This window comes from Sphingosinicella rhizophila, from assembly GCF_032378825.1.
Taxonomy (GTDB): Bacteria; Pseudomonadota; Alphaproteobacteria; order Sphingomonadales; family Sphingomonadaceae; genus Allosphingosinicella; species Allosphingosinicella rhizophila.
The window spans coordinates 1-57,671 of sequence record NZ_JAVUPU010000006.1 but is presented as its reverse complement, the minus strand read 5'-3'; the positions used below and the strand labels follow the sequence as shown (position 1 = coordinate 57,671).

47 protein-coding genes and 1 pseudogene (1 of these 48 running past the window's edge) are annotated in these 57,671 nt (G+C 60.9%); 22 read left to right on the top strand and 26 right to left on the bottom strand.

The window, feature by feature from the left end; translation table 11 throughout:
* From RQX22_RS12615 to RQX22_RS12600, 4 genes are all read left to right on the top strand, one after another.
* On the top strand, nt 1-776 hold the final stretch of the coding sequence (locus RQX22_RS12615; protein WP_315726897.1) for an alkaline phosphatase family protein. 940 nt of this gene lie to the left of the window's left edge; only the last 776 of its 1,716 coding nucleotides appear in the window; its start codon lies beyond the left edge, outside the window; the stop codon is at nt 774-776.
* Between the two features lie 38 nt (nt 777-814).
* Complete coding sequence (gene fsa / locus RQX22_RS12610; RefSeq protein WP_315726896.1) at nt 815-1,468, top strand: fructose-6-phosphate aldolase; 654 nt, start codon at nt 815-817, stop codon at nt 1,466-1,468.
* A 101-nt stretch (nt 1,469-1,569) separates the two neighbouring features.
* On the top strand, nt 1,570-2,130 hold the full coding sequence (locus tag RQX22_RS12605) for a DUF484 family protein (protein ID WP_315726895.1): 561 nt from the start codon (nt 1,570-1,572) through the stop codon (nt 2,128-2,130).
* 5 nt (nt 2,131-2,135) lie between these two features.
* Nucleotides 2,136-3,050 carry a tyrosine recombinase XerC gene (locus RQX22_RS12600; RefSeq protein WP_410001643.1) on the top strand — a complete coding sequence of 305 codons (915 nt, stop codon included), beginning with the start codon at nt 2,136-2,138 and terminating at the stop codon, nt 3,048-3,050.
* A gap of 13 nt (nt 3,051-3,063) precedes the next feature.
* On the opposite strand, the gene RQX22_RS12595 is transcribed toward RQX22_RS12600, so the two are convergent.
* The 5 genes from RQX22_RS12595 to rsmI form a co-directional block, all read right to left on the bottom strand.
* Entirely contained in the window at nt 3,064-3,672 is a 609-nt protein-coding gene (locus RQX22_RS12595) for a DedA family protein (protein ID WP_315726893.1), read from the bottom strand.
* Complete coding sequence (gene gshB / locus RQX22_RS12590) at nt 3,669-4,619, bottom strand: glutathione synthase (protein WP_315726892.1); 951 nt, start codon at nt 4,617-4,619, stop codon at nt 3,669-3,671. The genes RQX22_RS12595 and gshB overlap by 4 nt, the downstream gene beginning before the upstream one ends.
* 89 nt (nt 4,620-4,708) lie before the next feature.
* A complete protein-coding gene (locus tag RQX22_RS12585; protein ID WP_315726891.1) occupies nt 4,709-5,104 on the bottom strand; it encodes a hypothetical protein in 396 nt (131 codons plus the stop codon).
* A gap of 25 nt (nt 5,105-5,129) precedes the next feature.
* The gene (locus tag RQX22_RS12580; protein WP_315726890.1) at nt 5,130-5,480 is read right to left on the bottom strand and encodes a YraN family protein; all 351 of its coding nucleotides are present in this window, start codon (nt 5,478-5,480) and stop codon (nt 5,130-5,132) included.
* Nucleotides 5,477-6,319, bottom strand: coding sequence for a 16S rRNA (cytidine(1402)-2'-O)-methyltransferase (gene rsmI / locus RQX22_RS12575; protein WP_315726889.1), 843 nt, complete (start codon nt 6,317-6,319; stop codon nt 5,477-5,479). The genes RQX22_RS12580 and rsmI overlap by 4 nt, the downstream gene beginning before the upstream one ends.
* 11 nt (nt 6,320-6,330) lie before the next feature.
* On the opposite strand from rsmI, the gene RQX22_RS12570 reads away from it, so the two are divergent.
* Nucleotides 6,331-7,533, top strand: a complete 1,203-nt coding sequence (locus RQX22_RS12570) for a penicillin-binding protein activator (protein ID WP_315726888.1) — start codon at nt 6,331-6,333, stop codon at nt 7,531-7,533.
* A gap of 112 nt (nt 7,534-7,645) precedes the next feature.
* On the opposite strand, the gene hemW is transcribed toward RQX22_RS12570, so the two are convergent.
* The 3 genes from hemW to rph are packed head-to-tail and all read right to left on the bottom strand — an operon-like array spanning nt 7,646 to nt 10,118.
* Nucleotides 7,646-8,803, bottom strand: a complete 1,158-nt coding sequence (gene hemW, locus RQX22_RS12565; protein WP_315726887.1) for a radical SAM family heme chaperone HemW — start codon at nt 8,801-8,803, stop codon at nt 7,646-7,648.
* Nucleotides 8,800-9,405, bottom strand: a complete 606-nt coding sequence (gene rdgB, locus RQX22_RS12560; protein WP_315726886.1) for an RdgB/HAM1 family non-canonical purine NTP pyrophosphatase — start codon at nt 9,403-9,405, stop codon at nt 8,800-8,802. Before rdgB ends, hemW begins: the two co-directional genes overlap by 4 nt.
* Nucleotides 9,402-10,118, bottom strand: coding sequence for a ribonuclease PH (gene rph, locus RQX22_RS12555; RefSeq protein WP_315726885.1), 717 nt, complete (start codon nt 10,116-10,118; stop codon nt 9,402-9,404). The genes rdgB and rph overlap by 4 nt, the downstream gene beginning before the upstream one ends.
* Nucleotides 10,119-10,217: 99 nt before the next feature.
* On the opposite strand from rph, the gene RQX22_RS12550 reads away from it, so the two are divergent.
* The 4 genes from RQX22_RS12550 to RQX22_RS12535 all read left to right on the top strand — a co-directional run bounded on the left by RQX22_RS12550 (nt 10,218) and on the right by RQX22_RS12535 (nt 13,988).
* Nucleotides 10,218-10,748 carry a DUF6438 domain-containing protein gene (locus RQX22_RS12550; protein WP_315726884.1) on the top strand — a complete coding sequence of 177 codons (531 nt, stop codon included), beginning with the start codon at nt 10,218-10,220 and terminating at the stop codon, nt 10,746-10,748.
* A 39-nt stretch (nt 10,749-10,787) separates the two neighbouring features.
* Nucleotides 10,788-11,834, top strand: coding sequence for a heat-inducible transcriptional repressor HrcA (gene hrcA / locus RQX22_RS12545; protein WP_315726883.1), 1,047 nt, complete (start codon nt 10,788-10,790; stop codon nt 11,832-11,834).
* Nucleotides 11,831-12,394, top strand: coding sequence for a nucleotide exchange factor GrpE (gene grpE / locus RQX22_RS12540; RefSeq protein WP_315726882.1), 564 nt, complete (start codon nt 11,831-11,833; stop codon nt 12,392-12,394). Before hrcA ends, grpE begins: the two co-directional genes overlap by 4 nt.
* Nucleotides 12,395-12,605: 211 nt before the next feature.
* On the top strand, nt 12,606-13,988 hold the full coding sequence (locus RQX22_RS12535) for a peptide MFS transporter (protein WP_315726881.1): 1,383 nt from the start codon (nt 12,606-12,608) through the stop codon (nt 13,986-13,988).
* Nucleotides 13,989-14,130: 142 nt separating this feature from the next.
* Here RQX22_RS12535 and RQX22_RS12530 read toward each other — a convergent pair whose 3' ends face one another.
* A complete protein-coding gene (locus tag RQX22_RS12530) occupies nt 14,131-14,613 on the bottom strand; it encodes a vgr related protein (RefSeq protein WP_315726880.1) in 483 nt (160 codons plus the stop codon).
* Complete coding sequence (locus RQX22_RS12525) at nt 14,600-15,073, bottom strand: copper chaperone PCu(A)C (RefSeq protein ID WP_315726879.1); 474 nt, start codon at nt 15,071-15,073, stop codon at nt 14,600-14,602. The genes RQX22_RS12530 and RQX22_RS12525 overlap by 14 nt, the downstream gene beginning before the upstream one ends.
* Before the next feature lie 127 nt (nt 15,074-15,200).
* Here RQX22_RS12525 and dnaK point away from each other — a divergent pair, with 127 nt between their 5' ends.
* Complete coding sequence (gene dnaK, locus RQX22_RS12520) at nt 15,201-17,129, top strand: molecular chaperone DnaK (protein ID WP_315726878.1); 1,929 nt, start codon at nt 15,201-15,203, stop codon at nt 17,127-17,129.
* An 84-nt stretch (nt 17,130-17,213) separates the two neighbouring features.
* Nucleotides 17,214-18,341 carry a molecular chaperone DnaJ gene (gene dnaJ, locus RQX22_RS12515; protein WP_315726877.1) on the top strand — a complete coding sequence of 376 codons (1,128 nt, stop codon included), beginning with the start codon at nt 17,214-17,216 and terminating at the stop codon, nt 18,339-18,341.
* A gap of 34 nt (nt 18,342-18,375) precedes the next feature.
* On the opposite strand, the gene RQX22_RS12510 is transcribed toward dnaJ, so the two are convergent.
* The 10 genes from RQX22_RS12510 to RQX22_RS12460 all read right to left on the bottom strand — a co-directional run bounded on the left by RQX22_RS12510 (nt 18,376) and on the right by RQX22_RS12460 (nt 30,767).
* On the bottom strand, nt 18,376-20,967 hold the full coding sequence (locus RQX22_RS12510; RefSeq protein ID WP_315726876.1) for an HWE histidine kinase domain-containing protein: 2,592 nt from the start codon (nt 20,965-20,967) through the stop codon (nt 18,376-18,378).
* Nucleotides 20,964-21,509 carry a biliverdin-producing heme oxygenase gene (locus RQX22_RS12505; protein WP_315726875.1) on the bottom strand — a complete coding sequence of 182 codons (546 nt, stop codon included), beginning with the start codon at nt 21,507-21,509 and terminating at the stop codon, nt 20,964-20,966. The genes RQX22_RS12510 and RQX22_RS12505 overlap by 4 nt, the downstream gene beginning before the upstream one ends.
* The gene (gene purB, locus RQX22_RS12500) at nt 21,506-22,807 is read right to left on the bottom strand and encodes an adenylosuccinate lyase (protein ID WP_315726874.1); all 1,302 of its coding nucleotides are present in this window, start codon (nt 22,805-22,807) and stop codon (nt 21,506-21,508) included. Before purB ends, RQX22_RS12505 begins: the two co-directional genes overlap by 4 nt.
* Nucleotides 22,808-22,955: 148 nt before the next feature.
* The gene (locus RQX22_RS12495; protein ID WP_315726873.1) at nt 22,956-23,180 is read right to left on the bottom strand and encodes a JAB domain-containing protein; all 225 of its coding nucleotides are present in this window, start codon (nt 23,178-23,180) and stop codon (nt 22,956-22,958) included.
* A gap of 867 nt (nt 23,181-24,047) precedes the next feature.
* On the bottom strand, nt 24,048-25,754 hold the full coding sequence (locus RQX22_RS12485; RefSeq protein ID WP_315726871.1) for a cation acetate symporter: 1,707 nt from the start codon (nt 25,752-25,754) through the stop codon (nt 24,048-24,050).
* Complete coding sequence (locus RQX22_RS12480; RefSeq protein WP_315726870.1) at nt 25,751-26,059, bottom strand: DUF485 domain-containing protein; 309 nt, start codon at nt 26,057-26,059, stop codon at nt 25,751-25,753. Before RQX22_RS12480 ends, RQX22_RS12485 begins: the two co-directional genes overlap by 4 nt.
* Nucleotides 26,060-26,126: 67 nt before the next feature.
* Nucleotides 26,127-27,095 (bottom strand): prolyl aminopeptidase, encoded by a 969-nt coding sequence (gene pip / locus RQX22_RS12475; RefSeq protein ID WP_315726869.1) that lies wholly within the window; start codon nt 27,093-27,095, stop codon nt 26,127-26,129.
* Entirely contained in the window at nt 27,092-28,144 is a 1,053-nt protein-coding gene (locus RQX22_RS12470; RefSeq protein ID WP_315727102.1) for a threonine aldolase family protein, read from the bottom strand. Before RQX22_RS12470 ends, pip begins: the two co-directional genes overlap by 4 nt.
* A complete protein-coding gene (locus RQX22_RS12465) occupies nt 28,144-29,343 on the bottom strand; it encodes a DUF819 family protein (RefSeq protein WP_315726868.1) in 1,200 nt (399 codons plus the stop codon). The genes RQX22_RS12470 and RQX22_RS12465 overlap by 1 nt, the downstream gene beginning before the upstream one ends.
* Nucleotides 29,340-30,767 (bottom strand): aminopeptidase P N-terminal domain-containing protein, encoded by a 1,428-nt coding sequence (locus RQX22_RS12460; protein ID WP_315726867.1) that lies wholly within the window; start codon nt 30,765-30,767, stop codon nt 29,340-29,342. The genes RQX22_RS12465 and RQX22_RS12460 overlap by 4 nt, the downstream gene beginning before the upstream one ends.
* Before the next feature lie 422 nt (nt 30,768-31,189).
* On the opposite strand from RQX22_RS12460, the gene RQX22_RS12455 reads away from it, so the two are divergent.
* The gene (locus RQX22_RS12455; protein ID WP_315726866.1) at nt 31,190-34,345 is read left to right on the top strand and encodes a TonB-dependent receptor domain-containing protein; all 3,156 of its coding nucleotides are present in this window, start codon (nt 31,190-31,192) and stop codon (nt 34,343-34,345) included.
* 616 nt (nt 34,346-34,961) lie between these two features.
* Nucleotides 34,962-36,611 carry an NAD(P)-binding protein gene (locus RQX22_RS12450; protein WP_315726865.1) on the top strand — a complete coding sequence of 550 codons (1,650 nt, stop codon included), beginning with the start codon at nt 34,962-34,964 and terminating at the stop codon, nt 36,609-36,611.
* Nucleotides 36,612-37,013: 402 nt separating this feature from the next.
* Here the strand turns inward: RQX22_RS12450 and RQX22_RS12445 are convergent, their stop codons facing one another.
* The 5 genes from RQX22_RS12445 to RQX22_RS12425 all read right to left on the bottom strand — a co-directional run bounded on the left by RQX22_RS12445 (nt 37,014) and on the right by RQX22_RS12425 (nt 44,876).
* Nucleotides 37,014-37,190 (bottom strand): YbdD/YjiX family protein, encoded by a 177-nt coding sequence (locus RQX22_RS12445; RefSeq protein ID WP_315726864.1) that lies wholly within the window; start codon nt 37,188-37,190, stop codon nt 37,014-37,016.
* A complete protein-coding gene (locus RQX22_RS12440) occupies nt 37,177-39,234 on the bottom strand; it encodes a carbon starvation CstA family protein (protein WP_315726863.1) in 2,058 nt (685 codons plus the stop codon). Before RQX22_RS12440 ends, RQX22_RS12445 begins: the two co-directional genes overlap by 14 nt.
* Before the next feature lie 253 nt (nt 39,235-39,487).
* Entirely contained in the window at nt 39,488-41,368 is a 1,881-nt protein-coding gene (locus RQX22_RS12435; RefSeq protein ID WP_315726862.1) for a CocE/NonD family hydrolase, read from the bottom strand.
* Between the two features lie 50 nt (nt 41,369-41,418).
* Nucleotides 41,419-42,480, bottom strand: a complete 1,062-nt coding sequence (locus RQX22_RS12430) for an acetamidase/formamidase family protein (protein WP_315726861.1) — start codon at nt 42,478-42,480, stop codon at nt 41,419-41,421.
* Nucleotides 42,477-44,876, bottom strand: coding sequence for a CehA/McbA family metallohydrolase (locus RQX22_RS12425; protein WP_315726860.1), 2,400 nt, complete (start codon nt 44,874-44,876; stop codon nt 42,477-42,479). Before RQX22_RS12425 ends, RQX22_RS12430 begins: the two co-directional genes overlap by 4 nt.
* A gap of 234 nt (nt 44,877-45,110) precedes the next feature.
* On the opposite strand from RQX22_RS12425, the gene RQX22_RS12420 reads away from it, so the two are divergent.
* The 7 genes and pseudogenes from RQX22_RS12420 (at nt 45,111) to RQX22_RS12395 (ending at nt 51,897) form a co-directional block, all read left to right on the top strand.
* Nucleotides 45,111-46,301 (top strand): threonine aldolase family protein, encoded by a 1,191-nt coding sequence (locus RQX22_RS12420; protein WP_315726859.1) that lies wholly within the window; start codon nt 45,111-45,113, stop codon nt 46,299-46,301.
* Nucleotides 46,302-46,374: 73 nt separating this feature from the next.
* On the top strand, nt 46,375-46,605 hold the full coding sequence (locus RQX22_RS12415; RefSeq protein ID WP_315726858.1) for an acetamidase/formamidase family protein: 231 nt from the start codon (nt 46,375-46,377) through the stop codon (nt 46,603-46,605).
* Nucleotides 46,606-46,660: 55 nt separating this feature from the next.
* The gene (locus RQX22_RS12410) at nt 46,661-47,137 is read left to right on the top strand and encodes a VOC family protein (protein WP_410001640.1); all 477 of its coding nucleotides are present in this window, start codon (nt 46,661-46,663) and stop codon (nt 47,135-47,137) included.
* Between the two features lie 317 nt (nt 47,138-47,454).
* A pseudogene (locus tag RQX22_RS19340) lies at nt 47,455-47,829 on the top strand (hypothetical protein); the annotation flags it as partial.
* A 483-nt stretch (nt 47,830-48,312) separates the two neighbouring features.
* Nucleotides 48,313-49,293 carry a LysR family transcriptional regulator gene (locus RQX22_RS12405; protein WP_315726856.1) on the top strand — a complete coding sequence of 327 codons (981 nt, stop codon included), beginning with the start codon at nt 48,313-48,315 and terminating at the stop codon, nt 49,291-49,293.
* A gap of 98 nt (nt 49,294-49,391) precedes the next feature.
* Nucleotides 49,392-50,675 (top strand): glycerate kinase type-2 family protein, encoded by a 1,284-nt coding sequence (locus RQX22_RS12400; protein ID WP_315726855.1) that lies wholly within the window; start codon nt 49,392-49,394, stop codon nt 50,673-50,675.
* 250 nt (nt 50,676-50,925) lie between these two features.
* On the top strand, nt 50,926-51,897 hold the full coding sequence (locus tag RQX22_RS12395; protein ID WP_315726854.1) for a 2-hydroxyacid dehydrogenase: 972 nt from the start codon (nt 50,926-50,928) through the stop codon (nt 51,895-51,897).
* Between the two features lie 14 nt (nt 51,898-51,911).
* Here RQX22_RS12395 and RQX22_RS12390 read toward each other — a convergent pair whose 3' ends face one another.
* Nucleotides 51,912-52,391: an Lrp/AsnC family transcriptional regulator gene (locus RQX22_RS12390; RefSeq protein ID WP_315726853.1), complete on the bottom strand. Its 480-nt coding sequence runs from the start codon at nt 52,389-52,391 to the stop codon at nt 51,912-51,914.
* A gap of 151 nt (nt 52,392-52,542) precedes the next feature.
* Between RQX22_RS12390 and RQX22_RS12385 the strand changes: the two genes are divergently transcribed.
* Nucleotides 52,543-56,004, top strand: coding sequence for an indolepyruvate ferredoxin oxidoreductase family protein (locus tag RQX22_RS12385; protein ID WP_315726852.1), 3,462 nt, complete (start codon nt 52,543-52,545; stop codon nt 56,002-56,004).
* Nucleotides 56,005-56,030: 26 nt separating this feature from the next.
* A complete protein-coding gene (locus RQX22_RS12380) occupies nt 56,031-57,131 on the top strand; it encodes a branched-chain amino acid aminotransferase (protein ID WP_315726851.1) in 1,101 nt (366 codons plus the stop codon).
* The last annotated feature ends 540 nt before the right edge of the window (nt 57,132-57,671 follow it).

Below are 57,671 nucleotides of genomic sequence, written 5' to 3'. Positions count from 1 at the left end.
ACGGCGTTCACATGCTGGACGAATTATTGTCGCGGCTCGATTCTCATCATTTCGGGTCGGAGGGTCGCCGGTCGGTCTCCGCGAGCGCACCGCTCAGGGCCGCGATACCCGGGCTGCGCAGACTGGCCTCGCGCCTCGGCGTACCGCTTTCGATCCGGGAACGGGTCGGGCGACTGCTGGACGAACGGACCTTTTCCACCGCCCGCGCACGCCAGCATTATTTCCTGGAACCCAACAATTATGTCTATGGGGGCATCCGCCTGAACCTGGTCGGCCGGGAGCCGGACGGATGCGTCGCTCCAGAGGATTTCGACAGGGTCTGCGCCCAGCTCGAAGAGGATCTGCTCGAGCTCGTGAACCTGGACACGGGCCGGCCCGCCGTCAGGGCAGTGATCCGGTCGGATACGCGGCACCGGCGTTCTCCCCGAGACGTAATGCCGGATCTGTTCGTCGATTGGAACCGCGAAGCACCCATCGAGCGGGTCTCGTCTCCGAAGATCGGGATCCTGCACAGCCCTTATGACGGCTGGCGGACGGGTGACCATCGCGATGACGGGCTGCTGATCGTCCATGGCCGGGGTTTTGCCGCCGGCAGCGAATATCCGGATATCGACATGGAGGATATCGGGGCAAGCATTGCCGCCAGGTTCGACGTCGCGCTCGGCGATATTGACGGGCGCCCTGCGGACTGGCTGGCACGCAACCATGAAAAGGATCCGGCAGCCTGCATGTCCTCCGCGATTCCGGAGCGGCGAAATCCCGCTCAGGCGCTATAGGGCCCGGGACAGATTTTCCGAATCGAGGGACAGCATCCATGAAATTTTTCGTCGACACCGCCGATACGAACGACATCAAGGAGCTGGCCGAAACCGGTCTGCTGGACGGAGTCACCACCAATCCTTCGCTGGTTCACAAGGCCGGCCGCAACTTCCTGGAGGTGGTCGCCGAGATTTGCAGCATCGTTCCGGGGCCGGTTTCGGCCGAAGTCGTCGCCACCGAACATGCCGCGATGATGCGCGAGGCGGAGGTGCTGCGGAAGATCGCCGACAATATCACGATCAAGGTCCCGCTCACCATCGACGGGTTGAAGACCTGCAAGGCGCTGACCGGCGAAGGCACGATGGTCAATGTGACGCTCTGCTTTACCGCTAACCAGGCCCTGCTCGCGGCCAAAGCCGGAGCGACCTTCATATCGCCCTTCGTCGGCCGGCACGACGATATCGGCTTCGACGGCATGCAGATCATTTCGGAGATCCGGCTGATCTACGACAATTACGGCTTCGACACGCAGATCCTGGTCGCAAGCGTCCGGCATCCGGTTCATGTGCTGGAAGCCGCCAAGATCGGCGCCGATGTCATGACCGCGCCGCCGAGCGTCATCCGCCAGCTTTTCAAGCACCCTTTGACCGATCGCGGGCTGGAAGCCTTCCTTTCCGACTGGCAGAAGACAGGGCAGACGATCGGTTAGGCTGTGCCGCCCTCCGAAAAGGGGTCCCGGATTCCCAAGCGTTCGAATTAGGGATTTTCGCCATCGCATCTTAACCATCTTGTGGTTAAGCTGATCGGGCGATGGGAACAGTGATCAATTTCGAAGACCGGGCGGTGGCGAATCTGCGCGCCAGGGTCGCGGCGGTGGAGGAGGCCAATCAGGACCTCATCGCCTTCGCGCGGGGCCATTCCGGTGCGGTCGCCTCGATCCATGCCGCTGTACTGGCGGCGGTGGAGGCCGAAGGTTTCGACCATCTCATCCACATCGTCACCCAGGAATGGCCGCAGATATTGGGGCTGGACGCGGTCGCCGTGGGACTGTTCGTCGGCGGCAAGGGCATGCGCGCCGATGCATCAGGGATTCAGTTCGTCGACGCCAAGGTCATCGAACGATCCGTTACCGGCTTTGACGGGGTGGTGCTGCGCGGCGTCAAGCGCGGCCATCCCTTGTTCGGTCCCGCCTGCGACCTCATCCGCGCCGAAGCTTTGGTCCGCCTGGAGAGCGATCCGCCCTTGCCGAGCGGGCTTCTCGCCTTGGGCCAGCGCGGCGAGCAAGGATTCGAGACGCGCCACGGATCCGAATTGCTTGTCTTCCTGGGACGCGTGCTGACGCGCTGCATGGGCCGGTGGCTGATTCCATAGAGCCGTTGCCGCCCGACCATCCGGCGCGCGAAATTGCCCACAGCTGGCAACATCATCTGAGCAAGGACCGCCGCCGATCCGCCCATACCGTACGTGCTTATGCCGCGACCGCGCACCGGCTGATCGCCTTTCTCGGGCGGCATTTGGGGACAGCGGTCGATGGAGGGGCGCTCGGACGCCTGCAACCCGCCGATCTCCGCGCCTTCCTGACGACGCGCAGAATGGAAGGACTCGGCAACAGTTCGGCGGCACGTGAGCTCTCGGCGGTGCGCGGTTTCCTGGCCTTCGCCGCTTCGGAACGAGGCGACCAGACGGCCATACCGCGCCTGAAGGGGCCGAAGCGTCCGCGGAGCGTACCGCGCCCCATATCCCCCGACGAAGCCTTCAGCCTGGCCGGGGAAGCCGGCGAGGAAGCCGTCCACGAATGGATCGCGGCGCGCGATTTCGCGGTTCTCCTCCTCCTCTACGGGAGCGGGCTGCGCGTGGCCGAAGCGCTCGGCCTCACCGGAGGCGCGCTGCCGCTCGGGGACGCCATCGCCGTGCTCGGCAAGCGCAACAAGACACGGATCGTGCCGCTGCTGCCGCTCGTGCGCGACGCGATCGAGCGTTACATCGCCTTGTGTCCTTATCCGATGACCAAGGACCAGCCACTGTTCCGGGGCGCGCGTGGCGGTCCGTTGAACGGGGAGCTGATCCGGCGCGTGGTACGCAAGGCGCGGGCGACTTTGGGGCTTTCGGACCGGACCACGCCGCATGCCCTTCGCCACAGTTTCGCGACCCATTTGCTGGGCCGGGGCGCCGATCTGCGGTCGCTCCAGGAACTGCTCGGTCATGCGAGCCTTTCTTCGACGCAAATCTACACAGCGGTCGATGCCGCCCATTTGCTGGATGTCTATCGGAACGCCCATCCGCGGGCTTGAAGAGAGATTGAAATCAGCTTTCCGGATGGCGCTTGCGCCACGTGATCTGTCGCCAGACATAGCTCAGGACGATGGCGGCGATGATGGCGGAGGAGAGCGGCCCCAATATATCCTCGATCTTGGAAAACCGGCGGCCGAGGGCGTAACCGGCGATGGCCAGACCAGAACTCCAGCCGGCCGTGCCGATCGTCGACCAGATGAGAAAGCTTTTGAGCCGCATCCTCAGCAGTCCCGCCGGCACGGAGACGATCGATCGGATCGTGGGCATCATCCGCCCGAACAGGACCAGGAGCGAGCCGAAGCGGCCGAACAGCCGCTCCGCCTTTTCGACGTCATACCAGTCCAGGGTCAGCCAGCGCCCATGTTTCTCGATAAAGGGCCTGAAGCGCTGCATGCCGATGACCCGGGCGACCAGATACCAGAAGATGTTGCCGAACATGGCGCCGGCCGTGCCGCTGGCGATCACGCCCAACAGGGTCATCGATCCCCGCGCCGCGGCGATGCCGGCGACCGGCATGATCACCTCCGACGGAATTGGCGGAAATACGGTTTCCAGGAACATCAGGAACCCGACACCGAGATAGCCCGTCTGGTCGATCAGGCGAATGACCCAATCACTCACCGCTTGCCGACCTTCGCCTCGATCGAGTCCCAGATGAGGCCCGGCGTGTCGCTTCCATTGAAACGGTCGATCGCGACGATACCGGTGGGTGAGGTGACGTTGATCTCGGTCAGATATCCGCCGATCACGTCGATGCCGACGAACAGCAGTCCGCGTCGGGCAAGCTCGGGACCGAGCGCATCGCAGATCTCGCGTTCGCGGACGCTGAGCTCGGTGGCTTCGGCGCGGCCCCCTGCGGCGAGATTGGACCTTATCTCGCCTTCGCCGGGAATCCGGTTGATCGCGCCCGCCACCTTGCCGTCGACCAGGACGATGCGCTTGTCGCCCTCGGCGACGGCGGGCAGGAAGGCCTGGACCATGAAAGGCTCGACCCAGACCTCGTTGAACAGATCGGTGAGTGCCGCAAGATTGCCGCCGTCGCTGCGGATCCGGAAGACGGCCGAACCGGCATTGCCGTAAAGGGGCTTTACGACGATTTCGCCATGGACGGCCTGGAAGGCGCGGGTTTCCTCGAGCGAACGCGTGATCAAGGTTGGCGGCATGAAGCGGGCGAAATCCAGCACGAAAAGCTTCTCGGGCGCGTTCCGCACGGCCGCCGGATCGTTGAAGACCAAGGTCCGGTCCTGGATCCGCTCCAGCAGATGGGTGGCTGTGATATAGCCGAGGTCGAAGGGTGGGTCCTGCCGCATCAGGACGACGTCCACGTCCTCGGCCAGGTCGATCTTCTGCCAGTCGCCATGGCTGAAATGATCGCCCGACTGGTCACGGAGCACGACCGGCCGGGCAAGGGCGGTCACCCGGCCATCGGCATAATTGAGGTCGCGAGCGAGATAATGGAACAGGTGATGCCGGCGCAGCTGAGCGCCCAGCATGATCGCGAAGGTGGAATCCCCGGCGATATTGATGGCCTCCATCGGGTCCATCTGGACGGCGACGCGCAAATTCATGTCGAACCTCTCTGGCGAGCGGAGCCCCGCCTAGGGAAGGCGGTGGACTTTGTCACTCGTTGAACGCCGGACGTCGGCTACCCGGACCTTTAGTCGCCGAACATCGAGACCGTATTCATGCGCGTGTCGAAATTGCGCTGCATCATGACGTTTCCGAAGGCATTGCGGATGACGATCCGCTGGCTCGCCGACCCGGCCTTGGCAGCGCATGCGGCGTGAAAGGCCAGCATCTGGCCGATCTTGTCGCGTCCGTCCGCCCCCATCCGCATCCACAAGCTCTCCTCCATCACCGCCGTGCCATCATCCTGATAGTCGATCGCTCCCTTCTCGGTCATCGTATCGAGTGCGCCGCGAACCTCGGTGCAGACCTCGCCGGGCGGCGGCCCGCTTGCCTGCTGGATCGCCACCTCGTCGGCGGGATCGTCGAAGCAGCCCGCCAGGGGGAGGAGGGCGATGCCGAGGAGGAGAGTGGGAAGCTTAAGCATGAAGAACCTCGTTCGGGGAAGATTATCAGCCGCACCAGACATTTGCGAGATGGCGAGGCAGGCGCCCCGGCACGATGAACATGGCGTCGATCCTGATAGTGTCGCGCGGCCGGGCATAGAGGTGCGAGACGGCCTGGGCGGCCGCTGCGACGCGGCGCAGGCGATAGTCGTCGAGACAGAAAGCGGCCTGATCCGCCGTCGCGCGGGCCTTTACCTCGACGAAGGCCAGCGTGCTGCCACGTCGGACGACGAGGTCGATTTCGCCGACCGGGGTTCGCAGCCGCCGTGCCAGGATCGTCCAGCCCTTGAGGCGCAGCCAGAGGCCGGCGATGGATTCGGCCCTGCGGCCGCCGCGCTCGGCGCGTTGTCGCTTCATTCCAATTCATCCCTGAGCTGCAGCGCGCGCTCATAGACCATCTTTCGTTTCAGCCCGAGGGATTCGGCGATTTCGGCTGCGGCGCGTGAAGGGGAAAGGCGGGCCATGGCCTGCCGCAGCGCCTCGTCGATCTGCTCCTCGCCGGCGGCTTCCGGTGCACCGGGCGGAGCGACGACGATGACGATCTCGCCCTTTGGAGGTGATTCCCGATAGCGTTCGGCAAGGCCCTCCAGCGATCCGGTGACCGTTTCCTCGAATCGCTTGGTGATTTCACGAACGACGGCAGCTTCGCGGTCGCCGAGCATGTCGCACAGCGCAGACAAGGTGGCACCGAGGCGAGGCCCGCTTTCGTAGAGAATCAATGTGGCCCTGACCTGCGCGACTTCCAGGATGGCTGCCTTGCGGGCGCCGGCCTTGGGCGGCAGGAAACCGAGGAAGAGGAAGCGATCCGTCGGGAGGCCGGCAAGCGTCAGCGCAGCCACGGCCGCGGACGGACCGGGAATGGTGGTCACATCGATGCCGGCCGCGCGTGCGTCGCGCACCAGCTTGTAGCCGGGGTCCGAGATGAGCGGCGTTCCTGCATCGGAAACCAGGGCAATCGCGCGATCCGCCATCTGGGCGATCAATTGCGGCCGCACATGTTCGGCGACATGATCGTGATAGGCTGTCATCGGCCGCTTGACGCCGATATGGGCGAGCAGCTTTGCGGTCACCCGGCTGTCTTCGACGGCAATCAGGTCGGCTTCGGCCAGCACCGACGCCGCGCGGGGGCTGAGATCGGAAAGATTGCCGATCGGGGTGGCGACGATATAGAGGCCTGGGGGCAGTTTCGACTTCATGAGGTTCGGTGATGGCAGAGCAACCCTATAGCCCGCAAGCGCGTCGCGCCTTTCCCGCCAGGATCGCAATGGCGCTGCTGGCCCTGTTCGTGGCGGGCTGCCAGATCGTTCCGTCCAGCCGCGTTCCCGATCGGCCACCCCCGCAGAGACCGCAACCGACCCCGGAGGAGCCGGACGTGTCGCCGCTCCCGCGCGACGAAACCCGCAATCGTGTGGCGGTGCTGGTGCCGATGACCGGGCCCAATGCCGGCGTCGGCATGTCCATCGCCAATGCTGCCAACCTCGCCTTGCTGGATACGGGCGGGGAGAAGATCCGGATCACGGTTTACGACACCGCCAGGAGCGGCGGTGCCGTCGCCGCCGCCAACGAAGCGCTTGCGCAGGGCAACCGCCTGTTCCTGGGCCCTCTGCTGTCGGAGGATGTCCAGGCGATCGCGCCGATCGCGCGGCGGGCGCGGGTGCCGCTCATCTCCTTTTCCAACGATGCGAGCATCGCCGGCAACGGCGTCTACATGATGGGTTTCACGCCAGATCAGTCGGTGGCGCGCGTCGTAAGCTTTGCCCGCTCGAAGGGGGTTCAGCGCTTCGCGGCCCTCGTTCCCGACGGGGTCTACGGCCGCCGCGCCTCCCAGGCCATGATCGAGGCGGTCGAGGATGCGGGCGGCAGGCTGATCGGCATGCAAAGATTCGACCGGAGCCCCAACAGCCTGAGGACGGCGATCACAAGGCTCAAGGCGCAGGGAGGCTATGATGCGGTGCTTATCGCGGATGGCGGCAGGATCGCCGTCAGCGCAGCGCCGCTCCTTCGTGCCGGGCCATCCTCATCGGCCCGGATATTGGGAACCGAGCTTTGGTCGACGGAGACGGATCTCGGCCGGACCGCCGGTCTCAGGGGTTCGTGGTATGCAAGTGTTCCCGATACGATGTTCAACCAGCTTCGCACCCGTTACCGCGCCCGTTACGGCGCCAACCCCTATCGTCTCGCCAGCCTGGGCTATGACGCGGTTCTGCTCGCCGTGCGGGTCGGGCGGGACTGGCCTGTCGGCAGGAATTTTCCGGAGCGGGCGCTCAGGGACGATGCGGGTTTCACCGGCGTCGACGGCGCGTTCCGCTTCAGGTCCGACGGCGTGGCCGAGCGATCGCTGGCCGTGCATGAAGTGACGCCCGGCGGCACGACGATCCTGTCACCGGCACCGCGAAGCTTCACGGATTAGACCCGGATCAGGAGTGGTTTCAAGGGCAGATGAAATCATCTGACCACTCGGAAACAACGGAAAACAAAGAGAAACAAGACTAGTTCACGGTTTAACATGATTGTGAACGAGCCTAGCCCTTCACGATTTCGGCCAGGATCGCATCGAGAAGCAGCATTCCCGCCGGCGTGACCCGCAATCGGTCGGCATCGGTGGCGAGCAGGCCCTGTCCCTCAAGCCGCGCGACGGCGTCCCGATCGAGCATCGGGCGAAGCGCGCCGAGCGCGATGCCCTCGCGCAGGCGCAAGCCCATCAGCAGCGCTTCCACCTTCCGGTCGGCGCTGCTCAACTCCATTTCTTCCTGAATGCCGTGGCCTTGCCGTCCGATGGCCGCGAGCCAATTCTCCGGCTTGCGATGGCGTCGGGTGGCGATGGGACCGCGGCGGCCATGGGCCCCGGGTCCGATGCCTGCATAAGCCTGGTAGCGCCAATAAGCGAGATTGTGGCGGCTTTCATGCCCCGGCCGGGCATGATTGGAGATTTCATAAGCGGGAAGGCCGGCTTCCTCGGTCATTGACTGCGTCAGCTCGAACAAGGCCGCCATATGATCGGGATCGGCTTCGACGAGCGCGCCCTTGGCGGCGAGTGCCGCGAAGCGGGTGCCGGGCTCGATGGTGAGCTGATAGAGCGACAAATGGCTGGTTCCGAAGCTCAACGCATGCTGCAGCTGCGCCCGCCAGGCCGCCTCAGTCTGGCCGGGAAGGGCGTAGATCAGATCGAAGCTGACACGCTCGAACACTCTCTGGGCCGTCGCCAGCGCCGCGAGCCCTTCCTGCACATCATGGGCGCGGCCGAGGAAATGCAACGCCGCGTCGTCGAGCGACTGGAGCCCGAGCGAGACGCGGTTGACGCCGGCTTCGGCGAGATCCGCGAACCGGGCCGCTTCGACCGAGGAGGGATTGGCTTCCAGGGTGATTTCGATATCCGGGGCCTGCCGCCAATGCGTGCGCGCTGCCGCGATGATCGCGGCCACGGTCGCCGGCGGCATCAGCGAAGGCGTGCCGCCGCCGAAGAATATCGAGCCGAGCGTCGCTCCTTCGGTGAGTCCCGCCTCATGGAACAGGTCGGTGAGCAGGGCGTCCCGCCATTCGTCCTGGTCGACGGAGGCGCGGACGTGGCTGTTGAAATCGCAATAGGGGCATTTGGAGACGCAGAAGGGCCAGTGGACGTAGAGGGCGAGGCCGTCCTGCCGGCGTGGCTCCGATTCCCGGAATGGCTGATGGACGGTCACTCGATCAAGGCTGCGACCAGCTTCCGAAAGGCATCGGCGCGATGATCGATCGCATATTTTTCCGCGGGATCCATTTCGGCGAAGGTCCGATCGTAACCGATCGGCTGGAACATCGGATCATAGCCGAAGCCATTGTCGCCGCGCGGCGGCCAGACCAGGGTGCCGTCGACCCGGCCTTCGAAGCTTTCGCACTGCCCGTCTTGCGGCCAGCAGACCGCCAGCGCGCACACGAAATGGGCGTTGCGGCCAGCCTCCGGATCCACCGCCAGCATCTCGCGATGGACGCGTTCCATCGCGATGCGGAAATCCTTGTTCTCACCCGCCCAGCGGGCCGAGTAGATGCCCGGCCGCCCCTCCAGAGCATCGACGCACAGGCCGCTATCGTCGGCGAGCGCCGGCAGGCCCGAAAGATCGGCGGCGCTGCGGGCCTTCAGATCGGCATTGTCGACGAATGTCACGCCGATCTCGTCCGGCTCGGGAAGGTCGAGATCCGCCGCCGACACGGCCTCGATGCCATAAGGACCGAGCAATTCGGCGATCTCGCGCACCTTGCCGGGATTGTGGCTGGCAATGACCAGTTTGCCGGCGCCCAGTTTTCTCATCTTCCCGTAGCCTTATCCTGGGCGGCGAATATCTCCTTGCAGCCGATGCGGGCGAGACGGAGGAGCCGAAGCAGGCCTTCCTCGTCATAGCATTCGCCTTCCGCGGTGACCTGTGCCTCGACGATATTGCCATCCTCCGTCAGAACGAAATTGCCGTCGGCGCCGGCCGTGCTGTCCTCGTCATAATCGAGATCGAGGACGGCTGTTCCGCCGTGGATGCCGCAACTGACTGCGCCGACTTTCTGGCGAATCGGATCCTTCTGGATGAGCCCTTCGCGCAGCAACCCGTCGACGGCGATCCGGAGCGCGACCCAGGCACCGGATATCGCGGCCGTGCGGGTGCCGCCATCGGCCTGGATAACGTCGCAATCGAGCGTGATCTGCCGCTCGCCCAGAATTTCCATGTCGACCACGGCCCGCAGGCTGCGGCCGATCAGCCGTTGGATCTCCTGCGTCCGTCCGGACTGCTTGCCGCCCGCGGCTTCACGCCGCCCGCGCGTGTGGGTAGCGCGCGGCAACATGCCATATTCGGCCGTGACCCAGCCCTTGCCCTTGCCCCGAAGCCAGGGCGGAAGCGAGGTTTCGACGGAGGCGGTGCACAGGACCCGCGTGTCGCCGAAGCTGATGAGGCAGCTTCCTTCGGCATGGCGGGTGTGGCCCGCCTCCATGCTGATCGTCCGCATTTGATCGGGGGCGCGTCCGGATGGGCGCATATGATTTTTCTCCTGTGGCTTTGGCGCGGCTTTAGACATGGGTCGTTCAGGGGTCTAGCGCGAAGGGATATTGGCTAAGCGTCAAGGGAAGGCGAGAGAATGACGAAGCGGAAACGATCGGTTGCCGACGGCAGGGCCATGCTCGGCCTTGCCGCGGCTGCCCTGTACGGAGCCGGTTTGGCTGGATGCGCCACGATCGACGGGTCGGCTTCGCCGGAGGCGGCACCTGCCAGCATCACCTACGAAACCGGGCCATGTTTCGGAGCCTGCCCGGTCTATCGCGTGACGGTCACGGTGGACGGCCAGGGATGGTTCGAAGGCAGGCGTTTCACTGCGGTGGACGGCGAGCGGCGCTTCAGCCTGAGCCGCGCCCAATATGAAGCCTTCGCGCGTCACCTGTCTCCGCTTCGGCCGGACACGGGATCGATCCGCTATTCCGGCGAGAACTGCACCATGATGGCGACGGACATGCCTTCCGCCTCAGTGGAATGGAAGGATCCCGGCGGCAGCGTCCAGAATCTCTATTTCTATTTCGGATGCGACATGGAAAAGAACCGGGCGCTCGCGGAACGGCTGCGCGCGGCGCCGGAACTGCTTCCGATCGCCGCCTTCGTCAGGCCGGCGAAGTGACCTGTTGAGCCGGACGCGCCCGCGCCCTACATCATTATCATGCATTTATCGCCCGTCACCGAACTGACCGACCGCGCCCGGGACGTCTTCCGGATGATCGTCGAAAATTATCTCGGCACCGGGGTTCCGGTCGGCTCGCGGACCATTTCCAAGCTTCCGGGCATCAATCTGTCCCCGGCCTCGATCCGCAACGTCATGCAGGACCTTGAGGAGCTGGGCCTGCTCAGCCATCCGCATACGTCGGCCGGACGGGTGCCGACCGAGGGCGGCCTGAGGCTGTTCGTCGACGGCATGATGCAGGCGGCCGAGCCGAGCCCGGCCGAGCAGGCGGCGATCGAAGGGAAGCTCGAACGGGGCGCCGGCCCGATCGAGGATGCGCTGGCGGCGGCGACGTCGGTCCTGTCCGGACTTTCCGCTTGCGCCGGCATCGTCCTCGTTCCCAAGCGCGAGCCCGTGCTGAAGCAGCTTGGCTTCGTCATGCTTTCCCCCGCACAGGCCCTGGCGGTGATGGTGGGCGGCGACGGCAGCGTCGAAAACAGGGTCGTCGATCTGCCACCGGGCGTTACGCCGGCGGCGCTGACCGAGGTCGCCAATTATGTGAGTTCGCGCCTCTGCGGCCTCACCTTGCAGCAGGCGCTTGCCAGGCTGACCGAGGAAATCGGGGCCGGCCAGGCGGCGCTCGACCAGGCTGCCCAGGAACTGATCGCGCGCGGGCTGGCGCTGTGGTCCGAAGACGGGAGCAAGCGTCCGGTACTGATCGTCCGCGGCCAGGCCAATCTGCTTGACCAGGCGGCCGCCGCCGACCTCGAGCGTGTGCGCCAGCTGCTCGATGAACTGGAGGGCAAGCAGGAGATTGCGCGGCTGCTCGACAGCGCCCGGGCGGGGCAGGGGATGAAGATCTTCATCGGATCCGAAAATAAGCTCTTCGCGCTGTCCGGCTCCTCTGTCATAGCCGCGCCCTATCGCGGCGGCGACGGCAAGGTTGTCGGTGTCGTCGGGGTGATCGGTCCGACCCGGTTGAACTATGCCAGGGTCGTTCCCATGGTTGATTTTACCGCACAGGCGCTAACGAGATTGATGGCATGAACGACGAACAGAATTTAGGGGACGACATCCAGGATTCGGGGCAGGAACAGGGCCAGGATCGCCAGGGCGAAGGCGCCGAGGCGCCGGCCGAAGCCGACCGGCTTTCGGAACTCGCCAAGGAACTGGAGGAGGTCCGCCAGCATGTCCTCTACGCCCAGGCCGAGACCCAGAATGTCCGGCGTCGGCTGGAACAGGAAAAGCAGAATGCGGCCGCCTATGCGGCCACGGCATTCGCGCGCGACATGCTGTCGGTGAAGGACAATCTGGACCGTGCCCTTGCCGCCATTCCCGAGGATTTGCGAAGCGACGAGAAGATGAAGCCGCTGGTGACGGGTATCGAGGTCACGGGACGCGAACTCGACACCGTCTTCCAGCGCAACGGCATTACCCGCATCGAGGCAATGGGCCAGCCGCTCGATCCCAACCGGCATCAGGCAATGGTCGAGATTCCGAGCGCGGAGGCCGAGCCTGGCACGATCGTGCAGGAAATGCAGGCCGGCTACATGATCAAGGACCGGCTGCTTCGTCCGGCGCTGGTGGGCGTGGCCAGGAAGGATTGAAGACGGCGCCGCTCCGCGGCCGCATTGGCCGGAATACTCCAGGAAGATCCGGGGGTTTCCGCGATCCACTGGATTTGAATGTCCCCAACGGATGGGTAAGGCGCTGGCGGTTCGGTCCGGCATTGGCCGTCGCGCGGCGACCATGTCGCCGGTGCGCGGCGCTGGCATAAGCGGCAGAATGGTCTAGGCTCCCTCTCCAAGGGGGATCCTCATGGCATCGACCGGGACGGCACCGGCACATGAAGTCCAGGCCGGCACGGGTGACCGTGCCTTCCTGGGCCATCCGAAGGGCCTGGCCTATCTGGCCTTCACCGAGGCCTGGGAGCGCTTTTCCTATTATGGCATGACGGCGCTGGTCGTCCTCTACATGGTCCAGCAATTGCTGCTGCCTGGCCATGTCGAGAATGTCGCGGGCATGGCCGCTTTTCGTTCGACTCTGGAAGCGGTGTTCGGTCCGCTCTCGGTCCAGGCGCTGGCCTCACAGACGTTCGGCCTCTATACCGGCCTAGTCTATTTCACGCCGTTGTTCGGCGGAATGATCGCCGATCGGCTGCTTGGCGCCAAGCGGACCGTTATCATCGGCTCCCTGCTGATGAGCGCCGGCCATTTCGCAATGGCTTTCGACCAGAGTTTCCTGCTCGCGCTGCTGCTGCTGATTCTCGGGTCCGGCTGCCTCAAGGGGAATATCGCGGCCCAGGTGGGGCATCTCTATCCCGTTGAAGACGTCACGCGGCGCACCAGCGCTTTCACGCTTTTCAGCATGGCGATCAATTTCGGAGCCGTCGCGGGCCCGCTGGTGTGCGGCCTGCTGGCGCAGCTCTACGGCTGGCATACCGGGTTCGGGGCCGCCGGCGGGCTGATGCTGCTGGCGACATTGATCTACCTGGCCGGCCAGCGCCATCTTCCCGATCAGCGTCCGAGGAAGCGTGATCGTGCTCCGACGCCACCGCTGACAGGACCCGAACGACGGACTGTCGCGCTGCTGCTATTGGTGGCTGCGATCACGATCTTCCAATCGGTCGCTTATTATCAGATCTACAATGTCGGCCTCATATGGATTCAGGGCCATGTTGATCTGGCCACGCCGCTGGGTGCGATCCCGGTGCCATGGTTCAACTCGATCGACGCATTTTTCAGCATCATCGCCGTTCCACCATTGATCTATCTATGGGCCCGCCAGGCGCACCGCGGCCGCGAGCCGAGCGACGTCGCCAAGATCGGGATCGGCGCCATGATCGCAGCCGCATCCGCTGGGCTGATGGCGGTGGGAGACCTGCTTGCCGGTTCCGGCAAGGTGAACGCGCTTTTCCCCTTCCTGGCGTTCGGGGGAATGGGCATTTCGTTTCTCTATTACTGGCCGCCGCTTCTCGCTCTCATCTCGCGCGCGGCCCCCGCCAGCGTCAACGCCACCATGGTCAGCGGCGCTTATCTAACCTTGTTCGTCGGCAATATCCTGATGGGCTGGGTCGGCAGCCACTATGAGAAAATGACGCCCGCGGCGTTCTGGACGATCGATGCCGGCATTGCCGCAACGGGCGCATTGCTGGTCTGGCTGTTCGGAGGCCGTCTCACGCGCGCATTGTCGACTCCATGATGTCCGCCACGAGTGGAGGGTCTTGAGAAGTCCGGACTTCCCTGGAACACCATTATCCGGTCGATAAATTCCGGTCCAACCTTCCCAGGAACTCGGCGATGCCCGGCATCTTCACGTCGAATCCGCCCGGCACGTTGGAAGATCAGGTTTCGGGCCATGGCGTAAAGGGGAGGATGGAGCGATAGGTCGACTGCGGCGGCGCGCCCGGCACGATCGCTCCTTCCCGCAGCAGAAAGAAGTGGCGAACGATTTCCGCCTGCTGCTCCAGCCCATAGCGGGCGAGCGGCCATGATGGGCGAAGCGCATAATCGTAGCGGCAACAGGGATGACGCATGAGCGGCAGATAGAAGCGGCCCCGTTCCTGGGATTGCCAGACGTGGGTCATCTCATGGATGAACAGGCCTTGCGCAGGCAAAGGTTCGCGGGAAAAATCCTCCGACCAGAGATGGCTCTTCGGATGGAAATGAATGTGGCCGCAGGGCGCCATGACGATGTTCCGCGGCTGAAAGGGAAACCATTTCCCGCGCACGATCGTAGCCTTCGAATAATCTATCGAGGATCCGAAGACGGACCCGGCAAGCGCGCATTCGCCCGGCGTGAGGGGTCTGGCCTTAATGTCCCGCATGCTCCGGGCCGCTTTCGCCGAGGGCCTTCAACTCGGCCTGGACGGTGACCGGAGGCGCCGATCTGAAGCGGAAGGACAGCGGGATCTTCTCCCCCGGGCGAAGCTTGGGATCGAGGCCGAACAACATCAGATGCTTGCCGCCGGGTTCGAAACGGATCCGATCTTCGCCGGCGAAGGACGCCACGGAAAGCGGGCGCATCATCGACATGGTGCCTTCGGTGACCGTCTCGTGCATCTCCACCTTCGCCGCGGGGCTGGAGACCGCCACGATCGCCTCGTCCTTCGTCGTCGCCGTTGCGGTAAAATAGGCTGCCGCCGGCCGGCCCGGAGCCGCCGGGAGGCGGACCCATATATCCTCTACGGAGACGCGCGGAGCCTGCGGCTCCCTCCCGCAAGCGGAGAGGAGGAGGGCGAGAGCCAGCGAAGCCGAGCCGGCGATAGGGCGCAAGCTGTTGATCATGCGCGCTCCCTTAACCGCCTTGCGCTTCTTGTCGCCAAAAAAACGACCCCTATATCGGTTCCGAAACACTCGCGTGCCTCGTTTGCAGGGCGCGGGCGAGATTCATTTTGGGGCATAAGAGGTTCATATGGCAAAAGTTATCGGTATCGATCTTGGCACCACCAACAGCTGCGTCGCCGTAATGGAGGGGAGCAAGCCCAAGGTGGTCGAAAATGCGGAGGGCGCGCGCACCACGCCGTCCATCGTCGCCTTCGCCAAGGATGGCGAAAGGCTGATCGGCCAGCCGGCCAAGCGCCAGGCTGTCACGAATCCGGACAATACGATCTTCGCGGTGAAGCGCCTGATCGGGCGCCGCTTCGACGATCCGGTGACCAAGAAGGACACCGAGCTCGTTCCCTATCATATCGTCAAGGGCCCCAATGGCGACGCCTGGGTCAAGGCGGGCGGCCAGGATTATTCGCCCTCGCAGATTTCCGCCTTCATCCTGCAGAAGATGAAGGAAACCGCCGAAGCCTATCTCGGCGAGACGGTCAGCCAGGCGGTGATCACCGTTCCGGCCTATTTCAACGACGCCCAGCGCCAGGCCACCAAGGATGCCGGACAGATTGCCGGCCTGGAAGTGCTGCGCATCATCAACGAGCCGACGGCGGCTGCTCTGGCTTATGGCCTGGACAAGCAGGACGGCAAGACGATCGCGGTCTATGACCTTGGCGGCGGCACGTTCGATATTTCCGTGCTGGAGATCGGCGACGGCGTGTTCGAGGTGAAGGCGACCAACGGCGACACCTTCCTGGGCGGCGAGGATTTCGACGCCAAGATCGTGGAATATCTCGCCGACAGCTTCAAGAAGGACGAAGGCATCGATCTGCGCGGCGACCGGCTCGCGCTGCAGCGGCTGAAGGAAGCGGCCGAGAAAGCCAAGATCGAGCTGAGCTCGGCGCAGACGACGGAAGTCAATCTTCCCTTCATCACGGCCGACCAAAACGGCCCTAAGCACCTCGTCAAGACGATCACTCGCGCCGATCTCGAAAAGCTCGTGGCCGAGCTCATCAAGCGGACGCTCGAGCCGTGCAAGAAGGCGTTGGCCGATGCCGGCGTCAAGGCGGCCGACATCGCCGAGGTCGTGCTGGTCGGAGGCATGACCCGCATGCCGCGCGTACGTGAGGTCGTGAAGGAATTTTTCGGCAAGGAACCGCATACCGGCGTCAATCCCGACGAAGTCGTCGCGATGGGCGCGGCGATCCAGGCCGGCGTGCTGCAGGGCGACGTCAAGGACGTGCTGCTGCTGGACGTCACGCCATTGTCGCTTGGCATCGAGACGCTGGGCGGCGTGTTCACGCGAATGATCGACCGCAACACGACCATTCCGACCAAGAAGTCGCAGACCTATTCGACCGCCGAGGACAATCAGAATGCGGTGACGATCCGCGTGTTTCAGGGCGAGCGCGAAATGGCGGCGGACAACAAGTTGCTCGGCCAGTTCGACCTGGTCGGCATTCCGCCGGCGCCGCGCGGCGTGCCGCAGATCGAGGTCACGTTCGACATCGATGCGAATGGCATCGTCAATGTCTCGGCGCGCGACAAGGGCACCGGCAAGGAGCAGCAGATCCGCATCCAGGCGTCCGGCGGCCTCAGCGATGCCGACATCGACCAGATGGTGCGGGACGCCGAGCAGTTCGCCGAAGACGACAAGAAGCGGCGGGCTTCGGCCGAGGCGCGAAACAATGCCGAGAGCCTGATCCACACGACCGAGCGCCAGCTGGAAGAGCACGGCGACAAGGTGGACGAAGCCTTGAAGTCCGAGATCCAGGCTGCGGTCGATGAGACCAAATCGGCTGTGGAGGGCGGCGATACCGACCAGATCCAGGCGAAGGCGCAGGCTCTCGCCCAGGTCGCCATGAAACTCGGCCAGGCGATCTACGAGAAGGAGCAGCAGGCGGCTGCATCGGCCGGCGGCGCTTCATCCGGCGAGGGCGCCGGAAATGCGGAAGCCAATGCCGGCGAGGATGTGGTCGACGCGGAATTTTCTGAAGTCGACGACGAAAACAAGAGCTGAGAAACATGATCAGGCCCCCGTCCTTCCTCGAAACGTTTCGGGAAGGGCGGGGGCTGCCGCTTTCGGGGTGGGGCAATTCTTTCAATGTTTGACGCGGATTATTACGAACTGCTGCAGATCGAGCGGACGGCGGACGAGCGCACGATCAAGACTGCCTATCGCCGGCTGGCGATGGAATGCCACCCCGACCGCAATCCGGGCTGCAAGGATTCTGAGGCGCGCTTCAAGGCGATAAGCGCCGCCTATGATTGCCTGAAGGACCCGCAGAAGCGTGCCGCTTACGACAGGTTCGGTCACGCCGCCTTCCAGAATGGCGGGATGGGCGGTGGCGGCGCCCAGGATTTCGGATCCTTCTCCGACATATTCGAGAATATTTTCGGCGAATTCATGAACAGCGGGCAGGGCGATCGCCGCAGCAACGCGCTGCGCGGGTCGGACCTGCGTTACGATCTCGAGATCAGCCTGGAAGATGCCTATCAGGGCAAGCAGATCGATCTGCGGATCGACACGAGCGTGCGATGCGAGCCGTGCGACGGCACCGGTGCCAAGGCCGGAACCAGCGCGCGTCGCTGCACCATGTGCGACGGACGTGGCCAGGTCCGTGCCAGTCAGGGTTTTTTCGTGGTCGAGCGAACCTGCCCGACCTGCCGCGGGCTCGGCGAAGTGATTGCCGATCCGTGCGACCAGTGCCGCGGCGAGGGGCGGGCGGAAAAGCAACGGTCGCTGGAGGTAAGGATCCCGGCCGGAGTCGACGAAGGCACCAGGATCAGGCTTTCAGGCGAAGGCGAAGCCGGCGTGCGGGGCGGCCCGTCGGGCGATCTCTACATCTTCATCCACCTGGCCCGCCACGCGCTCTTCCAGAGGGACGGCACGACGTTGTTCACCCGCTGTCCGATCAGCTTCACGACTGCGGCACTCGGCGGGGCGATCGAAGTGCCGGGGCTCGATCGTCAGATGCATGAGATCCGTATTCCCGCCGGCATCCAATCGGGCAAGCAGCTTCGCCAGCGCGGCGCCGGCATGCCGGTGCTGAACGGCCGGGGCCATGGCGATCTCGTCATCCAGGTCGAGGTCGAAACGCCCACCAAATTGTCGGCGCGGCAGAAAGAGTTGCTCGAGGAGTTTCGCACAACCGAAACGGGCGAGGAATGCCCCGCTTCTTCGACATTCTTCAACAAGCTGAAAACGGTTTGGGAAGGCCTGACGGACTGAACCCTGCCGCTTTCCGGCACGGCATGGCTGGATTTCAGGCGCCGTCCTGATCGCTTCCCGCGCGGCTCTCCACAAGCGCACCGAGCGCGCGGGCAAGGTTCGAATAAGTATAGGGCTTTTGCACGACCTTGCGTTCCCGATGCGGTGCCGGGAGCTGGGCCTGCTCGCCATAGCCCGTGGCGAAGATGAACGGGATGCCGAGCGCGGCCAGACGGTCGGCAATGGCGTAGCTGTTCTGATCGCCGAGGTTGATATCCAGCAAGGCGAGCGCCGGAGGCTGGAGCCTGATCTCGTCGAATGCGGCCTCGACGCTGGCGGCCGTCGCGATCTGCGCCGCGCCGAGACGCGTCAGGATGTCCTCCGCGTCGAGTGCGATGATGAGGCTGTCCTCGACGAGCAGCAGGTCGAGCCCTTCGAGGATCCGATCCGAGCTGGAATCGGCAACCACTGGTGCGGGCTCGGGGAATTTTATCGCAGGACCCTTATGATCCCTGGGCTCGGACACGTGCCGACCGGGAATGCGGAAGCTCGCTTCCACGCCTGTCGGCGGATAGTCGATCTTCGCCTTGCCGCCGAGGTCGTAGGGAATGGAGCGGTTGATGATCGTCGTGCCGAATCCCTGCCGCGTGGGTGGTTTCACCGGAGGCCCTTCGCTCTCCTTCCATTCGATGCGCAGATCGCCTTCATCGTCCCTCGACCAGGTCACGTGGACGGTCCCGTGATCGGACAATGCGCCATATTTCGCCGAATTCGTCACCAGTTCATGGAGGACCAGGGCCATGGTCGAGAAAGCCTGGGGGTTGAGCAGGACGAGCGGCCCTTCGACCTTGATCCGATCTGCGCGGTCGGCGAGGAAAGCTGCGGCCTCGGCATCGATCAAGGCCCTGAGCGGCGCCGGACCCCAATGATCGTCGGTGATCTGATTGTGGGCGCGGGCCAAAGCATGGACGCGGCCATCCACAAGCCGGACGAAATCCTCGACGCTGGCGCCCTCGGCCGGCTTGGACTGGCGGATCAGCCCGCGGATCACCCCCAAGATGTTGCGGACGCGGTGGTTGAGCTCGGCGATCAGCAGTTCCTGCCGCTCACTGGCCTGCTGTCGTTCGGCGCTGGCTTCGTCGGAAAGACGCAGCACCACCTCGATCAGGGTGGCTCGGAGCGTCTCGGCGACGCGCAGCTCGGACTGGGTGAAGGGCTGTGACCGCCCTCGGACGGTTTCCTTCCACTCCTCGAAGCTCTGCCTCGGCGTCAGCCGCGGTCCATTGGGACCGAGCTCCGTCGGCTTGTGCGGGTCGCCGCCCCAACGGACGGAGCGAACCAGCTCGGACCGAAACAGGACGACATAATCGCGGGAATTGCGCGAGATCGGGATCGCCAGCATTCCGGCCACGGGGGCAGCGAAACCCTCCGGTTCGGGAACCAGCGAGGCGATGCAGTCGGTCGCATGGATTTCGCCTGGTGGCAGGACGCTCAATGCGCTGATGATGCGGGCGAAATCGCCGCTGTCCGGGGTCATGCCCGAGGAGGCGTGATTGCCGTTGATCCAGACGCCGACGCCATCGGCCGGGATCGTCGTGGTCAGGATGCTGCTCAGCCAGTCGGGATCATTGAGCAGGGTTTCGTCGGAAGCAACCGCGCCGAGCAGCTGATCGGAAATGTCGCGGGCCCGGCGCTCGAATTCGACCGTTTCCTTGCGCTCCCGGCTCTCCAGGCGGAGCGAGAACATCTGGGCGAAAAGCTCCGAGACCGAGCGCCGCTCGAACGTGATCGTACGTGCCGAATAATGATGGCAAGCGAACAGGCCCCAGAGCTTCCCTTCGACGATGATCGAGATCGACATGGACGCCCCGACCCCCATATTCTTCAGATATTCGATATGGATGGGGGATACGGCACGCAGGATCGACAGCGACAGGTCCAGAGGGTCTCCATCCGCGTCCCGTTCGGGGACGATCGGCACCGGCTCGGCATTCACATCCGTGATGATCCTGAGCAGGTTGCGGCGATAGAGCTCGCGTGCTTGTTGCGGTATGTCGGTGGCAGGATAATGGAGGCCGAGGAAAGAGCCGATCCCCGATCGGACGCTTTCGGCCACGACCTCGCCCGAACCGTCCGCGGCGAAGCGATAGACCATGACGCGGTCATAGCCGGTGAGGCCGCGCACCTGGCGAGCCCCTTCGCTGAAGAAAGCTGGGAGGTCTTCGACCGTATCGAGGCGGGCGACCATGGAACGCACGGTGCTGGTGGCATCGCCATGTTCGTCGCTGCCGGGCTCCGCCTCGACGACGGTCAGGTCGCGCGAGGCATGGACGGCGATGTCATAGGCCCGGTCGTCGTCGAGCAGCTTGCAGCCGAATATCCGTTCGACCGAATCGGCGCCGCGCAATATGGCCGTCCTGTTGCGAAGCATGTGGATGGCTTCGGATGACAGGATTTCGGCGAGCGGCCGGCCGATCAATTCTTCCGGACCCGAGCCGAGGAAATCGGCGACATTGGCGGAGACCCGGGCAATCACCCAGTCTTGCGTCAAGGCGATCAGGAAGCCGATCGGCTGGATGGCTCCCAATATATGTATCGGCTCGCGGTCGCAATTGGTGAGGTCGACCCTCGAGTAGCTTTGGTTCACGCGGGCTCGGCCCCTAAATGACGCCGTCCGGCGGCCTCGAAACAAGCGAATGCGGCCCGCGCGGCTTGAAGCGCAAGGCCGATTCGAACGGTTCCGTAAAGATATTCGTCCAATATTTCCAGCAGCTTCGGCCAACTTCCGGGCCTGCCCTTCGTCCCCAGGAAATTTTGCGGCAGATCGGCCGGAAGGTTGCGCTTGAGCAAGGCTCCGCCCAGCCGCGATCCCTCGATCACATAAAGGGCGCCGAGCGCCGAGGCGTCGTCGGTGAAGGTCATTTCCGCCATCGGCATTGCAAGGGGAAGGCCAAGCTCGCGCAAATCCTGCCGGAGCCGGTCGCCGCGTCGGCGGGACGGCCAATCGGCTACGAGATGCGCGATGTCATGCGCATCGATCGCGGCCTCAATCGGCAGGAAGGCCTCTGCCTGGGCAATGAGGAACCGGCCATACTCGCCCGGGTCGCGAAGATCGAAGCCGCCGAACAATGCGTCGACCCGTTCGTGATGCCGCGCCGTCCCGCCCCGCAAGGCGGCCCGTACGCTCATGCTCCGAAGACGCGCTCGAAGATCAGGTCGACCTGCTTCAGATGGTAGCCGAGGTCGAACCGTTCCTCGATCTCTTCGTTCGAAAGCAAGGCGGAGACTTCCGGGTCGGCCTTCAGCAATTCCATCAGGGAAAGCTGTCCGTCCGATTCCCACACCTGCATCGCGTTGCGCTGAACGAGGCGATAGGCATCCTCGCGCGCGGCGCCCGCCTGGGTCAGGGCCAGCAGCACCCGCTGCGAATGGACAAGACCGCCCATCCGATCGAGATTCTTCTGCATGCGGTCCGGATAGACGAGCAATTTGTCGACGACACCGGTCAGGCGGGCAAGGGCGAAATCGAGCGTGACGGTGGCGTCCGGCCCGATATAGCGCTCCACCGAGGAATGGCTGATGTCTCGTTCATGCCACAAGGCGACATTTTCAAGCGCGGGCGTGACGTAACCGCGCACCATGCGGGCAAGGCCGGTCAGATTCTCCGTGAGGATCGGGTTGCGCTTGTGCGGCATGGCCGAGCTGCCTTTTTGACCCGGCGAGAAATATTCTTCCGCCTCCAGCACTTCGGTCCTCTGAAGATGGCGAACCTCTGTAGCCAGCCGTTCGATCGACGAGGCGACGACGCCAAGGGTGGCGAAGAACATTGCGTGGCGGTCGCGCGGTATCACCTGGGTCGAGATCGGCTCGATCTTGAGACCCATCCTTTCGGCGACATGGGCTTCCACGCGGGGATCGATATTGGCGAACGTGCCGACCGCGCCGGAAATCGCGCAGGTGGCGATCTCTTCCCTGGCCGCCACCATCCGTTCGCGGCATCTCGAGAATTCGGCAAAGGCGAAAGCCAGTTTCAGGCCGAACGTCACCGGCTCCGCATGAATGCCGTGGCTGCGGCCGATCGTCGGGGTGAGCTTATGTTCGTAGGCGCGCCGCTTCAACACGGCGAGGAGGGCATCCAGATCCTCGATCAGCAGATCGGCGGCGCGGCTCAGCTGCACTGCGAGGCAGGTGTCGAGCACGTCCGAGCTGGTCATGCCCTGGTGCAGGAAGCGCGCTTCGGACCCTACATGTTCGGCGACATTGGTCAGAAAGGCGATGACGTCGTGCTTCACTTCGGCTTCGATCGTGTCGATCCGCTCGACTTCGAAGGCACCCCGTTCCCACACCGCTGCCGCGGCTTCCTTCGGTACGATTCCGAGCTCCGCCATCGCGTCCAGCGCATGGGCTTCGATCTCGAACCAGATGCGGAACCTGGTCTCCGGCGCCCAGATGCTGCTCATCTGCGGCCGCGAATAGCGGGGGATCATGCCTGTTTTCCTAATAGGGGGCGGAAGGGGCGGCGGTAGCAAAGTCGTTGAACGCCATCAATCAGGCTCGATTGCCGATTTTTCAGTGGATTCGCGGCTCCAAGCCTTTCTCCCCTAGGGGGCGATCTCGGCTGGGGCGGTAATATCCTCAGATCAATCCCATGGCCCGCAGGCTGCTATGTCCTGTTGCCCCGATGATGACATGGTCGTGGACCGTCACCTTCACATGCCGCCCGGCCTCGACGATCTCGCGGGTAAGGCTGATGTCCTGGCGGCTGGGCTGCGGATCGCCGCTAGGATGATTGTGCAGGAGCACAGCCTCAGCGCTTAAATGGTTGAGTATCGAGCAGAAAACGAGTGGATGCGAGTTCATTGAGAGCGGTGAATGGGATCGGCATCGCATGCCTCCCCATGATGATCAGCCCTGATCCTGCTCGGTCAGCGTGGGTCCACGTGACGCACGGCACCTCACGAGATTCTTTTCGTCCCAAGCGTCGAGAGCGTTAATGGGGTAGAGTACCGCCTTCCCAATCTTCACAAATGCCGGCCCTACGCGCATAGCCCGCCAGTTGCGCAACGTGCCTACGCTTATCTCGCCGCGGTAGCGCTCTGACACCTCCTCAGCCGTTAGATACCTCAAGCGCTCCACCCTCGTCCTCCTCAGCAACTGTGCGTACCGTGCAGAACTTGACCGTCACGAATAGCCTTGGGAAGACCCTTGAACTAGATGTGGAGTGAAGACAGGCGATCGGCGGGTCTCGTAGGCTGTGCCGGAGGAGAGGCCGGATTGCTTTACTACGAATCTGGGGGTCAGAGGTTCGAATCCTTTCGGGCGCGCCATTCTTTTCAAGTGCTTAGATGCGTCCGCTCGTTCTAAAGAAGCTGCTTAGAACGGTGGTTAGAACAGCAAAGTGGACCTACACACCTCGGCGCGGGCATCAGCGAGTCGAATTCCTCACCTGGGACTGCGTATGGAGCTAAGCTGCGCCGAATGGCTCAAGCTCCTCGATTGGTGAGCATCGGCTCCGGCGGCATGCTGGTTACGCCGCTCAACAGTGCCCACCCCCTGGGGAGCGGAGCAGGTTTCGTCGTAGCACTGGTGACGCGAACTCGCTTCAGCTTCAAAATTTCAGTTCTCGAGTCTGTCTCGTTGGTGGCGCCGGCTCGCAACCGCGCAGCGTTGATGAGGCAGCTTGGACGTCAACCGAAATCGACAGGTTCATGGCTTCAGAGTGGAAGTTCAGTGAGAAGTGGCAGTCGCAGCGCCTATGCCGGTTTCCGCTCGCACCCGCTGTTCGAGATAGCCTGCGCGATCTACCACTGCGCGGGAACCCCGATCGAGGACCGAAACTACCCAGATTGTGACAAAGGCAAGTGGCATAGAGAAGATGGTGGGCGAGGTGTAGGGATACACCGCCTCTGCATGCCCAAGCACGTTCACCCATATCGTTGGCGAAAGAACGGTCAAACCGAGAGCCAGCAGGACACCCGTCATCCCGCCCCAGACTACGCCGCGAGTCGTGCAGCCCTTCCAGAGGAGCGACAAGAGCAAAACAGGAAAGTTGCCCGAGGCGGCGAGTGCGAAGGCAAGACTTACCATGAACGCGACATTCTGCTTCTGAAAGAGAATACCGAGGATGATTGCGACCGCCGCCAAGCCGACGACGGTTACCCGAGACACGCGCAACTCGTCGTCCGAGCTCGTGTTTCCCTTGCGGATGAGCGAAGCGTAGACGTCATGGCTAACGGCCGACGCGCCGGCGAGGGTGAGGCCCGCTACCACGGCGAGAATTGTCGCGAACGCGACTGCGCAGACGAAGCCCAGAAAAAGATCCCCGCCGATCGCCTGCGCCAGGTGAATGGCGGCCATGTTTCCGCCGCCGCGGAGCCCACCCGTGGAGTCAAGGAATGTTGGATCAGTCGCGACCATAACGATTGCTCCGAATCCGATCACGAAGGTAAGAACGTAGAAGTATCCAATCCAACCGGTCGCCCAGAAAACGGAATTTCGTGCGGCCTGAGCGTCCGGAACGGTGAAGAATCGCATCAGGATGTGCGGCAGGCCAGCAGTCCCAAACATCAGCGCCATTCCGAATGAGATCGCCGACACCGGATCCTTGATGAAATTGCCCGGCGCCATAATCGAGGCACCGCGCGCTGTCGCTTCTGGCTGGGACATGCCCTCCGCCGATGCAAGGGCAGTCTTCACCTCAACTGCGCGGGCGAAAAGCGCGTCGAGCGAGAACCCGAAGCTCGCCATCACCGCTATGGCCATCACCGTAGCGCAGCCGAGAAGCAAGATCGCCTTGATGATTTGGACCCAGGTCGTTGCTATCATGCCTCCGAAGAGCACGTATGCCGTCATGAGTGCGCCTACTATCATCACGGCGTATTCGTAGGGCAATCCAAATAGCAGTTTGATGAGTTGCCCAGCGCCAACCATCTGCGCGATCATGTAGAAGAGGACGACTGCGAGCGTGCTGAATGCGCCGAAGAGGCGAACGGGCCTCTGAGCGAAGCGGAAGGCGACAACGTCGGCAAAGGTGTACCGGCCAAGATTGCGCAAGCGCTCTGCGAGAAGAAACAGTATGATGGGCCAGCCGACAAGAAACCCAGTCGAGTAGATCAGCCCGTCGTAGCCGTCAGCAAATATCTGCGCTGAAATGCCTAGGAAGGACGCGGCGGACATATAGTCCCCTGCTATGGCGAGGCCGTTTTGGAAGCCAGTGATGCCGCCACCGGCCGTATAGAAGTCGGCCGTTGTCTTAGTTTTAAGCGCGGCCCAACGGGTAACACCGAGTGTTACCAGCACGAAGCAGCCGAACATAATGATCGCTGCCCAGTTCGGGGAGCGCGGTTTGATCGTTCCGTCGATCGCTTCCGCCAGCGCTGCGGCTGAGGCGGTCACGAGGAGGACGACGAGCGCAAGCTTCGAGATCTGGCTCACTCGCTTGTGTACTTTTCCACAAGCGCCCGCGCGGCGGGATCGAAGTCTCGTTTGGCTCGCCTCACATAAATCCCCGTCAGAAGTATGGCGACAAGGATCACACCTAGACCGACTGGGATGCCCCATGTCGTCGAATGATCTCCTATCGGACGCGCGAGCAATTCTTTGTTGAAGGCAATGACAAGGATATATCCGAAAAAGACGACGAGCATGACCCCGCTAAGCGCCCAAGTGAAACGTGCGCGTCGAGCAACAAGGGCTTGGTAGCAAGGATCTTCCGCAATCTTTCTGAGTGGCATGACCATCTTCGGATCCACAATTGACGTGAGTTAAGAACTATTTTAGCGCCAATCCGGCGAGCGCGGCCAACGACTACTTAAAGGAACCGAGCGCCCGGATCAGTCCCGTAGCCATACCGGGCTCGTAAGGTGAGTGTGCTCCGTCGTTGACCAATAGGAGTTCGGCGTCTGTCAGCTTTTGAGCCAAATCCCAAGCTGCGCGGGGCGGACAAGTCAGGTCATATCGGCCTTGAACGATTTTGCACGGGACGCCTTCAAGCACATGCACCGCTTCTAGTACATCAGGTAGATAATCCAGAAAGAATCGGTGGTATGTATAATGACATTCTATGCGCGCCTTCGAAATCAACAACGTATCTTCTTCTTTGGCTGCCGAGTCGTTCGAGGTGAAATTCTCCTTCGAGAATGTAAACATGGATTCCTGCCATCTCAGCCATGCTGGAGCGGCTTTCTGTGCCGCCGTCTGATCCTCTCCGATCAGGAGCCGATGGTATGACGCCACAATATCGTCATCCGTGAGTGCTCCAGATGCTTGACGATAGCGACGCCACTCTTCGGGGAATACGGTGGCAGCACCATGTCTTCCATGAAGCCAGGCAATCTCCTCACGCCGTCCGAGGAAGACGCCCCGCAGGATCAAGCCTGCGACTCGCTCACGATGTTCGACAGCGTAGCACAGGGCGAGAAGGCTGCCCCAGCTGCCGCCAAAAATCAGCCAGCGATCTATGTTCAGATGCTTCCTTACTACTTCCAGATCCTGAATGAGGTGCCGCGTCGTATTCTCCGAAAGCTCTCCTAAGGGATGGCTGTCTCCTGCACCGCGCTGATTGACAAGAACCACTCGGAAGGCTTCGGGATCGAAGAAGCGACGATGCTTCGGGGATATGCCGCTCCCCGGCCCCCCGTGCAAAAACACGACCGGTCGACCAGACCGATTGCCCATTTCCTCGAACGAAATCGTGTGGATGCCCGATACTCGGATCGAGCCTCGATTGTACGGCTCGATAGGTGGGTAGAGCCCTGACGGGGTGGCTTCAGTCATCTCTTCAGTACTTCTTCAAAGCCGAGAACGGCCGTGTCGATATCTGCTTCGCTAACGTCCAGATGAGTGATTGCACGCAACTCAAATTCACTCTCTACGCCTATGTGAATTCCGGAGGCCAGCAGTCGTTCGCCAATTGCGGCAGCCGGGATGGCAGTACCACTGACGTCGAGGAAGACGATATTCGTTTCTGGTTCTCCCCACTTGGATCTTACCCCGTTAAGGCGCCCCAACCCGGCCGCGAGCTTTCGAGCGTTTTTGTGATCTTCTTCCAGCCGCTCGATGTTGTGCACAAGCGCATAGAGACCTGCCGCGGCGAGTACTCCAGCTTGCCGCATAGCTCCACCCAGGCGGTGCTTCCAAACCCATGCATTTTCAATAAGGGCAGAGGATCCAGCGAGAACCGCGCCGACAGGGCACCCCAACCCTTTGGAGAGATCTATCCAAACTGTATCGAATGGTGCCGAATACTCGGACGGTAACACCCCGGATGCTACTGACGCATTCAGAAGCCGAGCGCCATCCATATGCATTGCGATCCCCCGATCGACTGCAATTTGGCGGATCTCCCATATATGACCCATAGGCCATACGCTGCCTCCCCCACGGTTGCAGGTATTTTCGATGCTGATCAAGGTTGGGTTTGGGACGTTCCGCTTCCGCGTCCAGGGAATAGTCCGCAAGATATCATCGGCAGAGAATATTCCGCCGCTTGCCTCTATCCCCCGGACAGTCACTCCAGCGATCGCGGAAGGTGCAGCGCATTCCATCGTAAGTAGGTGCGCGCAGCTGCTAGTCAGCACCTCTTCTCCCGGTCGGCACTGTACGAGAATGGCAATCGTGTTGCACATCACTCCCGATGGCAGAAAGACCGCTGCCTCCTTCCCGAGCAACTCTGCCACTCGATCGCAAAGGGCATTGACGGTTGGGTCCGTCCCCTTTTGCTCATCGCCGAGTTCAGCGGTGACCATAGCTTCATACATCCCGGGGGAGGGACGCGTAACTGTATCGCTGGTTAGATCGATGGTTCGTTCGCGCGGCCGCTGCATCACTGCCCCGCGGCAGCGCGTGCGAGATGCGCCGTAAAAAACGCTAGATAGTTGGCCACCGAATAACAGACGATCGCCATCAGGATCGAAACCGGCACCAATGCGGCACGTAGGTGGGCGGCTACGATTGGAGCGGACGCCACGCCGCCGATGTTCGCTGCCGAGGCGATTGCTGCGGTTTGAAGATCAACGCGCAGTATCCGAGCTCCGATGACGCAGATGATCCCGTGGATCAGTATCCAAATCGCCGCCCCGAGAAGAAACACTGGCGCCTCCGCCAGGTTCGTGAATACCGCGCGTGCACCGATACTCGCCGCGTACACGTAAATGAGAACGCTGGCGATTTCGTTGGCGCCTCGCAAACGTACGCCTGGCAGGACGGAAATGACGAGTGCAATGGTGGTCACTAGGAGAATGCGCCATGCTTGGACCGTAACGGCATCACCAACCAGCGGCGCTCGAGATGAGACATATGTCTGGACGATGGGTGACAGCACATCGGCGATCCAAGTTACGGTGACCGCCACCAGCGCCAAGTACAGGTAGTCGAGCATTGATGGGGCCGGCGCGAGCGCATCCTCCGAGGCTGATGTTGATTCCTCTAGCGCCGCGAGCCTCGAGGCGGGCACCCGCGCCCATGCGTTGAAGCGGTCGGCAAAATTCCGGGATCCAAGTAGTACTGGCAGCCAAAATGCGAACAGGAGTCCGTCGGCCATCACAACCAACCCAAACTGCTCCGGGCGCGTTCCAAGCATTTCGGCGACAGCTGCCATGTTTCCGGTGCCGCCGATCCAGCTGCCGGCCAAGGCTCCAAAGCCCTTCCAGCTGTCGCCCGCGAGCCAAGGATGCACAATAGTATATGAAACGACCGCGCCGGCCATAACCCCACCGGTTGCAATCATTAGCAAAAAGAAGCCTTTGCCCAAAATGCGCACTGACTTAGGCAAGTCGATATTGACGAGCAGCAGCACGATGAGAGCGGGCAAGAGATATTGGGCCAAGCCGAGATATAAAGGAGCAGAGGTGGGGATAACGTAAAGGTTTGTCAGAAGAATCGGAGTGAAGTAGACAAGAACAAGTGGCGGGAGAAACCTGAAAATCTTCCAGCTACTGTGCCGTTCGATGCTGAACCAGAACGTTGCAACGCCAAGAAGAACAGCAAGGATCCCCACGCTACTGGTAATCAATGCGCCGCTCATTGTCGACTCGCGGTGGCTGGCGGAGCTGATGTTGATCGCAAAAACGTCCCCGCAACCGCATCCTCAATTTCTGAGGACGAGTACGGCAGTCCTTTTGTCAAAACTTCGTGTCCATTGTCCGTCACCAAGATCATATCCTCGAGATAGTAGGCATCATCGCCGACTGAAAATTGTGGCTCGAATGCCAGCACATTTCCTACTTCAAGCTCGTCGAATGATCTTTCCCCAGCATCAATGCCGACACCGTGGACGTGCCAGGCGTCACGGCGGGCCATACTTGCAAGGATTGCGAGTGCGCGTCGTGCATAGTCAGACCGAACAGAGGGCTGCAGCCGCACAACTTCCTGATGGCTAGCCTCCATCACGTCGACCACACTTGCTCCCGCTCGCAGGACTGACAGCCCTTTCTGGTAGGCTGCAACTAAAACATCCCAAACTTCACGCTGCTCGGGCGAGAACTTCCCCGAGACAGGTACGGTCCTTCCAACATCGCCCTCATAGTGTCCAAGCGTGCATCCGATATCCACTCGCACGAGCTCGCCGGTCTTCATAGGCCTATCTACTCGACGATAATCGAAGAAAAGGCGCCGGATCGCATCACGATGAGCATTCGGCCCCGTCATGGCGAGCGGCCAGAACGAGATACCGTCTCCTGATGCCTTTATGCAGGATGAAACAACACCAACTTCGACTTGCCGTTGCGAGGTTCCTGGCGACACTGCGCCTATGGCCGTCATAAGTGCACCGGCTGAAGCGCGTGCGACTCTTCGAAGAACAGCGACTTCCGATGGGGACTTCGTCCAGCGCATTCTCTGTATGGCCTCATTTGCCGAGATGACCTGAACCCCGGGGAAGCCATGAAGAAGCGAACGACGCCAGAGTTCCTTCTCATTCGCAATCGGCCAAAGCGGCTCGGGTACGCCCGTCATTTCCGCTCGCCTCGGCTCGTCAATATAAAGTTCTTTGACGCCGTCGCGCATGCGGCTCTGAATATACGGCACGAACTTCGACCAGTCCAACACCTGAGATAGCCCGTAGGCACGGGCGCTCGCTTCGCCCGGCTGCAGACTTACGCCCCGTGCCACACGACCATGGGCTGTCGCCTCCGCTGGGACAAACAGAATAGACTGCTTACGAACGCCGTCTAAAACCAGGATTCCGGAAGGCTGAGAACTCAAACCCGTGAAGTAATAAAAGTTTGCATCCTGCTTGAAACCGAATTCCCGAAGAGTCGCTGGGGACGACCGACCGTGAAGAACGACTAAGCCACGAGCATACATGGCCATGAGCTTCGCTCGACGTGCCGCGTATTCATTGAATTGCGCTGATTGGGCGAGTTCTTCACTAGTTCTCTTCTGCGCAAGCGCAGCACTTGCAGTGAGCCACAGCACGGCTGCGACCGATAGGAGCGCGATCTTCGCCATTAATTCGTATGAACTGGCTTGTCTCTGCATCCACAGCCCTCTTCCGCTACTGGCGCTTCGAGCCGGCGCAAAAGCGCTCGCCGCACGTAAGCAGGTTCGAATTCCTATCACGGGAGAGCATCACCCTTGTTGAACCTCCGCGAAAGTATCTGGATTCGCAACTCTAGGTTGCGAATCCATCATCCATCCCGCCCCCCGCACGTAAATACCAAGAAGCTGTAAGCAGGATGGCGTCAATTCTGATCGTGCCGTTTTCGCAAACAGTCAGTTACAAAATGGAAGGCTTTCTCAAGGTGCGTTACCCACTTAGCTTTTGAGCCACACCTCACAGCCCAAGACCCGTCTTCGAAAGCCGCTGGAGCTGCGAACCGAAGCGGACCGGGATGGTGGGAGGGGCGACAACTCGGGAGGGGAGCCGATCAATGCGCAACAGTAGACTAGCTCTTAGCAGTAACCTTTCCCTGAAGATCGGGCTGCTGATTGGCGTCAGCACGATAATCACTCCTCAAACGGCATCGGCTCAAGAAGCACAGCCCGCTACCGCAAGCGACGAGCAACGCGACGATCAGGCCGACACGGCCTCGAACGAAATTATAGTCACGGGTTCACGCATCCCGCGCGCAGGCTTTGATACGCTGGAACCCGCTATAACCGTGGACTCCAGTTACATCGAAAATCGGGGTTTCACCAATGTAGCCGACGCTCTGACCGCCACACCGAGCTTTGGCACCGGTCAGTCCACGACAGGGCTACAGGGCACGTTCAATGCAGGACAAAGCTTCGTTGACAGGTTTGGTCTTGGATCATCGCGAACGCTGACGCTGGTAAACGGTCGCCGTTTTGTTTCAACCAACGCGCCGTCGGTCCAGGGCAATGTCGTTGGATCGCCAGCACCAGCAGGACTCCAGGTGGATCTGAACGCGATCCCGGCCATATTGATCGACCGGGTCGAGAATCTTTCGATTGGCGGAGCGCCGGTATATGGCTCGGACGCCATTGCGGGCGTGGTCAACATCATTCTGAAAACCAAGTATCAAGGCGTGAGATTGACCGCTCAGACTGGGATCACGGAGCGAGGAGACAATTTCCGGGCGAACCTCGCCGGCCTGGCGGGCTTCAACTTCGGCGGTGACCGCGGCAATGTCATGGTCGCATTGACCTATGATCGAAGCGAGGGTTTGGTCGCGACGAGACGCGAGCGCTTCGATCGCGCTTTCAGCTTTCGACCGAATCCGTTGGCAACCTCAGCCTTGGCGCAGATTCCGGGGCGGACGCCAGGCAATGACGGCCGCGTAAACCCGAGCATTCCTTTTAACACGGGCAATGCAGATGGCATTCCCAATAACGTGCTCATCCGAGATCGTCGCGTCGGCCCGTTGACCGAGGGCGGTCTCTTGCTCCCAACAACGGGTTTCCTGGCTGCTGACGGTAGGCCGCTGGGCTTCGGCCCGAGTGGCCAGACGAGGTTGCAATTCGACCCGTCGGGTAATCTCATTCCGTTCAATCCAGGTGTCCCGTTCAGCGCGACCGCATTCTCGGGGGGCGATGGCTTGCACATCGGCAGACTCGAACCATTGCTCACCGACAACGAGCGCTACATGGCGAACTTCAACGCGTCATACGAAATCACTTCAGGGTCATCAATTTTCCTCGAAAGTAGCTTCTTCAAGGGGACCGGTCGAGAGGTAGTGGATCAGGCATCATACAACTCCCCGTTGTTCGGCAACTTTACCAATGTTCAAGGTGGTCTTCAGTTTTCCGCAACCGACCCGCGCCTTAGCGCCGCGTCGCAAGCTACACTTGCCGGTCTCGGCGTGACCCGCTTCGTGTTATCGCGCACCTTTACTGACCTAGGCAATGGCTCAGGTCGATCTGACAATCAGGTCTACCGCGTTGTGGGCGGATACCGCAACAACTTTGACGTCCTGGGTCGACTGATGACCTTTGAAGCGACAGCGAACTATGGTCGCACCAAAGGTAACTACTATCAGACCGAAATAGTTCAGCAGAACTTTGTCAATGCGCTCAACGCGCGACGTGATGCCGCCGGCAACATCGTTTGCGATCCGAATCCGGCTTTCAATGCGGCTCCGGGAACGCTGAGTCCGATTGCTGACCCGAACTGCGTGGTGCTCGATCCCTTCGGGTTCGGGCGGCGGAGTCAGGCGGCCTTGGACTATGTGACCGAAGTCACCCGAGCGAGGTCAACCATCGAGCAGAGGATCTTTTCCGTCAGCCTTTCGTCGCCCAGCCTTATTGATCTTTGGGCTGGTCCGGTTGGCTTCAGCATCGGTGCCGAGGCGCGGCGCGAATCCGGCGCTTTCAATCCGGATCCACTCCAGCTCGCAGGCAGAGTACGCAATGGAGCCATCGTGGCAACCCAAGGCTCCTTCAACACCAAGGAGATTTTCGGCGAGCTCGTGATCCCGCTGGTGTCCGAAGACAACAACATCCCGCTGATCCACTCGCTTGAGACCGAGGGCCGTGCGCGTTATGTGCACAATTCGGTAAACGGCGGCTTTCTAACCTACACCGCGGGTGGGCGCTACCAGCCGGTCCGGGATCTTACATTCCGCGGCAACTATACTCGCTCGCTTCGGTCGCCATCGATAACCGAGCTGTTCATGCCCACTGGTATCGGTCCAGCAAACTTCACCGACCCATGTGGCGCGGCCAACGTCGTGAGCGGCAGTAACCCGACGATCCGACAGCGCAACTGCGCCGCCTTTTATAAATCCTATGGGATTGATGGAGCGACCTTCAATCCGGTTATCTTGGCGTTGCCGGGCCTTACGGGCGGTAACATCAATTTGGACAACGAAGTGGCAAACGCCTACACCTTCGGGGCGGTATTCTCCCCGCGCTTTTTCCCGAAGCTCTCGTTGGCGGTCGACTGGAACCGCATCAAAGTCACCGGCAACATCTCTCAGCTGACGCCCGCGAATATTGGGGAAGGCTGCTATGACAATCCCGATTTTGACCTCGACAACCCGGATCAAGGAAACGCATTCTGCGAGCTGTTGCGACGCGATCGCTCACCGACACGGCTTGGGCAGATTTCGAACGATCCGCTGAACCCGGGAATACGGCTGACCTTTGTGAATGGGGCCTACATCTCTTTCAAGGGCCTGACCGCGACGATGAACGTTCGAGATATTGAGCTCGAGGGACTTGGCTTAGGAAACACTACCCTTAACCTTCTTGGTGACTTCTACTACGTTGATGAGCTTTGCACGTCTAATAACGCGGTTACTGAGACTTGCGTGCAGGGTACTACGGAGAACCCCCGATATACTCTGAGGGCCGCGGGTATCCTAAAGCACGGACCGGTCAGCCTATTTGCGGAGGTCAATTACCGACCGAGCACGAAGTTTAACCTGCTCTTCAACCGCGAATCACAGGACATTTTGGAAGTGTCTGCGCTGACCACCGTCAACGCTGCTATCTCCTTCGAGGAAGACGATTGGTCTATGCGGCTATCGGTCACCAATCTATTCGATAAAGAACCACCATTTCCGTCGACTACTGGCGACAACCTCGGCCGGCGGTTCGTGTTCCAAGCCGCTAAGTCCTTCTAATTGGACCGACTCTGCCAGTACGATTGAATGGGTGCGGGGATGCACCAATTTGACATCATTTTGGCGAGCAATTTCTGGGGACAGTGCACTGACCCCAGAGACAATTTCAAAGAAGCCTCTCCTACGGCGCATCGACGCTCCTGTGAAGCTTGCTGGTGCGGCCGCCACGCGATGAACCGCCCGGTTGGGCAAAGGCCCCCTTGGTGCGCCTGCTGTCTGGGAAGAAAAGGTAGGCAATGTTGGATGAGGACGACCTGTACCATCTGCCGCACTTTTCGGTGTCGCTGTCGACGCCGGCAAGTACTGGTGCAGTAGAGTCCGTAGGAAAATGGCAGGGCGAAATGTGGATAAAGAGGCGAAGTGCACCCTTGGAATGCAGGGTGATATATCGCGCCGTGATTTCCTCAATGGGACGCTTTTGGGTACTGGAGCGGCCCTACTTAGCGCGTGCGGCCCTGCGGATACTGCTGAATCTCGCTTCGCCCCCTCCGGCTCTCCGTGGACTGGGTATGGGGGTATTGGCGACTATCGATGGGCGAACGGAAATACAGAGGACGTGCGCGACGCCGCACACGGCATTCGGGATAGCTTGTACCCGAAGGACGCTGCACTACCCGTGGCAGAAAGCTATGATGTCGTTGTAGTGGGTGGGGGGTTCTCAGGGATTTCCGCTCTGTATGAATTAAGCAAGCAGTCGAAGGCGAGTCAGCGCTATCTACTGCTTGAGAACCATGCGATATTTGGGGGAGAGGCCAAACAGAACGAGTTTGAAGTCGATGGTCAACGCCTGGTTGCGCCTCAGGGGTCTAACTCGGGTGCGATTATACAGCCCGACTTCGCGCGTGGCGTCTACGGGGGCGGTCGTTACGATGTCTACGCCGACTATTGGCGGGAACTCGACATGCCCAGCGAATTTCCACTTGAGCCCCTCGCTGGCGGCGCCGAGCGCTACGAAATCGCGAACGACCACTATGATCCGATGGTGCGTGAGTCGCGATACGACGTCGGATACTGGTTCAAAGGCCATGGCTGGGTTAAAAATCCAATGGTCGATGATTTCGCTCGTACGCCCTGGCCTATTGAGACGCAGCGCAGCTTGTCTGATTTCGTTGCCAACCGTCGGGACGCGATAACCGGGCGCCAGGATGTCGATGAATGGCTTGATGGAATGACCTATGGCGCCTTGCTTGAGCGGCTGGGCTATGGTCTTGAAGCGAGGCGGTATATCGACCCATTTATAGCGGTCAGCAACTTTGGTGTTTGCGGGGATGCCATTTCGGCGTTCGCCGCTAAGCGGCTGGGCCTGCCGGGCACGATTCCTTCGGGCGAGAAGTCTCGGTTTGCCACGCGCAATCCGATCTCCTTTCCGGGCGGCAATGCTGCAATTCTCCGAACGATGCTGTCACGCATAATTCCCGACGCGTTCATAGGCGGTCGATCGAAACCACCCGTCATGGAAGGGCAAGTTAACTTTGGAGCGCTCGACCGGGAAGATGCACGTGTGCGCATTCGCCTCCGAGCAACTGTCACCCGCGTCGCCAATGTCGGCAATCCCGAGAGATCTGAACATGCCGAACTGATTTATGTACGCGACGGCCGATTAGCCAAGATAAGGGCTCGCGCCGTGGTGATGGCTACCGGAGGATGGGTAAATCGACGCGTTGTCGCGGATTTACCCGACCAAATTCGTGACGCCTACGGCCGCTTCAACTACGGCCCTATCCTCACGGCTAACGTTGCGATTCGAAATTGGCGCTTCTTTGACAAACTTGGTTTTACTGTGGCGCGGTGGTTCGAAGGGCTCGGATGGCATGTCTGCGTGAGGAGAAATGTTGCTAATGGTGCCGACGCTCGGCCACTAACACCGGATTCTCCGATCGTCCTGACTTTCTATATCCCGTTTCTCCATCCCGGTGCCGACCCCGCGTCACAAGGAGCGCTTGGACGTCAGCAACTACTGGAAACATCGTATGCGATATTTGAACAGCAGTTGCGAACGTGTATGACCGAGATGTTCGGCGCAGCCGGGTTCGACGCGCGCCGCGATATTGCCGGAATTGTCCTCAATCGGTGGGGGCATGCATATTTGGCTCCGCCGCCCGGGTTCTTTTTCAATAAGGACGCAGGCGGGACGGTATCGGACATTATTCGAATGGGTCACGGTCGGATAATCTTTGCTCACTCCGACCTGCAAGGTAATATGAGCATGGCCCACGCGATGCGCGAAGGGAAGCGAGGGGCGTTGACTGCTGCGAGTATGCTCTGAGGGAAGAAAAAGTGCTTAAGAACGAATCGTTCAAGCGCAAGCGCTGTGCTCATGGCCTGGAATTACAACGTGGCCTGAGCACAGCGCTTACTCGCCATCAACACCTCCACCTCATCGAGAGCGATGAATCAGCTCCTTAGCAAGGATTGCAAGCTATTGAGTCCGGATCCTAATCCGCGCCTCGAGAACACGCTTGCGGGTCATGCGATCGAGCGCACGTTGGATACCATGCCAGCGGCGGCCACTGGCCAATCCGCAGCATGGTCGCCGACTTCGAGCTTTCGCAGACCACCATGGTTTGGGTATACGGCGCACTTGGGCCTGTAGCCGCACGGTCCGAGATCTCCAAGCTATCCACAGATTGGCTCTTTGTGGACCCGGCGTTGGTGGAGGGTTGCCTCCTCAGCAGCAGCGGCTGACCCCGCCAAACCTTTTCTCCAACCGTTCCGCGTAGAATTTGCCGCGGTCCATCACCGGTTCTCCCGGATGCGCGACCGCTCGATGACTGACATAAGCCTCGTAGCTCGGCACGCCGACCATCAGCCGCGCTGTGAGCTTCGCAAGTTCAAGCCAGTGCATCGCCCACCTCCCGCGACGTCGGCGCATCGGATCGTATCGCTTCCGAAACCGCCTTGACCCCGTAGAACACGATTGCGGCCACGACGATCATGAACAAGGCGCACAGGCTTGCATTCACATAATCGTTGAAGATCACCTGCCGCATCTGCCCCACTCCTTTGGCAGGCGGAAGAAGCTCGCCGCGAGCTAAAGCATCGGAATATTTCCCCGCATGCGCGAGAAATCCGATCCTCGAGTCTGGATGGAACATCTTCTGCCAGCCCGCGGTGAGCGTGCAGATCAGAAGCCAAGTAAGGGGGAGCAACGTCACCCACGCGTAGCGCGCGCGCTTCATCCGGAAGAGCACCACCGTGCACATGGTAAGCGCGATAGCCGCAAGCATCTGGTTCGAAATACCGAACAAGGGCCAAAGCGTATTGATGCCTCCGAGGGGATCGGTCACGCCTTGATAGAGGAACCAGCCCCAACCGCCCACGGCGACCGCGGTGGCGAGGAGGTTCCCGGTCCAGTTCCGCGTGTCCTTGAGCCGTGGTACTGCCGTCCCGATCAGGTCCTGGATCATGAACCGGGCGACCCGGGTCCCCGCATCGACTGTGGTGAGGATGAACAAAGCCTCGAACAGGATCGCGAAATGATACCAGAAGGCCATCATCCCAGGCCCGCCAATCACGTTGGACAGGATATTCGCCATGCCGACGGCGAGCGTAGGGGCGCCGCCGGTGCGCGACAGGATGGTCGATTCACCCAACTCGCTTGCGAGCTGGTCGAGCATCACCGGAGTGACTGTGAAGCCCCAGCCAGAGACCGCAAGCGCTGCTTCGTTGGTGGTGGAGCCGATAAGGGCGGCTGGGCTGTTGAGCGCGAAATAGATGGCCGGATCGAGCACCGAGGCTGCGACGAGCGCCATGATCGCGACGAAGCTTTCCATCAGCATCGCTCCGTAGCCGATGAAGGGGGTGTGGACCTCGTTCTCGATCATCTTCGGGGTCGTTCCCGATGAGACGAGGGAGTGAAATCCGGAGACGGCGCCGCAGGCGATAGTGACGAACAGGAACGGGAAGAGGGTGCCCGCGAAAACCGGCCCGGTGCCGTCGATGAAACGGGTGACCGCCGGCATCCTGAGCTCCGGCTGGACGATCAGAATGCCGATGGCCAAGCCGACGATCGTTCCGATCTTGAGGAAGGTCGAAAGATAGTCGCGGGGGGCAAGCAGCAGCCAGACGGGAATAACCGAGGCAATGAAGCCGTAGGCAATCAGCATCAGCGCCAGCGCCTCTCCGGAGAAGGTGAAGGCGGGGGCCCAGACCGGGCTCGCCGCAACATGTTCGCCGAAGACGATCGCGAGGATGAGGCCAATGAAGCCGATCAGCGAGACTTCGCCGATGCGCCCGGGCCGGATGTAGCGGCCGTAGATGCCCATCAGCAGCGCGATCGGCATTGTCGCGAAGACGGTGAAGGTCCCCCAGGGGCTGTCCGCCAGCGCCTTCACAACCACTAGCGCAAGCACGGCGAGCAGGATGATCATGATCATCAGGATTCCGATCATCGCGATCACGCCGGGAATGGTCCCCATTTCCGTGCGGATCAGGTCTCCAAGCGAGCGCCCGTCCCGCCGCGTCGAGATGAAGAGGACGACGAAATCCTGCACGGCGCCCGCGAAGACGACGCCGACCAGAAGCCATAACGTTCCCGGCAGATATCCCATCTGCGTCGCCAGCACCGGCCCCACCAGCGGTCCGGCCCCCGCGATCGCCGCGAAATGATGGCCGAATAGCACATATTTGTGGGTCGGCACATAATCCAATCCGTCATTGTGCCGCACCGCCGGCGTCCGCCGCGCTGGATCAAGACCAAGCACGCGTCGCGCGATAAAGAGTCCGTAAAATCGATAAGCCGTGAGATAGACGCACACCGCAGCCACCACGATCCACAGCGCGTTGATTGTCTCGCCGCGATGAAGCGCCACGACCCCGAGTGCTGACGCCCCGAGCAACGCCACTAGAACCCACGGCCCCCAAACAAGGACCGATCTGTTTGCCATCATGTCCTCTCCCTGTGCGTTACTGGCCGCATACTAGTGCGGCGACGAGCGCTACTAGCAGAGCGCCAAGCAAATACGTCATACTTAAGGCTCGCAGGATTCCCGTAGGAACGCGGAAAATACCGCGTGTTCAGCTCTTAACTTGAACGATAGGCAAACCTCCCTTTGATGGCACCAAATGTCTGGACCTCATACTTCGGTCTCGCTGGATAGAAATGTTCGACATCCGACAGCATGATCGCTCCTTACCACGCGCTCAGCGCACCACGGGTAGGTCGATGTATGACTGCTGGCCGGCTGAATGATGGATGACGTTCTCGGCGACGATGCCTGTAGCCTCGAACTCGTTCGGCCCGCCGGTGTTGAGGTTGCGGACGAATTTCGGGAAGTTCGAAGACGTCACCTCAATGCGAATCCGGTGGCCTTTGCCGAACTGGATGCTGGTCGCGATCGGGGACGGCTTGATGGTGTACGTCTTGCCCGGCTCCATCAAAACCGGCGTATCGAAACCTTCCCGGTAGCGCGCGCGGAAGATGGTATCGGCAATAATCCACGCGGTTCCGTCGGGCGCTACATCGACCAGCTTGACGGCGAAATCGGTGTCTTTCTCGCTCGACGATACCTTGAGGACCGCGTTCACGAAACCGCTCACTTCCATGTCTGCCGGTAATGGATCACTGGTGTAGACGAGCACGTCGTTGCGCGCCTCCACCCCCCGCTGGTCGAAGGCGCCGGGAACGACGATGCCCCCGTTGCAGCAGTCGCCGCCGCCAACTGTCGGCACGGGGTTCATCGGATCGTAGCGAAAGCGATCGGCAGGCTCGTTGCCTGGTGGGACGCGATCAAGCCGACCATCGCCGTTCAGGCTGTTCGCCGCGCCACCGCTGCGTAGATAGAAGCGCACCGTCTCCGCGCCTTTTGGCGGCCAGCTCTCCGAAGAAGCCCAGCGGTTTGCGCCCATCAAGAAATAGCGGACGTGCGGCGTCGACGCGGGGAACGCGCGTCTATCGCCCTTCAGCCAGCGGTCGAACCAGCCGAACACGGCGCCGTTCATGTCGAAGGTGGTGTCGCCCATATCGCGATCGCCGATGCGTGTGTCTCGCCCCAGGCTGGCGTAGGCGCAGTGGGTGACGGGCGCGATCACCGCGTATTGGTTCGCGCTCGCCTCGCGGTCGGTGTTGGCCGCGCGGGCATGGTTGAACAGCTCGAGGTTCGGACCTATCGAAACATCGTACCAGGCGTTGAACCAGAGGGCCGGTACGCCCCAGCCCATGTCCTCATGGTACAGCCCCCCCTGGCGCCATCTCGCATCGGCCGGAGTGCGCGCGATGAACTGCTCAAACGTCGCCGGCGGCTCGCCGAGCGAACTCAGCAGTTCGGACACGGGCAAGTGCTTTATCTGCCTGTTCCAATCGATCTTGGGCTTTGTTGCATTCAGGTCGTTATATTGCGTGATGTGGGCGCGGGTCTTCTCGTCGAGATTAGCAGGCAGCTGCGCACGTAGCGGGTTGTCGACGCCATACAGCCACACGAAGAACAGGTTGCGCGGGACGCCGCCGGTGTACCAGTTGCCTTGTTCCTGAAACCGGCCGATCTTGCCGATTCCCGCGCCGGATGACATCGGCACCATCGCCGCATGCGCCGGATGATTCATTCCCGCGAGCGCGAGCTGCCATTCAGCGGAGGACGAGCAGCCGAGCGTGCCTACCTTGCCATTCGACCAGCCCTGGGCGGCGATCCAGCTCAGCATATCATACCCGTCGGTCTGCGGCTTGCCGAGGATTTCCCACTGACCTTCCGAGAAGAAGCGCCCGCGCTCGTTCTGAACGATGAACACGTAGCCGCGGCGGACCGACTCGATTGCATAGCGCAACGTCGGGCCGCGCAGCTTGTGCTCGTTGTACGGCGTCTTCCAAAGGATCGTCGGCAGCCGGCTGCCCTTGGCTTTGGGCGAATAGATGTTCGTCGATAGTCGTACACCGTCGCGCATCGGCACCATCACCGCAGTCCGCGCATCGGCGATCGTTGCGATCTCGCGCTCCTGCGCCTCCTGACTGTACTTTGACAGGTCCTGCGCAGTGACCGGTCGCGCGACAGATGCTGCACACACGAGAACAACAATCGAGAGCGAGCGCATTCTGGGGGGGCGTCGCACCAGCAGCGGCTGCGAGCACGCAACGGCTCTCGTCATCGAACAGCGCTTTTGACAAACACGCTTTTGGGCAGCATCGCGTGAATGCCTTTTGTGCCGTCTACCACCTGAGTGACGCGCAAATCTACCGCTGCACTGCAGAGTATATATGCCTCTTCCCGACTGAGGCCTTTTGTGCTCACCAGATATTCGACCATTTCTTCGACAGCACGTTTTGCCGCCTCGTCAAGGTCCGGATCAAGACCCATCGTGATATAATGAGTTGGTGTTTCCGCCTGGGGCCATCTCAGCTTCAAGTCCTTACGAAGGAAGATCTGCAGCTTGCCCCGAAGGGATGCTTCAAGGGCGCTGCCATTGACCTCCCCGTCCCCCTGGGCCGCATGCCCATCACCCACGGAGAGAAGGCCACCTTTCACATGAACCGGCAAATAGAGGGTCGAGCCCGCGACCAATTCCTTGTTGTCGAAGTTGCCCCCATGATATCCTGGAGGTCTGCTGGAAAGCCTGCCGACAAGGACTGGCGGTCCCACGCCGATGTTTCCGAAGAAGGGGCGTACCGGGACCTCGACTCCGGAGGTGATGGTGGCGACCTTTCTTTTAAGATCGATAGGGACGAATTTCCCGCCTTGATACGGGAAGAGGTGTGGCAGGGTGCCTCCTCCCGGGGTGAAAACGTTCACGGCCCATGGCTCCGCCATCGCCATGTCGCGGATCCTGATTTCTAAGACATCACCGGGTTCAGCCCCGCGAATGGCAATCGGGCCCACCAGGATGTGGCTTCCCTCCTGTTTTACCTTCTCATCCATTTCTATCATGGAGGGTCGGATCACCCGTTCAGGTACACCCAGGAGCCTTAGTATGCGTGCGCCCGTAACCATCGTCTCTACATTGACGGTATCGCCGGGCTCGATCGTGAGAACGGGAGACTTCGACCCGTCAAAGTACCCCCACACCACCGTCGATGGTGACGCTTTCAACGTGTGTTCGCGAGCAGTTGGTGCCTGATCTGCCGCCTTCGCAAAAACAGCAGTTGGGAAGAAAACAGCTGCGAGCAGGGCTACGCCACGTGAGGGCGTTCGCCGAAGGATTTTATTCATTGCACCATCCCCTCAAGTCGCGTTCGGGCCAGCGCGAGCCGCGCACGCAAGGCTGTCGAATAGGGTAGCTGCTTCAAAGATCTAGCCTCTGCAGCACTTAGCGCGAGCAGAAGGTCGTGCACTGCGGCTTGTCGAGCCTTCTGATCGAAGCTACTCCGGTGTGAAATCCATATCGGCGCGGTATGAGCGAATGGGGGTGTTCCCATGCTGGGCCATCGCGTCTCGCCGCCACGTGCTTTTGCAGCAATCCAGCCGCCCCGCGGGAGCATTACAACGCCTTCATATACTTTCCTGCTACTTGCTAGGGACCGATTTGTACCCCAGATTACGGCTCCATTTGCTATGATCTCGATCCGTTCGACATTGGCTGCGGAGGGAAGCTCCAGACGCCATCGCACGCGGCTGTCCCCGTGTGGAATTACTTCGCCAACTTCCTTGCCGGCTACCTGAAAGAGAAGTATCGGGCCGTTTGTGATGAAGCTGCGCCCGCTCTTGAGCGCGCTCTGATAACTGCTCCAGCTTAGAGGCGCTCCGTCGAGCTGAACGTATGTTCGAACCGTCCCCAACGCCATGCCCCGGTGAGTATCCACAAAGGCGTCCGTCCCTGCGATCGGAACGATATCGAGGCCCGCATTCAGTAACCTGTACCATAATTGACTGTTGCCCTCACCGCTACTCCATAAGCCTAGCAGTTCAAGGGCATCGACCTCGCCCAGAACGGCGTCGGCTACGAGTTCCAGCGGGATCTGCCCTATTGCATCCTTCGCAAAAGGATCGGCAACTCGTATCGCATGGACGTAAGAACTGAGGCCACCCTCGCGTCTGGTGAGCTGCAAAGCCTCGGAGTTAATTCGATCCCCAAAGCCGTAATCTGGATATGGGGGGCCCCAAAACCATGGCTCGTAGAGCTTCTCGATTCCGATTAAGCCGAGGTGACCCAGTAGATCGGCGCGAACTTCCTGGCCGAACTTCAGGATTGAACCATCCGTGCCCACACGCTCCGTTCCGGCCCATTCGGCATCCAGCAGTCGGTTGTTGATGTTGGCCAGCAGAGGTGTAGCAACATCAAGTGCTTCGCCCGCCATCAACGGTAGTAGAGCGTCCGGAGTTAAACGATAGATACCATCATACGTCATATGGAAATGGTGATCTCCCGAGACCCAGCCGGCGGCTCTTGGGTTCCAGAGACTGGAGAGGCGGACGCGGACGTCGCTGTCACGGCCTGCAGGTATCCGATCGACGCGCGTCTTGGAGAGGGCGGTGAGACCTCTCGACGCTGTGACGCGAAATCCTCCAGCAGGTGCCTCTAACTCGATGGTGCCCGGAGAAAAGAAATAGACTCGGCCACTTTGAGAATCGAAGTAGCTGGGACCGGACGCCGGCACCAAGGGGTGCCCACGTTCATCTTCGATCGTCAGGCGCACCGGTATCGGTGTGTCGTCGTCTTCCATAGTCGTGACAATTCTGATGCGTCCAGTTTTGGCTCGCCAATCCCAGGATTCGACTTTTACTTCTTCGGGCGTGCCGCCTGCCGCGCGGACCCGGTAAAGCTGTGACCGATTATTCAGATCCCCCTCTACGAAGTAAATAGTCGCACCATCGGCACTCCAAGCGGGAGAACGAGGGAGGCCACGGCCTTTGGTGACCTCGTATGCAGGTACGGGATCTGCCCGATCAATCGCCTCAATCTGCCAACGGGAGCCATTAGGCCATGCATAAACGAGAGTTTGTCCAGCGGCGTTTAAATCAAAAGAAGCTTGCCCCGCTCCCGACTTCGCTCTTAATATCCGCTCTGAGCCGTCGCTCAAGGATATCTCCCGAATTTCCTTCCTCAGTCGAGTGTCGGCGGACAGATACGTGAGCTGCTTCCCGCCAGGTAAGGAACGCGGGTTACGCTCTACGCCGACCGCACTGGTGACCCTTGTCCGTTTCCGGCTACTGAGGCTGATCCGCCAGATATCGAGATCTCCAGCCTCGGCCGACGAATAGAAAACGGTTTGTCCGTCGCGCGAGAACTCAGGATCGAGATTGAGCGCGCCGTTCTCGACTAAGGGATCTTCTAGTCCTCGAGCTAAGTTCAGGCGGACAATGCTCGTAACTCGGCCGCTGTCGCGAACAAACACAAGCTCTCGAGAATCCGGAGACCACCGAGGCCGTGAGTCGATGGCCTTGCCGCGGGTGACGCGAGTAGCGACACCGTTGGTAAGGTTGAGCACCCATATCCAGCCCTGCGCGGCGAACGCAACATGCAGACCATCGGGAGCCGGCGCGGGATCAATCGGCCCCGCTGAAAAAATGGGAAGCTCGTGCCCCTCATAATAGACGCTATGCCGAAGCCAGTCTGGCCTTGGATATCGGTTGGTCCACTGCGCCTCCGCCGGAGAGAGCAGCACCACCTGCAGGAAAGATGCGAGGCCGGCGCATAGGAGAGGCCATCGGCAGGGAAGCCGCTGTATGGACATGCGCTGAACCACCTCTGTCAGAAGCTGTGGCGCGGAAGGATCACGCTTCTTTGCTCATGTTAACAGTATCTAAAATCGCAACTCACAGTTGCGAAGCGGTTCCTCTTCCGGGGTGTTCAAGTTGAGGCTATCGAGAACCCTAACCTCGGCGCTGCGGGAGGCGGGCCATTGACGATCGAAATCAGCAGGAGTGAATTTTTCGCGTTGGCGCTTGGCTCAGCCGCAGCGTTCCAGGCGAGCAAAGTGAACGCCACTCCCTTAGTCGAAAGCATCCCGCCAGGCCGGCGGGAGCAGCTCGCATGGCTGCAACGGTCCTGCAAAACGCAGTTCACGGCGCCGCCGCCGCCCGATGACGGCAGTGAGATGATAGCCGTCGGGGAATATTGCCGGGCCAACCGAATTGTCGGCGATTATTACGGTCAGAGCGCTTTCCTTCAAGCTTTCGAGCGCAAGATCGCAACTCTCTTAGGGTTCGAAGCGGGGTGCTTCATGCCTACAGGGACCATGGCCCAGTTAATCATGTTGCGAATCTATGCCGATCGCTCCGGCAATCGCACGATGGGCTTCCACCCCTCGTCCCACCATCTGCTTAGTGAAAACGACTCCTTCACCGTCCTCCATAACCTTCACGGGCTGCAGATCTCTCCCTGGGAGCGACCGATCAGTGCGGCGGATATCGAGGCCGCTCCTCAGCCGCTCTGTGCCGTCAGCGTCGAAATTCCGGTGCGGTGGATCGGCGGTCAGCTACAGACTTGGGAGGAATTGGAAGCGATTAAGCGAACCTGTCGGACGCGCGGGATCAAGCTTCATATGGACGGTGCACGTCTCTGGGAGAGCCAGCCTTATTACGGCCGTTCATTCGCTGACATATGTCGCGGCTTCGATACGGTATATGTTTCTCTCTACAAGATGATCGGTGCTCCTGGAGGCGCAATGCTCCTGGGCCCAGGGGAACTGATCAGGGAAGCGCGCACCTGGCGCCGACGGCATGGTGGCGAGATACACCGGCTTTTGCCCTACGTAGTTTCAGCAGCGATGCGGATCGATCCGATCCTTTCCGAGATGAAAAACTATGTGAAGCGCGGTCGCGCGCTGGCAGCCGCCATCGCAGCCGACCGCAGGTTGAAAGTGCTGCCAGAAGCACCGCCCACCAACCTGTTCCGCGTCTTCATCCCTGGCGATGCCAACAAGCTCACTGAGCGCCGGAACCGCATCGCGGAGGAGAGTAAGATCTGGGTATCGGGCAGCTTCTCGCCCTCACGTTTCCCTGGGTGGGTCCAGACGGAGCTCCAGCCAGGACCGAGGTTCAATATTGGCGAGCGCGAGGCTGCCGCCGCCTTCTCTTCTCTGCTTGGTTAGGCTCCAATATCGGTCAAGGGAGCCGGCACGCTGCGTCTCTGGTCGCTTGGGGTGCCCGGGTCGGGACATTGCAATGAAACCGGTTGCTGGAGAGGGAACGGTCAGCTCTTTGGTTTCCGGTGTATCCGGCGGGAATATGGACGTAGCGCTGTTCGGTCCCGGCGCGAGCGTACGTTTTCCGGTTCAAGTTCCGGATGCCGGCTTCTCGAACGGAGGCGGCCATGCTCTGCAAGGAGACGGAAAGATGGCAGGTCGGCGGTTGAAACTGCGCTTTCGGTCTTCTTTGAAGCCTAACGACATGTGAGTTGTTGTGGCAATCTCTCCATCAGCCAAGTCGTGAACATCAAGAAAGGCGTCCAATGCCGCATCGATGTGACGGCTCTTTCCGTTCAGGAGGTATCGTGAAGCAGAACCTTTTCCCTTTCCACCTGGCGTTTCCAGTCCACGACATCACTGTGGCTCGCCATTTCTACGGCGAGGTCATGGGATTGCCACAAGGTCGAAGCTCTGACACGTGGACCGATTTCGATCTGTTCGGGCACCAGATTGTCGTGCATCTTAAGCCGGGAATGCTGCGCGATGGATCGAGCAATCACGAAAACCCAGTCGATGGCAAAGACGTTCCGGTTCCGCATTTCGGGGTGGTACTGGACATGACTGAACATGAAGCGCTGGCGAACCGCTTACGTTCGAAGGGGGTCAAGTTCGTCATTGAACCCTATGTTCGCTTCCACGGCCAGGTTGGGGAGCAGGCCACCATGTTCTTCCTGGACCCGTCGGGGAATGCACTCGAGTTCAAGGCCTTCGCAGATCCGACGAATCTCTTCGCAACCTGAGGAGCCCTGCGGCAGTTTGAGAAGCGTTGGATCTTCCTGGCTTTGCCCCACGATATCCGCTAGCTCTTCTGCTGCCACAGCGGCCCGTTCCAGCTGGATGGGGCTGGGGCAATCATCATCGTCTCGGACTCGCATTTGATGGGATTTAGAGCGCGGAGCACCGAGGGCGACAATCGCCATTGAGGGACCATCCTGATTCCAGATCGGTCGCGAGTCCATTCGCGAGACGGAGTTCGATGCCTGAGGTGCGGAGCGCCCTGTTCAACACGGCAGGCGGCGCCACTTAGGTAGCGCTCTAGCCATGGGGAGGGGTAAGCGTAGGATATCTTCACCATTGCGGAAAGATGGTCGTTGCGAATGGCACTGCGGTCGCGGCAAGGGAGCTGGCCCGCGTGCTGTGGAACGATCTGACGCCTGGCCCCATGCGCCAAGCGGATGCGGGCTATAATCCGGCGCTGCAATGTGTGCGCGAGAAGGAGCTCGAAAAAAGTCAGTGGAGGTGGCGCAGCCCGCGCCATTCTCATTTGCCAGGATTTAATCGCCACCTGACGATGCTCCCTGGTGCGCTGCAGCTCAAGTTCGATGTTAGGCGCTCACGATCCTCTCATGTGGGGCGGACACTTGCTCTTTTCGTGCAGACATTTGGGCCTCCGCGAGGCCAATCCCCGGTCCGGTCCTTGACCCAAGCGTAACGACCAGACGGGGCCATTTTGCGGCCGACGCTGCCCATATCGATTCAGGGCCGATTATGCTTGTTATGGCGACGAGAGTTTTGATCTCGCCACGCGTAGCTAGAAGGCGCAGCTGGCAAATAGCGACTGCGAGTGAACTGTGCGTGCTTGTCGCGCGTCAGCCGGAGTGCGCGCGGTGAACTGCTAGGACGTGCTCGAGATGCCGCATTGTCAATGGCAGCGACATCAGGTCGCAACCTTGGCCGACAAGGCATCAGTAGTTCCAGTCCCGTAATGATCAGTGTCTTTGCTCATGTTAATTGTTTCTGAAATCTCAACATGCGGTTGCAAAATGGTGCCTCTTCCGGCAGGCTGCATGGATCGTGGGTGAACGTCTGGTCGAGTGGTGATCTTGCACCGCGCGGCAGCGTCAGAGTCCAGGCCTGCACGTAGAGTATTCTGGCCATCCTGACGCTCGCAAGCTCATCCGGGTGCTTGCGGCAGATGCACATTCTTGCGCGGCACCTGATCAACGTTGAGTTCGCACTGGTGCGACGCTGCTATGGGTGGAGGGCCAACATGCTGGATCTAGGTGATCTCAACGTTTTCGCGAAGGTTGTTGAGACAGAGAGCCTGACCAACGCCGGTCGGCTGCTCGGTTTGCCCAAATCGACCGTCAGCCGACGGCTCTCCCGGTTAGAGGAACATCTTGGCGTTCAGCTCCTGCACCGAGGTACCCGAGTGGTGACTGTGACTGGGGAAGGCCGGCTGTTTTTCGAGTACTGCCTGCGCGTGATCGGTGTTATCCGCGACGGAGAGCGTGCCCTGCAATGTGATCCGGCCCATCCACAAGGTGTCGTTCGCGTCGCGATCCCTTACGTACTTGGACAAAGCCTGATAGGGCCGTTGCTTGCCGAGTTCCTCGAGATTTACCCTGACTTACGCTTGGTGAGCGTCCTAAGCGATGATCCAGTGGGGCGGCTGCGAGATGGCTTTGATGTCGCTCTGACGGTAGGTCCACTGATCGATTCAGGCTTGATCGCTGTAAAGCTGGGGGTGACGGGTTGTGGCGCCTTTAGCGCACCGGGCTACTTAGAACGGAAGGGGGCCCCACAGAGCCACGTTGAACTGCCGCGCTTCGATCTTCTCGCAGCGGATACATTGGAGCGGCGTCAGAAGTGGACACTTCAAAAAGACGATCATCAGGTGACCGTCGAGTTTACGCCGAAGCTAGTCTCCAATGACCTGATCCTCCTCCGTGACGCTGCACTAGCTGGATCAGGGATCGCCAATCTACCTGCCTTTCTCTGCAAGCAGGCTCTCGCTACGGGCGGCATTGTCGAGGTGCTCCCAGGCTGGAGGACCTCTGACATCGGCTTTTTTGCGCTCTTCGCCGATCCGAAGGGTGTTCCCATCCGGGTCCGCACCCTCATCGACTTTCTCGTCGAGAGGCTACGACCAAGATTGTCATGGGACATTAACTAGCGTCTCGCTTTCCCGAACAGTGAGTTCCGAATTATTCAGCTATCATGGAATGCGCTACAGCTCGACTATCGGCCTAACATCATGGGGAACGGTGGGGCATGCAAAGCGAATTCGCGGCGCAGCGGCGGGATCTACTCAGCTTATTCGAGTGCGCGGTAGAGGCGGTGTCTGCCGAGCGCGTAATGCCAAAGCTATTGCCCTCAGCCTCACAGGGGCGTCTCTTGCCGATAGCTATCGGTAAGGCTGCCTCTGCGATGATGTCCGTCGCGCTTGAGCGAATTGAGGGCGTTTCTTCCGGACTTGTCGTTACCCGGCGAGGACACTTGTCCGCGGATTTCACGGCGCGCCAAGGTATCGAGATAATAGAAGCGGGGCATCCAGTCCCCAACCTGCAAAGCGTGCGTGCCGCGGAGCGTGCGCTGGAATTAGCTCATGCCTTAGGTCCACAGGACCATCTCCTACTGCTCCTCTCGGGAGGGGGCTCGGCCCTCCTGTCGGCGCCAGTCGAAGGTATCACACTCGCTGACAAACGCTCGACCACGTCCTCCCTGCTCGCTTCCGGCGCAACGATCGCAGAGATTAACGCAGTAAGAAAACACTTATCGCGCATTAAGGGCGGCCGACTCGCCGTCGCCGCTGGGCCCGCTCGAGTAACAACGCTAATAATTTCGGATGTGCCCGGTGATGATCCATCATTCGTCTCCTCCGGCCCCACCGTCGCCGATAACACCACCTTGGGTGAGGCGCGTGAGATCGTGGAAAAATATGGCATTCCACTTTCAAATAGTACGAGGAGGGCGTTAGCTGATCCAGCGAACGAGACCCCACCCGCCGATAGCCTGGGGCTTGCGGGCAGCGCAATAATGGTGATCGCGCGGGCACGCGATGCCCTCGCCGCTGCCGCTACGTGGGGGACTGCAAGGGACTACGCTGTCACGGATCTGGGCGATACACTCCAGGCGGAGGCACGATACCTAGGCGCTAGTCACGCCGCGCTCGCCCGTCGTCTGGCAGCGGACGGAAAACGCCGGGTGATTATCTCAGGTGGCGAGACGACCGTGACAGTGGTCAATAAGCATGGGCGTGGAGGCCGCAACCTGGAATACCTGCTTGGTTGCGCCATCGCCCTAGGCGGCGAGCCCGGTATTTGTGCACTCGCCTGCGACACCGATGGCATCGACGGGACGGAGGAGGCTGCTGGCGCGATAGTGACCCCCGACACGCTCTCTCGGGCAGCTGCCCTCGGCCTTGATCCAGCCGAGCATCTAGCGAGCAATAACGCCTTTCTTTTTTTTGCAGCCCTCGGCGATCTGGTGGTGACAGGTCCAACACTTACCAACGTCAACGACTTTCGAGCCATCATCATAGACGGTGACCGGTGAGGCCGCTTCCTTTTCTGCCCTGGAAGGAGGGCTGCTGGCACCGGAGGAACATGGCCGCCGGACTTGCTACAGATGGAACCCACGTTCGGCAGACGAAGCTCGGCAGAGGTTCAGGTTACCGAGTCTTCCCCTCGAAATTCGTAGGAGGGAGAACCCTTCGGCGGGACGTCGCTTGCGATCCGAGAAAAAACGATGGCAGGGCTGAATTGTCTGGCGCTGTGCGGATGTTGCAGATGCGGTCACATGCGTCATGAGCGGGCGGCCAAGAGTCTTGCTAACGCGCCGTTGGCCGGAGGCGGCGGAGCAAGAGTTTCAAAGGCACTTTGAGGTCACACTGAATACTTCCGATCGCCCTATGACGGAAGGCGAATTGGCAGAAGCAATGAGCGAGTTCGACGCGGTGTGCCCCACAGTATCTGATACCATAAACGCAACCGTCCTGGCCGGCCGGCCTCGCGCTAGCCTACTTGCCAATTTTGGCGTGGGCTTCAACCATATCGATATAGGCGCGGCGCGTGCCGCGGGCGTGGCAGTCACCAACACGCCTGGAGTGCTGACCGACGCCACGGCTGAAATCGCCTTGCTGCTGATTTTGATGACGGCACGACGGGCCGGCGAGGCAGAGCGCGAGGTGCGAGCGAGACGCTGGGCCGGATGGCGACCCACCCATATGCTTGGAGCCTCCGTCACCGGCAAGACCTTGGGTCTAATCGGCTTCGGACGCATAGCGCAGGCCACAGCTGAGCGTGCTCGTTTAGGTTTCGGAATGACCATCCTGTACCACGCAAGACGTCGAGCGCCGGCGGAGCTAGAGGAGCGGCTGAACGCCTGCTTCTGTGAGAACTTAGACGAGTTGCTCGCGAGCGCCGACTTTGTCTCTTTGCACGTGCCGGGGGGCGAGGCGACGCACCATCTTGTGAACGCAAATCGGCTTAAAGCGATGAAGCCGGGTAGCTTCTTGATAAATACGGCACGAGGTGATGTTGTCGACGAACAGGCATTGCTTAAGGCATTGGAGAACGGGCCAATCGCTGGCGCCGGACTCGATGTGTACGCGAACGAACCTTCAATCCTTCCGGAGTTCACAGCTCGAGAAAACGTCGTGCTGCTGCCGCACATCGGTAGTGCGACCGCGGAGGCGCGGGTCGCCATGGGTTTGCGGGCATTTGAGAACGTTGCTGCCTTTTTCGAAGGCCGCACGGTACCGGATCGGGTTGTCTGAACCGTGGAGCGAATTTAAGGGTCTAGCCTGATCAATGGCGCGGGACGATTGATAAATGCCTTGAGGGCAAAGCTGCTCTGGATATGAGCGACACCAGGCACCTTCGTAAGAAGATCGAGGAGGTCCCTGTAGTGATCGAGATCTCGGACCACACAGCGCAAAAGATAGTCTGCACCGCCAGACATTAGAAATCCGCTCATGACTTCTGGGAGAGTGGACACGCGTGCTTCGAACGCATCTAGAGCTGAGCGGACCTGCCGCTCCAGGGTGACAGAAACGAAAGCGCTCATGCTTCCAGCAAGCTGTCGCTCGTCCAATCGGGCGAAATAGCCGGTGATATACCCTGTTTCCTCCAATTGTCTGACGCGGCGGATAGTCGGGGTAAGCGACAGGCCGATAGCTTCGGCCAGGTCGCTCCAGGTGATACGACCGTTCGCAGTGAGATGCTGGAGGATCCGGCGATCGTAGGCATCAAGCGTCGGCGGATCGCTCATAAGATCAACCTTCCTCGCACGCGCAGGGCAGATTTAACTCAGATAGGTGTCATTATAGCAAATGTCACTAAAAGATATACGCCTTTGGTCAAACTTTAGCGGCTAATGCCATCAAGTTTGCGGTATCCTGCCTCGCAAAGGGAAAGCAGGAATGATGCCGGATCGGGTCCTCAGTCTGGAGTCAATCTACAACGCCGAGATAGGCCCAGTTTTTATGACGGGTATTCAGGCATTGGTGCGTCTGCCGCTCATGCAGCGACGGCTTGATCGCCGGCGCGGGCTCAACACGGCAGGCCTGATCTCCGGCTATCGTGGCTCGCCGCTCGGCGCCTACGACCAGCAACTCTGGAGAGCGCAGAAGTATCTCGACGCACACGATGTCTTGTTTCAGCCCGGTCTGAATGAGGATCTCGCGGCCACCGCGCTCTGGGGTGCGCAGATGCACAAGGCATTTGGGCCGGTCAAGGTCGATGGGGTATTCGGCATCTGGTACGGCAAGGGCAACGGCGTCGACCGAAGTGGCGATGTGTTCCGCAATGCCAACATGCTTGGTACCTCCCCTTTAGGAGGTGTCCTGGCGATTGGCGGCGACGACCATGCCGCCCAATCCTCCATGTTTCCGCACCAGACGGATGGCATTTTCCAGTCAGTTCACATGCCCGTGCTGCAGCCCGCCAGCGTGGCCGAAATCCTGACTTTGGGTCTGGCGGGGATCGCTCTTTCCCGGTTCGCTGGCGTGTGGGTCGCGATGAAGACAATCGCGGAAGTGATAGAGAGCGCTGCGTCATTCGACCTTCCCGATCCGAACGTCGATTTCATCTCGCCTGCTGAGGTCATCCCGCCCCATGGGCTAAACTGGGATCCTTCGATCCAGTGGCCCGCCGAGCGTGTCGAGTACGAGCGGCGTATGATCGAGGAGCGGATCCCTGCTGCCATCGCCTGGGCAATGGTCAACCGGATCGACACGCCCCTTTTCGCGAGTCGAGTTAGGCGCCTGTGCGTCGTCACCGTCGGGAAGGCGCATCAGGATCTGATGCAAGCATTACAGAATTTGGGAATTGGACAAGGCGAGGCGGAGGCCCTTGGATTGTCGATCTACAAGGTCGCCATGAGTTGGCCACTTGCAGCCGAGCCGCTGCTCGCCTTTGCCGGAGAATGCGAAGAGATTTTCGTAGTCGAGGAAAAGACTCCTACGGTCGAGAACCAGATCAAGGCCGAACTTTTCAACCGAAGGAGCAGCCGGACCCGCGTCACGGGCAAGCGGGACGCCGAGGAGAAGCCACTACTACCCTCTATCATGGAATTTACGCCGCTGATGGTTGCAAAAGCCCTGGCGTCGCGACTCGTGCATGATCCGGTTGGGGTTCAGGAGCGGCTGAAGGTTTTGGAGGTAAGCTCTGGTCGAAGCGAGGTCGTTTCAATCCCCACGCGCAAGCCGTTCTTCTGCTCCGGCTGTCCTCATAACACATCGACCAAAACGCCTGACGGTTCGATCTCAGCCGGCGGCATCGGTTGTCATGTCATGGCACTCTCCGTGCCAAAACTGAAAACCACGACCTTCAGCCAAATGGGAGGCGAAGGCATGCAGTGGGTTGGAGCGGCGCCCTTCTCTCAAGCCAGCCATGTCTTTCAGAACCTCGGCGATGGCACGTATCAGCACAGTGGCCTGCTAGCTATTCGCGCTGCAGTGGCGGCGAAGGCCAACATCACCTTCAAGATCCTCTACAATGACGCGGTGGCCATGACCGGAGGCCAGCCCGCGGAGGGTGCAACCGACGTCGCGCGGATTATCGCGCAACTGCAGGCGGAAGGTCTAGTGCAGGTGCGGCTGGTCAGTGACAACGCATCTAAGCGGCGCGACCTACCCGGCGGCGTGACGATTGAGCACCGCGACGACTTGGAGGCGATTCAACGCGAGATGCGTGAAATCCCCGGGGTGACCGCGATAGTTTACGAACAGACATGCGCGGCCGAGAAGCGGAGGCGCCGCAAGCAAGGAGGGTACCCCGATCCTGACCGGCGCCTGTTCATCAATCCGCGCGTTTGTGAAGGCTGCGGCGACTGCTCAATCCAATCCACCTGCATCGCGGTTAAGCCCTTGCCGACGTCCGATGGCGTTAAGCGCCGGATCGATCAGTCGGCCTGTAATAAGGACTTCTCCTGCTTAAAAGGCTTCTGTCCGAGTTTCGTTGAAGTGGAAGGCGCAATACTGCGTAAGCCCGAGAACAGCCGAATAACTGCGCTTGAGGCTGCTTATTTTCCGGGCTTGCCGCCGCCGACACTGCCCACGGTCGAAGAGGTTTACAACGTGTACATCGCTGGGATCGGGGGAATGGGCGTCCTGACAGTTGGAGCACTTCTTGGCACTGCAGCCTACTTGGACGGACTGGCTTCAACCGTGCTCGACTTTACCGGCCTTGCACAGAAGAACGGTGCGGTTGTGAGTCAGGTCCGGCTCGCGCCGGCCGGCAAGGCCATCCATGCCGTCCGCATCGGTGCGGCGGAGGCGGATCTATTACTCGGAACCGATTCATTGGTGGCGAGCAGCCCGGATGCGTTGCGCAAGTTCGCGTCCGGCCGAGGCGCCATTGTGCTCAACGTCGATGAGACGCCGACCGCCGAAAGCGTCACAGACCGCGATGCAACGCTGCCGAGCGCCCGCATAATGGACACGCTGCTGTCACGCGCTGGTGACGGCCGAGCGTTTCTCCTGAACGCGACGCGTATAGCAGAAGGGTTGTTCGGTGATAGCATCGCGGCAAATACGCTGATGGTCGGCTATGCCTGGCAAAGTGGACTTCTGCCAATCTCTGTCGAGGCCTTCGAGGCTGCGATCGAGGCCAATGGCGCAGCGGTAGCGCTCAACAAGCGGGCCTTCGCCTGGGGGCGCCTCGCCGCAGTAGAGCCCGAGACGGTAACCGCCGTTGCTGGTGTCGCCGAGCCCCAGATCGAGGAAGATATGGCAGCGACGATCGCTCGGCGCTCTGCGGACCTTGCGGCCTATCAGAATGAGACCTACGCCGAGCGCTATGCGAGTCTAATGCGTCATGCGCAGGCTGCAGCTCTGTCCTTTGGGACGCGGGGTGAGCAACTGGTAGCTGCGATTGCGATCAACGCCTATAGGCTTATGGCTTACAAGGACGAGTATGAGGTCGCACGTCTTTATGCTGAGGCCAACTTTCGTGAGGCGCTGACAGCGCAGTTCGAGGGGTTCAAGCGGCTGTCGGTCTATCTCGCACCGCCGTTGCTCGCTCGGAGAGACCCCCACACCGGCCGCCCGGCGAAACGCAGGTTCGGCCCCTGGATCTTCAGGGCGATGGAAGTCATTGCGAAAGGCAAGCGCTTTCGCGGGACTTGGGCGGATCCGTTCGGGCACACAGCCGAACGATTAGCTGAGCGCTCGCGGCGCGAGGAGTATTTGGTCACGATGGAGCGGCTCCTAGCGCGGCTCGACGACGGCAATCTCGACACAGTTCTGGCGATCGCCGGATTACCTGGCGAAGTGAGGGGCTACGGACCGGTCAAGGATGCCGCGAGCGAGCGATATCGAAGCGATCGCCAGGCGCTGCTCGCTCGGCTTGATACCGGCTCCCCCGCGGCCGAAGCCGCTTGAACTCATTTCCTAGCGGGTCAGACAGCATGGGAGGATCAGAAGCATTCGTCGTTACACCGAGCGCGTCCAGGCTCTCGGCGCAGGAGCGGGCGAGCGCGCTCGTAGACCCAGGCTTTGGGAAGATCTTCACCGACCATATGGTTACTCTCAGGTGGAGCGAAGGGAGTGGATGGCACGACGCCCGGGTTCGTGCGCGGGAGCCCTTCATGATGGATCCCGCGAGCGCAGTGCTGCACTACGGGCAGGAGATCTTCGAGGGCTTGAAGGCCTACAGACGCCCCGATGGATCAATCACGCTGTTCAGGCCGGAAGAGAACGCACGTAGATTCAACCGGTCTGCCATGCGCATGGCGATGCCGGAACTGCCGGAGACCTTGTTCATCGAGTCGGTGGAATGGCTGCTGAAGCTTGATGGCGACTGGGTGCCTGAAGGAGAAGGAAGCCTGTACCTGCGACCGTTCATGTTCGCCAACGAGGTGTTCCTCGGCGTTCGGCCAGCATCTCACTACGTCTTTTGCGTGATCGCTTCGCCGGCGGGCCCTTACTTCCAACAAGGGGCTAAGGCGCTCACGCTCTGGGTATCTGATCGCTACAGTCGCGCCGCCTCCGGCGGAACGGGGGCAGCCAAGTGCGGTGGCAACTATGCAGGCAGCCTGATCGCACAGATGCAGGCGGCCGCTCGCGGGTGCGATCAGGTAGTGTTTCTCGATGCCGCTGAGCGTCGCTGGGTGGAGGAACTGGGCGGAATGAACATCTTCTTCGTCATGGAGGACGGGGAGATCATAACGCCCCCGCTAGGTACCATTCTCCCCGGCATCACACGAGACTCGATCATCGAGTTAGCTCGGTCGGAGGGATATGCAGTTCGGGAGGCGCGGTACAGCATTGAAGACTGGGAGGCAGATGCGGTCAGCGGGCGGCTGAGAGAGTCGTTCGTCTGCGGCACCGCCGCCACGGTAGTCGCCGTTGGGGAGGTTCGCCGCCTTAGTGGATCCTTCGAGATCGCGTCCAAGGCACCGGGCCCAGTGACGCAATCGCTTCAGACTCGGCTACTCGATATCCAGCGAGGCCGCGCACCGGATCCTTTGCACTGGTGCAGGACCTTGGGAAAGATAGCGGGTCTTTGATGACATGATCGACACCTCAAAAGCCGGTCCCGGACGAGGTTCGTTCGTTGCTTCGCACAGTCGCAGCAACGGGAGGATCACGCTGGCCAGGGCGTACATCAAGCTCTCCTCCGCAGGTATATTGGGGGAGCGACGCCTCATCGGCGCGCTCGCGAAGGGGGGCGTAACCGAGGCTGCGTACATGCGACTGACCCTCCGGGTGCAGCGCGGCCGTCAGTTCGCGAACGTCCCGATATCCCAAAACCGACACGCTGTTGACGGGCAGGTTTTCGACGGCCCGGCGGAGTGCGAGGATGTGATCCCGAGTTGTGTTTGTGCCTATATGGGCGCGGTAACCAAGGCCGAATTCAGGGGCACTCGAAGGCACACGCCACGGCGGCGATGCTCCCGTGCAATTGCATAGTTGCGGGAAGGCCATGTTGTCATCCGCAGGAGTAGAGCTTCGGCTCCTCCGATACGCTCTTGCCGTCGAAAGCTGTGGCAGCATCAGCGCGGCTGCGGTCCTTCTAGAGCATGATCATGCTTCTGTGAATCGGGAGG

Excerpts from the sequence above, each read along its gene's own strand:
- pip (WP_315726869.1), bottom strand. The coding sequence starts at position 27,095 with ATGACTGAAGCCACCCCGTCAGGGCTCTACCCACCTATCGAGCCGTAC.
- RQX22_RS12550 (WP_315726884.1), top strand. The coding sequence starts at position 10,218 with ATGACGAAGCGGAAACGATCGGTTGCCGACGGCAGGGCCATGCTCGGC.
- RQX22_RS12460 (WP_315726867.1), bottom strand. The coding sequence starts at position 30,767 with ATGGCGAAGATCGCGCTCCTATCGGTCGCAGCCGTGCTGTGGCTCACT.
- RQX22_RS12395 (WP_315726854.1), top strand. The coding sequence starts at position 50,926 with ATGAGCGGGCGGCCAAGAGTCTTGCTAACGCGCCGTTGGCCGGAGGCG.
- hrcA (WP_315726883.1), top strand. The coding sequence starts at position 10,788 with ATGCATTTATCGCCCGTCACCGAACTGACCGACCGCGCCCGGGACGTC.
- RQX22_RS12445 (WP_315726864.1), bottom strand. The coding sequence starts at position 37,190 with ATGCACTGGCTTGAACTTGCGAAGCTCACAGCGCGGCTGATGGTCGGC.
- RQX22_RS12415 (WP_315726858.1), top strand. The coding sequence starts at position 46,375 with ATGAAACCGGTTGCTGGAGAGGGAACGGTCAGCTCTTTGGTTTCCGGT.
- RQX22_RS12480 (WP_315726870.1), bottom strand. The coding sequence starts at position 26,059 with ATGGTCATGCCACTCAGAAAGATTGCGGAAGATCCTTGCTACCAAGCC.
- RQX22_RS12405 (WP_315726856.1), top strand. The coding sequence starts at position 48,313 with ATGCACATTCTTGCGCGGCACCTGATCAACGTTGAGTTCGCACTGGTG.
- RQX22_RS12570 (WP_315726888.1), top strand. The coding sequence starts at position 6,331 with ATGGCAGAGCAACCCTATAGCCCGCAAGCGCGTCGCGCCTTTCCCGCC.
- RQX22_RS12410 (WP_410001640.1), top strand. The coding sequence starts at position 46,661 with ATGCCGCATCGATGTGACGGCTCTTTCCGTTCAGGAGGTATCGTGAAG.
- RQX22_RS12505 (WP_315726875.1), bottom strand. The coding sequence starts at position 21,509 with ATGAGCGTACGGGCCGCCTTGCGGGGCGGGACGGCGCGGCATCACGAA.
- RQX22_RS12465 (WP_315726868.1), bottom strand. The coding sequence starts at position 29,343 with ATGAGCGGCGCATTGATTACCAGTAGCGTGGGGATCCTTGCTGTTCTT.
- rph (WP_315726885.1), bottom strand. The coding sequence starts at position 10,118 with ATGCGCCCATCCGGACGCGCCCCCGATCAAATGCGGACGATCAGCATG.
- grpE (WP_315726882.1), top strand. The coding sequence starts at position 11,831 with ATGAACGACGAACAGAATTTAGGGGACGACATCCAGGATTCGGGGCAG.
- dnaK (WP_315726878.1), top strand. The coding sequence starts at position 15,201 with ATGGCAAAAGTTATCGGTATCGATCTTGGCACCACCAACAGCTGCGTC.
- RQX22_RS12390 (WP_315726853.1), bottom strand. The coding sequence starts at position 52,391 with ATGAGCGATCCGCCGACGCTTGATGCCTACGATCGCCGGATCCTCCAG.
- dnaJ (WP_315726877.1), top strand. The coding sequence starts at position 17,214 with ATGTTTGACGCGGATTATTACGAACTGCTGCAGATCGAGCGGACGGCG.
- RQX22_RS12605 (WP_315726895.1), top strand. The coding sequence starts at position 1,570 with ATGGGAACAGTGATCAATTTCGAAGACCGGGCGGTGGCGAATCTGCGC.
- RQX22_RS12495 (WP_315726873.1), bottom strand. The coding sequence starts at position 23,180 with ATGAACTCGCATCCACTCGTTTTCTGCTCGATACTCAACCATTTAAGC.
- RQX22_RS12455 (WP_315726866.1), top strand. The coding sequence starts at position 31,190 with ATGCGCAACAGTAGACTAGCTCTTAGCAGTAACCTTTCCCTGAAGATC.
- RQX22_RS12380 (WP_315726851.1), top strand. The coding sequence starts at position 56,031 with ATGGGAGGATCAGAAGCATTCGTCGTTACACCGAGCGCGTCCAGGCTC.
- RQX22_RS12440 (WP_315726863.1), bottom strand. The coding sequence starts at position 39,234 with ATGATGGCAAACAGATCGGTCCTTGTTTGGGGGCCGTGGGTTCTAGTG.
- rdgB (WP_315726886.1), bottom strand. The coding sequence starts at position 9,405 with ATGAGAAAACTGGGCGCCGGCAAACTGGTCATTGCCAGCCACAATCCC.
- gshB (WP_315726892.1), bottom strand. The coding sequence starts at position 4,619 with ATGAATTTGCGCGTCGCCGTCCAGATGGACCCGATGGAGGCCATCAAT.
- RQX22_RS12430 (WP_315726861.1), bottom strand. The coding sequence starts at position 42,480 with ATGAATAAAATCCTTCGGCGAACGCCCTCACGTGGCGTAGCCCTGCTC.
- RQX22_RS12530 (WP_315726880.1), bottom strand. The coding sequence starts at position 14,613 with ATGCGGGACATTAAGGCCAGACCCCTCACGCCGGGCGAATGCGCGCTT.
- RQX22_RS12580 (WP_315726890.1), bottom strand. The coding sequence starts at position 5,480 with ATGAAGCGACAACGCGCCGAGCGCGGCGGCCGCAGGGCCGAATCCATC.
- RQX22_RS12385 (WP_315726852.1), top strand. The coding sequence starts at position 52,543 with ATGATGCCGGATCGGGTCCTCAGTCTGGAGTCAATCTACAACGCCGAG.
- RQX22_RS12535 (WP_315726881.1), top strand. The coding sequence starts at position 12,606 with ATGGCATCGACCGGGACGGCACCGGCACATGAAGTCCAGGCCGGCACG.
- RQX22_RS12400 (WP_315726855.1), top strand. The coding sequence starts at position 49,392 with ATGCAAAGCGAATTCGCGGCGCAGCGGCGGGATCTACTCAGCTTATTC.
- rsmI (WP_315726889.1), bottom strand. The coding sequence starts at position 6,319 with ATGAAGTCGAAACTGCCCCCAGGCCTCTATATCGTCGCCACCCCGATC.
- RQX22_RS12525 (WP_315726879.1), bottom strand. The coding sequence starts at position 15,073 with ATGATCAACAGCTTGCGCCCTATCGCCGGCTCGGCTTCGCTGGCTCTC.
- RQX22_RS12435 (WP_315726862.1), bottom strand. The coding sequence starts at position 41,368 with ATGCGCTCGCTCTCGATTGTTGTTCTCGTGTGTGCAGCATCTGTCGCG.
- RQX22_RS12470 (WP_315727102.1), bottom strand. The coding sequence starts at position 28,144 with ATGCAGCGGCCGCGCGAACGAACCATCGATCTAACCAGCGATACAGTT.
- RQX22_RS12585 (WP_315726891.1), bottom strand. The coding sequence starts at position 5,104 with ATGCTTAAGCTTCCCACTCTCCTCCTCGGCATCGCCCTCCTCCCCCTG.
- purB (WP_315726874.1), bottom strand. The coding sequence starts at position 22,807 with ATGATCCCCCGCTATTCGCGGCCGCAGATGAGCAGCATCTGGGCGCCG.
- fsa (WP_315726896.1), top strand. The coding sequence starts at position 815 with ATGAAATTTTTCGTCGACACCGCCGATACGAACGACATCAAGGAGCTG.